Consider the following 57,671-nt stretch of genomic DNA (forward strand, 5'->3'; position numbering starts at 1 on the left):
TGCTCAACCGTCTACGGTGACCTGGTCTGTCGGGGCTGCAAGCGTTATCACCACGAAGTGATCCAGTGGAATGGCTATAACGCCGAGGAAAAACAGGCCGTGTGGCTGCGCCTGGAGCAGTTACTGGTACAGGTGATGACCAGCAAGCTGGAAGTGTTCGACCCGCAGCGCCTGCGTCAGCAATTGGAAGCGCGCAAGATTCGCTTTATGCCGCACCAGTCGCCGTATTGCTGGGCGTATCAGCTGATTGCCCGGGGTGCGCGGGTGATGTCCAGGCTGGATGCGTATGGGTTGGCATTGCTGCCGGAGTTTCGCGAGCGCCACCTGGCGGATTTGCGCGATGCGATAGATCGAGAGTTTTTTCTGCTTTCAGAGGCGCATTACGAGCGCTATATCGCCCCTGGATTCCTCAAAGATGCCTTCGGGCCAGCCCTGATCGCCACATTCTAAGCAACACCAGCAATCAACTGTGGGAGGGGGCTTGCTCCCTCCCACAGTTGGGTTTGCGCAGGTCAAGACACCCAGGAGGCTTCCCGCTCCACTTGCAAGCCATATTGCTCAATCGCTTGCTGACACACCGCCGGCGCCAAACGCCCCTGCTCCACCAACGCCGTCAACGCTGCCAGTACAATGTGGTGCCGATCCACCTCAAAAAAATCACGCAACGCCGCCCGTGTATCACTGCGCCCGAACCCATCGGTGCCAAGCACGGTGTAGCTCGAATTCAGGTACGAACCAATCATCTGCGGCACCGCCCGCACGTAGTCGGACACCGCGATAACCGGAGCGCCTTTGGGCAAGCAGTCACCCAGGTGACTGACGCGCTTAGCCTGCTGCGGATGCAGGCGATTCCAACGCTCCACCTCCCTCGCCTCCCGCGCCAGCTCACTGAAGCTGGTGACGCTGTAGACCTCGCTTGTCACCTGCCAATCGTCCATCAGCAACTGCGCTGCGGCCTGGGCCTCACGCACCAGCGTGCCGGAACCGAGCAGGCGCACCTGGGCGTGCGGCTTACCTTGCAAGCGATACATGCCCTTGATAATCGCCGCTTCCACACCTTCAGGCAGGCTGGGTTGCGGGTAGTTTTCGTTCATCAGGGTCACGTAGTAAAACTCGTCCACATCATGCTCGAGCATCTGGCGCATGCCGTGATCGAGGATCACTGCAAACTCACCGGCAAACGCCGGGTCGTAGGCGCGGCAATTGGGCACGGTGGCGGCGGTGAGGTGGCTGCTGCCGTCCTGGTGCTGCAAACCTTCGCCACCGAGGGTGGTGCGTCCAGCCGTGGCACCGAGCAGGAAGCCGCGGGCGCGCTGGTCGGCGGCAGCCCAGATCAGGTCGCCCACGCGCTGGAAACCGAACATCGAGTAATAGATATAGAACGGCAGCATACGCAAGCCATGCACCGAGTAACTGGTGGCGGCGGCCACCCAGGAGCTGATGGCGCTGGCTTCGCTGATGCCTTCCTCCAGGATCTGCCCGTCAGTGGCTTCGCGGTAACTGAGGATCGAGCCGATATCTTCCGGCTCATAGTGCTGACCGACGCTGGAGTAGATGCCGATCTGCTTGAACAAGTTGGCCATGCCGAAGGTGCGCGCCTCGTCGGCAACGATGGGCACGATGCGCGGCCCGAGCTGTTTGTCCTTGAGCAGGTTGGTGAGCATGCGCACGAAGGCCATGGTGGTGGACATTTCCTTGCCTTCGGCCGCCGTGGCGAAACCGGCGTAACCGCTCATGGGCGGCACGCTGACAGGCGCCGCGACCTGGCTGCGGCTGGGTACATAACCGCCCAGGGCGTTGCGGCGCTGGTGCAGGTAACGCAGCTCCAGGCTGTCGTGCGCTGGCTTGAAGAAACTCAAGGATTCAGTCTGCTCATCCGACAGCGGCAACTGGAAGCGATTGCGGAAGGCAATCAACGCCTCACGGTCGAGTTTCTTCTGTTGATGGGTGGTCATCTTGCCCTGCCCGGCTTCGCCCATGCCGAAGCCTTTTTTGGTCTGGGCCAGGATCACCGTGGGCTTGCCTTTGACCCGGCGCGCAGCGTGGTAGGCCGCGTGGATCTTGACCATGTCATGGCCGCCGCGCTTGAGGCGGTCGATCTGTTCATCGCTCATGCCCTCAACCAACTTGGCCAGAGACTCACTCTGGCCAAAGAAATGCTTGCGGTTATAGGCGCCGTCCTTGGCGGCGAAGGTCTGGAATTGCCCGTCCACGGTGCGCGACAGGGTCTCGACCAACGAGCCGTCGGTGTCCTTGGCGAGCAAGGCATCCCAGTCTGAGCCCCACACCAGCTTGATTACGTTCCAGCCGGCACCGCCGAACAGCGCCTCCAGTTCGTCGATGATGCGACCATTGCCGCGCACCGGGCCGTCGAGGCGCTGCAGGTTGCAGTTGACCACCCAGGTCAGGTTGTCCAGGCCCTCACGGGCGGCCAGGGTCAAGGCGGACATGCTTTCCGGTTCGTCCATCTCGCCGTCGCCGAACACGCCCCACACATGCCGCTCGGTGGTGTCCTGTAAGCCGCGGTGTTGCAAGTAGCGCATAAAGCGCGCCTGGAAAATCGAGCTGATGGGGCCGATGCCCATGGAACCGGTGGGGAACTGCCAGAAGTCCGGCATCAACCATGGGTGGGGATAGCTGGACAACCCGCGTGCGCCGTCTTCAGGCCCGCCAATCTCCTGGCGATAGTGCGCCAGGTCCTGTTCCGTCAAGCGCCCTTCAAGGTAGGCACGCGCATAAATACCGGGCGCGGAATGCGGTTGGTAGAACACCAGGTCGCCGCCAGACTGCGCGTTACGCGCGCGGAAAAAATGGTTGAAACCCACTTCGAACAAATCTGCGGCACTGGCGTAGCTGGCGATATGGCCGCCGAGCTCGCCATAGGCCTGGTTGGCACGCACCACCATGGCCAGGGCGTTCCAACGCACCAACGAGGCCAGGCGTTCTTCGGTCGCGAGGTCGCCGGGAAAGGCTGGCTGTTGCAGGGCGCTGATGCTGTTGATGTACGGCGTGTCATGGCGCGGTTTCCAGTCGATACCCGACGCGCTGCCTTCCTGGGCCAGCAGGTCGAGGATCTGGCGGGCCCGGGCGGGGCCCGCGTTGGCCACCAGTGAAGCCAGGGCGTCGCGCCACTCGTCCAGCTCTTGTTGATCCTGGGCCGTGTGATTCACTGCATGGGCGAAACCGTTCATGGACACCTCCGGGCTTTTTTTCCAGTTTATGTCGGTGCCAGAGGATTTTTTGCCTGTTATAAGGCGTAGCAAACAGTTTTTTGAGCATGAATCACTGCTGATTGTGTTTTTTCCAGCACGTTGTGCTCACGCACCCGCAAACCCCGCAAGTGTGTTTAAAATGCCGCCCGCCCGCTGACCGACGCTGAACGATGAACCCAGAAGCACTCGCTACCCTGCACGCCCACTTGCTCACCGCCCTGGCTGACCGGCCTGTGGAAACCCGGCGCCTGTTCCACGGCCGTGGCCGCAGCTGGCCGGGGTTGGAACAACTGACAGTGGACTGGCTGCAAGGCGTAGTGCTGGTGGCCTTGTTCAAGGAAACCGAACACCTGGAAGCCTTGAAGCAGACGTTGCAGCAGATCGACTGGCGCGGTTTCGGCGCACACACCGTGGCCTTGCAACACCGTTACCTGCCGCAAAGCACCACCGAATGGCTGGTGGGCGACGCTATCGACGAGCTGACCATCACCGAAGGCGGCCTGCAGTACTTGATCGATCTGGGTAAAAAACAGAACAGCGGGCTTTTCCTCGACATGCGTTACGGGCGCAACTGGGTGCGCGAACAGGCCAAGGGCCAGCGCGTGCTCAACTTGTTCGCCTATACCTGTGGCTTCTCGGTGGCCGCCATCGAGGGCGGCGCCGACCATGTGGTGAACCTGGACATGGCCCGTGGCGCCCTGAGTCGCGGCCGCGACAATCATCGCCTGAATGGGCATGACCTGGGCAAAGTCACGTTCCTTGGCCACGACCTGTTCAAGTCCTGGGCCAAGGTCACCCATAGCGGCCCCTACGACCTGGTGATCATCGACCCGCCGTCATTCCAGAAAGGCAGTTTCCTGCTGACCAAGGATTACCAGCGCGTGCTGCGCCGTCTGCCGGATTTGCTCACCACACAAGGCACGGTACTGGCGTGCATGAACGATCCGTCCTTCGGCGAAGACTTCCTGATCGACGGCGTAACCCGCGAAGCACCGGGCCTGCGCTTTGTGCAGCGCCTGGAAAACCCGCCGGAATTTCCCGACATCGATCCGCAGAGTGGGCTCAAGGCCCTGGTGTTCCGTCAGGGTTGATGCCGAAACCTCTTGCACTTGCTACGCTAACGGTTACACCGGGCGGTGAACCTTATTCCCCCGTCCCCGGTCGATACCTGCATCCCCTGGCCAGACTCGACGACGCCACGTTGTCGGCTGCCCCGTTTGACCTTTTGGAGAACCGCCCGTGATATCGACCCTGCATGTAGCCAGACTCAAAGCCTGGGGCGCCCACGGCTTTACCGCCACCGGTGTGGTATTGGCCTTCCTGGCCACCCTGGCGTTGCTGGAAAACTCACCCAAGGCGTGCCTGCTGTGGCTGGGCCTGGCGCTGGTGGTGGATGGCGTCGATGGTTCCCTGGCGCGCCGGGTGAATGTCAGCACGGTATTGCCCAGTTTTGACGGCTCGGTCCTGGACCTGGTGATCGATTACCTCACCTATGTGTTTATCCCCGCGCTGTTTATCTACCGCTATATCGACCTGCCGGAATTTACCCACCTGTTTGCGGTGTCGGTGATTCTGGTGTCGTCGCTGTTCTGCTTCTGCAATGTGAACATGAAAAGCAAGGACAACTACTTCGTCGGCTTCCCCGCTGCCTGGAACGTCGTCGCCCTGTGCGTGTATATCATCCAGCCCGATGCCTGGGTGACCTTGCTGACCGTGATCGGCCTGGCGCTGCTGACCGTGACGCCAATGAAGTTCCTGCACCCGTTCCGGGTCAAGCGCTTCATGCCAATCAATATCGCGGTCACCACGATCTGGTTGTTGTGCAGCTTCCTGATGGTGGTGGATTACCCCAACACCAATCCATGGACGTTTGGCTTGTGGTCGCTGATGTCAGCGTACTTCCTGGGTATTTGCATCTGGCGCACGGCGCTGGAGTGGATCGGCACCCACAAATAGCCAAGCAGACGGGATTGAAAATGTGGGAGGGGGCTTGCTCCCGATAGCAGTGTATCAGTGACAAATAAGCCGACTGACCCACCGCTATCGGGAGCAAGCCCCCTCCCACATTTGGTTCTGTGTGCATTCGGCAGGTAAGATGGCGGCCTCTCGCATAGCGCACCTCCAACAATAAGCCCTGCCCATGCCCTTCGAACTCAGTGTTGACCTCACCACCCTGGCCATCCTGGCCGTCGTTGCCTTTATCGCCGGTTTTATCGACGCCATCGCTGGCGGTGGCGGTTTGCTGACCACCCCCGCGCTGCTCACCGCCGGCATGCCGCCCCACTTGGTACTGGGCACCAACAAGCTCAGCTCCACCTTCGGCTCGGCCACCGCCAGCTTCACCTTTTACCGCCGCAAGTTGTTCCACCCGCGCCAATGGGTACACGCCATCGTCGGCACCCTGGTCGGTGCGCTGACTGGCGCCGTGGTCGCCCACTACCTGCCCGCCGAGGCATTGAACAAAATGCTACCGGTGATCGTCTTTGCCTGCGGGGTGTACTTGCTGTTCGGCGGCACGCCAAAGGTGCCGGTGGATGTCGATGCGCCGATCAAGAAGAAATGGCAGGCCACCCAGGGCTTTGGCCTGGGCTTCTACGACGGCGTGGCCGGCCCCGGCACCGGTGCGTTCTGGACCGTCAGCACCATGCTGCTGCACCCGATCGACCTGGTGAAGGCCAGCGGCGTAGCGCGCAGCATGAACTTCGTCAGCAACGCGGCGGCGCTGACGGTGTTTATCATCAATGGCTCGGTGGATTGGATCGTCGGGCTGGCGATGGGTGTGTCGGTCATGTGTGGCGCGTTCTTTGGCGCACGCAGCGCGATCAGCGGCGGCGCCAAATTCATTCGCCCGGTGTTCATCACCGTGGTCCTCGGCCTGACGGTGCGCCTAGCCTGGCAGCACTGGTTCAGCGTGGCCTAGGCGGCGGGCCACGTAGAGGTCGATCAGGTAACGCGCAATCGAACGTGAGGCCGGCAACGGCGGCAGCTCATGGATATTGAACCATTGCGCGTCTTCGATCTCATCGGCCTGGGGCACGATATCGCCACCGGCGTACTCGGCATGAAAACCCAGCATCATTGAATGGGGGAACGGCCAGCATTGGCTGCCCATGTACTGGATGTTCCTGACCTCCACCTGTACCTCTTCGCGCACTTCGCGGATCAGGCAGTCCTCGGCCGATTCACCGGGTTCGGCAAAACCGGCCAAGGTGCTATAGACCCCGGCCACGAAGCGTGGCGAGCGCGCCAGCAGGATCTCATCGCCACGGGTCACCAGCACGATCATGCTCGGCGAGATCCGTGGGTAGCTGCGCAGGTCACAGGCCTGGCAATACATCGCCCGTTCCCGCGGCACCTGGACCATGGCCTGGCCGCAACTGCCACAAAACCGATGCTCCCGCGCCCAGGTACCGATCTGCGCAGCATAGCCCAGCACCTTGTACAGGGTGTGATCACCTTGCAGCATAAAGCCGCGCAACCCCTGCCAACTGCAACCTTGCACTTGCGCTGCCGAGTCGAGTTCCAGCAGGTACACCGGCTCGCCGTCGAGGTGGCCGATGCCGTGCTCGGCAAATACCGACAGGTCTTGGCGCTTGAGCCATTCGCGCGGAAATAGCGGGCCGTTAGCGTCGTGTAAAAAGCCCTCGCGGCTGCGGGCGACGGCCCAGCCGCCGGGGGCGTCGTTGTCCAGCAGCGTTGTGGTAATCCAGCCTGGGGTCATGTCAGTCAATCCACGAATTCGGGTTTCTGCTTGCTCATATGGGCCGCGATGGCCACGCGCAGGTCGTTGGATTGCAACATAGCCGAGTTCCAGGTGGCAACGTATTCCAGGCCATCGTTGACGGTATGGTCACGCATGTAGCTGATCATGGCTTTGGTGCCGGTGACGGCAATCGGTGACTTGGCGGCGATTTCCTCGGCGATCTGCATGACCCCGGCCAACAGGCTTTCCTGATCGGCATACACACGGTTGACCAGGCCGATGCTGCGCGCTTCTTCGGCGCCGAACTGGCGACCGGTGTAGGCCAGTTCACGCAGCATGCCGTCGCCGATGATGCGTGGCAGGCGTTGCAGGGTACCGACGTCGGCGGCCATGCCGATGTCGATTTCCTTGATCGAGAATTGCGCGCCTTCGGCCGCGTAGCGCATGTCGCAGGCGCTGATCAGGTCTATCGCGCCGCCGATGCAGTAGCCCTGGATCGCCGCCAGCACCGGCTTGCGGCAGTTGTCCACGGCATTGAACGAGGCTTGCAGCTCAAGGATCTTGCGGCGCAGCAGGCGCGCGTTGCGCCCCACGTCCTTGCCCAATTCATTGGCCACCGAGGCCAGCAGCATCAGGTCGATGCCCGAAGAAAAGTGCTTGCCAGCACCGCTGAGCACCACAGCGCGCACGGCGTCGGTGTCTTCGATCCATTGGAAGATGTCGATGATTTCGGTCCAGAACGCCGCGTTCATGGCGTTGATCTTTTCCGGGCGATTGATCTGCACATGGGCAACGTTGCCGCTGAGTTCGACGACAAAGGCTTGGTATTCGGACATGGCAGTGATCCCTGACTGGCGATTGAGAAAGGCCAGACTATATCAAGGGTGCACGACGGCGCATCGGCCAAAAGCGGGACTGTCAACGGTGCTGGAAAAGAGGCTGGATAAAATACCTCACACACGCCATCCTTCGCGCTTTAAGCCGCCCCACCCGCGGCGCTCGACGTTTAAAGGATATGCCCATGCACGCCCACCCCCTCGCCCCCGCCGATTTCGAATTCATTGATGCCACCTTGTTGAAGTACGGCGATGACCATTCGGTGCTGAACATGGCAGAGCTCGACGGTTACTTCACCGCCCTGGTCTCCAGCCCGGCCCAGGTGGATGTGGCTGAGTGGTTCCCGGCCATCTGGGGTGGGCAGAACCCGGAATGGGACAGCATGGACGAGGCACAGGGCTTTCTCGAACTGTGCGTGCGCCATATGAATACCCTGGCTGCGCAGTTGGCTACCGACTCCCGGACGTTCAAGGCTCGCTTCGATGACACCGAGCATCAGGGCCAGGCGCTGACCCTTGCCGAGGAATGGTGCTTTGGTTACGTACGGGGTGTGGCGATCGGCAACTGGCCTGAGTTGCCCGCCGAACAAGCCGCGCAACTGGAGAAAATCACCTGGTGCGCCGAGCAGGACAACTTCGAGTTGCCGGCGGACCTGGATGTAAACGCCCATCAACAGCGGGTCAGCGAAATCGAACCGGCTGCGCGAGCGTTACATGATTACTGGCTGAGCCAGCGTTAAGGCGGGTTTATTGTCCAGCCGGGGAGCTTGTTTTTCTGGCGCAAGGGTTGGGTGCGTTCCCACATTTTGATCGCATCGCATCATTTAGATAGTCGCTGGCAGTCAGGCCACCACGGGAACAAGTTCCCTCGCCACAGGTCCTGCGCAATACCCCAAAAGTCATGCAGATCACCTGCTCACTCGACAAGCATGGCGTGTTTGCCTGATTATTCAGGTCCGCACGTCGGCCACTCCACACCACCTTGCCTTGACCAGGAGCCTTGTACCTTGAGTTCGCAGAAAACCGTGACCGTTACACCGCCCAACTTTCCCCTCAACGGCAAGGTCGCGCCCCCCGGCTCCAAATCCATTACCAACCGCGCCCTGTTGCTGGCCGCCCTGGCCAAGGGCACCAGCCGCTTGAGCGGCGCGCTGAAAAGCGATGACACCCGCCACATGTCGGTCGCCCTGCGCCAGATGGGCGTCAGCATCGATGAGCCGGACGACACCACCTTCGTCGTCACCAGCCAGGGTTCGCTGCAATTGCCGGCTCAGCCGCTGTTCCTCGGCAACGCTGGAACCGCCATGCGCTTTCTCACTGCGGCCGTGGCCACCGTGCAAGGCACCGTGGTACTGGACGGCGACGAGTACATGCAAAAACGCCCGATCGGCCCGCTACTGGCCACCCTCGGCCAGAACGGTATAAAAGTCGACAGCCCCACCGGTTGCCCACCGGTGACCGTGCACGGCGTGGGCAAGGTACAAGCCAAACGCTTTGAAATCGATGGCGGCTTGTCCAGCCAGTACGTATCGGCCTTGCTGATGCTCGCGGCCTGTGGCGAGGCACCGATTGAAGTGGCACTGACCGGCAAGGACATCGGCGCCCGTGGCTACGTGGACCTGACTCTGGACTGCATGCGTGCGTTCGGCGCCCAGGTTGAAGCTGTGGACGACACCACCTGGCGCGTGGCCCCGACCGGCTACACCGCCCATGATTACCTGATCGAACCCGACGCCTCCGCCGCCACCTACCTGTGGGCCGCCGAAGTGCTGACCGGTGGCCGTATCGACATCGGTGTCGCGGCACAGGACTTCACCCAGCCGGACGCCCAAGCCCAGGCGGTGATCGCCCAGTTCCCGCACATGCAGGCCACGGTGGTGGGCTCACAAATGCAGGACGCCATCCCGACCCTGGCGGTACTCGCAGCGTTCAACAACACCCCGGTGCGCTTCACTGAACTGGCGAACCTGCGCGTCAAGGAATGTGACCGCGTGCAGGCGCTGCACGACGGCCTCAATGAGATCCGCCCGGGCCTGGCGACCATCGAGGGCGATGACTTACTGGTAGCGAGCGACCCGGCCCTGGCCGGCACCTCGTGCACGGCGCTGATCGACACCCACGCCGACCACCGCATCGCCATGTGCTTTGCCCTGGCCGGGCTGAAAGTCTCGGGCATTCGCATTCAAGACCCGGACTGCGTGGCAAAGACTTACCCCGAGTACTGGAAAGCCTTGGGTAGCCTTGGGGTTCAGTTAAGTTACTGACCCTTTGCGACTCGCCGGGAGCGCTTATGACTATTCGCCAACCCTGCCCTCCCGGCGCCTGTGTCTGCGAACGTGAACAACTGCTGGAAGCTCCCGGCGCTGACCTGCGCATCCTCCAACTGACGCGACAGCAGGAGAAAATCCTGCTCGAGCGTCTTGAAAATCTCAAGAGCCTGCAAGACTTGGAGCACCTGCAACAGCGGATGTACGAGCAACTGGGCATTCGCGTGCATATTGCGCCGGGGCATACCGAGGTCAAGAGCATGCGCGGGATCCAGATCGTTATCGACGAGCTGCCGGGCATGTGCCGCAAAACCCGGCAAGCAATCCCGGCGTCTATTCGCCGCGGCCTGGAGAAAAGGCCGGAGATTGCCTACCGCTTGCTGGATGCCCACGACCTGTTTCGCGACGTTTGAATCATCCCGCTACCGGCTCACGCCGAAACATTCCCTGTCCCACGGCCCTGGCCCTGTGCAAATGCGCTTGGGCAGCACCGCTTTCCGAATCCAACAGCAGCTCGGACGTCAGCACTGGCGCTCCGCAGTAATCAAAGATGCCGTAGTCGATCTGGGTGTTCATGGCCTTGGCATAACCGTGTCGATCAAACGCGCTTTCATCCGCCCCACCGAGGGCCAGCAGGTGCACCTGTAAATGCTGCAATTTTTTCACCACGGGCGTCTCGGGGCCATAGTCGATCGCCCAGCCGTTGACGAACACCCGGTCGACCCAGCCCTTGAGCAAGGCCGGCATCGACCACCAGTAAATCGGGAACGCCAGGACCAGGGCGTCGGCGCGCTCAAGACGTGCCTGTTCAGCCAGCACGTCAGTCGGAGGCATTGCGCGAGTACGGTGCACCAGGTGGTCCGCGGCGGTGTAGCGTGGGTCGAACCCTTCGGCGGCGAGGTCGGCGAATTCGAAGGTGTGGCCGGTGGCGGCCAAACCGGCGCCGACCTCAAGGGCCACGCTATGGGTGAGGGATTGCGGGTCGTGATGGGCAACAACGATCAATGCGTGCATGACTTTGACTCCCTTTAGGCTTAATCTACTTTTAGTAAGTTACGTCGATTAAGTTACTTTTGGTATATAAGCATGTCAAGCACTGAATTCCCTGCCCCACGTCGCCGTTTATCCCGTGAAGGTCGCCTGCGTCAGTTACTTGATGTGGCCTGGCAATTGGTCCGAGCAGAAGGCACCGACGCCCTGACCCTGGGCCGTCTGGCGGAGCTGGCAGGTGTCACCAAACCGGTGGTTTACGATCACTTCACCACGCGCGCCGGGTTGCTGGCCGCGCTGTATGCCGATTTCGACGAGCGCCAGGACCAGGGGTTTGCCGATGCAATCAAAACCAGCAACGCGACGCTGGAGGACCGGGCCTGGGTGATCGCCTCGTCTTATGTCGACTGCGTGTTATTGCAAGGTCGGGAAATCCCGGGGGTGATTGCGGCGCTGAGCGGCTCACCTGAACTGGAGTCGATCAAGCGTGAATATGAGGCGATCTTCCTCGAGAAGTGCCGCGATGCGCTATCACCATTCGCCTGCGGTGGCAGCATTTCCCAGGCGGGCCTGCGGGCAATGCTTGGCGCGGCGGAAGCGCTGTCCCATGCGGCGGCCAATGGCGAGATCAGCCGCGAAGAGGCCCAACAGGAATTGCTGGCGACCATACTGGGAATGGTCAATCGCGTCAGGCAGTAGGAAAACGGCCCTGGACGAACAGCTGAACCTTGCGCGTCAACTGATCCAGATGCCGGTCACGCTGCTTCTCTGCGTCGACCATGGCGCGCTTGCCGTGCTTTTGCAGCAGGTAGGTATGGATCTGGCGCACTTCCAGCGAGCTATAGATCGCCGCCACATCCAACACCCCCATCAGCCCATCAGTGCCGTAGTCACGGGTGTTCATCAACACTTGCGTGCCACGCGCACCGCGCACTTGAAAACCCAAAGCCTCGAATACCGAGACCTTCTCCACCGAGCAGGCCAGTTCGGCATGGGGATAGCGCGCCAGCACCTCGCCCAGCATGCCCCGCGCCACACCCTGGCGACGAAAACCGGCCTGCACCGCCATGAAGGCAATGCCGCAGGCCTGTAGGTCGTCCTTTACCGGCAGGTACAGGCAAAAGCCGACAACCCGTTCTTCTTGCATGGCCACGACCAACTCGACGGCAATGCCCTTTTCGCCATTGAGCGCTTCGAGGTAGAGATGCACCTCAAACCCGATGGCGTACTGGTAGATGTTGTAGAGCAAGTTGCTCGGCGCCAGCGCCACACTGCTGATGTCGGTGAGGTTGTCCACCACCATCTGCAGGATCTGGCTGTTGACCGATTCAGGGCACGGCGTGGTGTAGCGGGTAAGGCTGAACATGCAAATTCCTGGGGCTGGGCGTCAAGGCGGCGGCGATTGTACCCGTTGACGGCCGCCCTCGGCACCCGCCTCGCCCACCGGCGCGCATGAGACACATATTGACAAGGTAAAATCGTAACGACTATTGTCTGACAACCTGATCACCAGGGTTTTCCCATGCTTGAGCTTCAGCGCCCCGATTCGCTTGTCGTACGGGTTGTCAACGCCATTCGCGCAGAAATCGAATCCGGCCAACTGGCCCCGGAGTCGCGCCTGCCGACCGAACAGCAACTGGCCGAACAACTCAACGTCAGCCGCTCCGTGGTGCGTGAAGCCATTGCCCAGCTCAAGGCCGACGGTGTCCTCACCGCCCGCCGCGGCCTAGGCTCATTCATTTCGCAGACCCCTGCCGGCACGGTATTCCGTTTCCCGCAGCAGAACGGACGGCGGCCTGACCTGGCGCAGATGTTCGAAGTGCGCCTGTGGATCGAAACACAGGCGGCCTCGATTGCTGCCCAGCGCCGTGACGCCGCCGATTTGCAACGTATGAAAAGCGCATTGCAGGCCATGCAGGACAACCGTAACGACTTTGAAGCCGCAGCCTTGGCCGATGTGGAATTCCACCGCGCCATTGCCGACGCCAGCAAGAATGACTACTTCGTGGCTTTCCATGACTTCCTCAGAAGCCAGTTGGCCAGTGCGCGCAAAACCGCTTGGGAGAACTCGGCCACGCGCTTCGCTACCGGTTCGGCTGACGCCACCCAGGAACACCAGCAGCTCTACCAGGCTATCGCCGACGGTGATGCCCAGCGCGCCGCCGCCAGTGCCGAGGCGCATTTGCGTGCGGCGGCACGACGTCTGCAACTGGAACTGCCGACAACCCACTGATCCGTTTTTATTGCGTGTCCCTGGACACGCCATTTTTTTAACAAAAACATTAGTCTGACAACCTGATAAGCAGACTGAAATGTAGAACCTTAGGGACTCCAGCAATGATTCACGACTTTTGCATCATCGGCGGCGGCATTGTCGGCCTCGCTACCGCCATGGAATTGCTCAAGCGCCAGCCCGGCGCTTCGCTGGTGATCCTGGAAAAAGAGTCGGTACTGGCCAAGCACCAGACCGGCCATAACAGCGGTGTGATCCATGCGGGCATCTACTACGCCCCTGGCAGCCTCAAGGCCGACCTTTGCAAGCGCGGCGCCGAAGCCACCAAGCAGTTCTGCCGCGAACACGGGATCAAATTCGAGGTGTGCGGCAAGCTGCTGGTGGCCTCCAATCCCCTGGAAATGCAACGGATGGAAGCCCTGCACGCCCGCGCCCAGATCAACGGCATGCAGGTCGAGCGCCTGGATGCCAAACAGTTGCGCCAGCGTGAACCGAACATCGTCGGCCTGGGCGGGTTGTTTCTCGACGCCACCGGGATCGTCGACTACCGCCAGGTGTGCGAGACCATGGCCCAGGTGATCCGTCGCAACGGTGGGCAGATCTGCCTGGAGCGCACGGTGACCGCCATCCACGAAGACACCGATAAAGTCACCGTCAATACCCATGGCGAAACCTGGCAGGCGCGCCACCTTGTGGTCTGCGCTGGCTTGCAGTCGGACCGGCTGGCACGCCTGGCCGGGATCAGCATCGACCATCAGATCATCCCGTTTCGTGGCGAGTACTTTCGCCTGCCGGCGGCGAAGAACAACATCGTCAATCACCTGATCTACCCGATTCCCGACCCGGAGCTGCCGTTCCTTGGCGTGCACCTGACACGCATGATCGACGGCAGCGTCACCGTCGGCCCGAATGCCGTGCTCGGCCTGGGCCGCGAGAACTACCGCAAGTTCTCGGTGAACTGGCGCGACGTGGCGCAGTACGCCAGCTTTCCGGGCTTCTGGAAAACCATTTGGCAGAACCTCGGCTCCGGCACCACCGAGATGAAGAATTCGTTGTTCAAGTCCGGCTACCTGGAGCAGTGCCGCAAGTATTGCCCGTCCCTGACCCTAGACGACCTGCTGCCCTACGAGGCAGGGATCCGCGCCCAAGCGGTCATGCGCGACGGCAGCCTGGTGCACGATTTCCTGTTCGCCCAGACCTCGCGAATGCTCCACGTGTGCAACGCGCCCTCACCGGCAGCCACGTCGGCCATGCCCATTGGCGCGATGATCGCCGACCGCCTGTTTCAGCCCCAGTAACACCACCCAGTAATACCCGCACTGCCCGTTCACCCAACAATAACTACAAAGACCCAGAAGGAAGTCCAGCATGACGGCATCCGCCTCCATCCCCGGTACCGAAACGCCCGAGCAAGCCCGCAAGCGCCTGCGCAAAGTCGCCGCCGCCACCATCTTTGGCTCAATGCTGGAGTGGTACGACTTTTACTTGTACGCGACCATGGCAGCTATTGTGTTCTCGAAGATCTTCTTCGATAACAGCGACCCGAAAACGGCCACGCTGATGGCTTTTTCCACCTTTGCCATTGGCTTTATCGCCCGCCCGTTCGGCGGCATCCTGTTTGGCTACCTGGGCGACAAGTTCGGGCGCAAGCAGGTGCTGGTGCTGACTTTCTGCCTGATGGGCGTGTGCACCACGCTGATCGGCCTGATCCCCAGCTACGCCTCCATCGGCATCTGGGCGCCGATCCTGCTGGTGTTCATCCGCATCATCCAGGGCCTGGGCGCCGGGGCCGAGTTGTCAGGCGCCGCGGTGACTTCCTACGAACACGCCGCCCAGGGCAAGCGCGGCAGCCAGGGCGCCTGGCCGGCGTTGGGCCTCAACCTGGGCCTGCTGTTGTCGTCGCTGACCATTTACCTGCTGACCATCAACGGCAACGAGTTCCTGCTGGCCGGCGGCTGGCGCATCCCGTTTATCTGCAGCATCGTGCTCGTGGGTGTGGGCCTGTGGGTGCGTAACAGCATTCCGGAAACCCCGCAGTTCCAGGAGCTGAGCAAGGAAGCCGCCAAGGCCAAGCCATCACCGCTCAAAGCGCTATTCAAAAACGACCTCAAGGGCCTGGCGGTGGTGTTCTTCGTCGCCATTGGCTACAACGCTTTGAGCTACATCTTCAAGACCTTCTCCCTGGCGTACCTGACCCAGTTCAAAGGCGTGGATGTGCACGTCACCTCCCTGTCGGTGACCATCGCCAGCCTGGTCGCCATCGTCGCCGTGCCCTGCTTCGGCTGGCTGTGCGACAAGTGGAGCAGCAAGGCCGTGCTGATGCTCGGCGGGCTGTGCTCATTGCTGTTCGCCTATCCGTTCCTGGCCCTGCTCAACAGTGGTGAAAGCCTGATGATCTACCTCGCCATCGGCGTGGGTACCGGCATCCTTGCACCGATGATGTTTGCGCCACAGGGCTCGTTCCTGAGCCGACAGTTTCCGACCCAGACACGCTCTTCGGGCTTCGGCACCGGGCGTGAAATCGGTACCGCCATTGCCGGTGGCCTGGCACCGTTGGGCGCGCTGTCGATGGTGGCGGCCTCGGCCACTCACTCCACCGATGGCGTGGTGATCATCCTCGCGGTTTCTGCATTGTTGGTGGTGGTATTTGCCCTGTGTGATCAGGGCGCTAAACACTCGACATTCAAGAACTGAGGAAAAAAGTTCGGATCAACGGGTGCATGGATGCACCTGGATCGCGCATCATGGGCACTTTCAAGCTCAAGGGTAACGTCCATGCGCGTTCTGTCATTGATGATAGGTCTTACGACGCTGGCCGCCAGTACGGTGTTCTGCGCCAGCGCGATGGCGAATGAAGAAAGTCAGTTGATACAACAGATCAACCAGTACCGCAGCCAGCTACAACGCTGCGGTGACCAGGGCTCCCAGGAGCTGCCGCCGCTGACCAGCGACACACGCCTGGTGCTGCCGGCCTCCAATGTCGGCGATTTGCAGCAGTCCCTGGCGCGGGCCGCCTACCCCATGGTTAACGTGCAGGCGATCAGCCTGTCCGGGCCCAAGGATGCCGACGCCGCCATGAAAGCGGTGCGCGAAAGCTTTTGCCGCGTAGTGCTGGACCCGCAATTTGTCGACATCGGCGTCAGCAACAGCGGCCAGGACTGGCGCATCGTGCTGGCGCGGCCGCTGCTGACCAGTGGCCTGGGCGACTGGCAGACCGAAGGCAAGCAATTGCTCAACCTGGTCAATGCCGCGCGCGCAGAACCGCGCACCTGCGGCACCCAGGCATTCACCGCGACCACCCCGCTATCGTGGAACGACACCCTGGCCAGCGCGGCCAATAGTCACACACGCAATATGGCCAACGGCAACTTCTTCGACCACCTCGACCACGACGGCCGTACACCTGGCGACCGCGCCGAGCTGGCCGGGTATATCGCGAAGAACATCGGCGAGAACATCGCTGCTGGCCTTGATACCCCGCGCAAGGTCGTCGACGGCTGGCTCGCCAGCCCCGGCCATTGCGCCAACCTGATGAACCCGCAATTTCGTGAATTGGGTGCCGCCTACGCGATGGACCCGAAAAGTGATGCGGGCATTTACTGGACAGGGGTATTCGCTGCCCAATAAACCCTGGGCAGCGGCCCCCAAAAAATCAATGTATTCATCTATTTCAACGGAGGTAGCATCAAAATGACATCGCCTGGATAATCGCGCGCTGAACTGGCGGCGATCGTACAGGTCTGTAGCCTGGCAACCTGACGTTTCAGGCAACAGTCAAACCGTTGTAAATTAAGGTGTTGACCCAATGATGAATTGGCTGCAAGGCAGCAGCGACATGGCCGAGCGGGTGCGCCAACATGATTGGGCCAGTACGCCCCTGGGGCCGCTAGAGCAGTGGCCCGATGTGTTGAAAACCACCGTCGCGCTGTGTTTCGCTTCTCGATTTCCCCAAGCCATCGTTTGGGGACCTGAGTTGATTACGCTCTATAACGATGCGTTCACGCCGATACTGGGTAACAAGCCCGAAGCGCTGGGCCGCCCGTTCAACGAGGTGTGGCATGAGGTGTGGAGCGACATCAGCCCTATCGCCAGCGCTGCGTTCGAGGGGCATGCCACCTACATCGAAAACTTCCCGCTGCTGATCGAACGCGATGGTGCACCGGAACAAGCGTACTTCACCTTCTGCTACAGCCCCATCCGGGATTCCCGAGGCAAGGTGGTCGGCATGCTCGATACGGTGACCGAGACCACCTCCACCGTATTCCTCGCCCGGCGCCTGGCGGTGCTCGATGCCATTGGCAGCACCGTGGCCAACGCCACGGACGCCGAAGCAATCCTGACCGCCACCACCCAACTGCTGGCGCAGCACCTGCAGGTTTCCATTTGTGCCTATGCCGACATGGATGCCGATGAAGACGGCTTCACCATCCGCGGCAACTGGGCGGCGCAGGGTTCGTCGAGCATCATTGGTCATTACAGCCTGGCGGCGTTCGGAGCGCGCGCCGTGACCTGCCTGCGCGCAGGCCAGCCTCTGGTGATCCGCAACAACCTGACCGAACTACCGGCCGATGAATCGGCAACCTTCCAGGCCCTGGGTGTAACAGCCACCATCTGCGTGCCGCTGATCAAGGATGGGCGGCTCACTGCGTTGATGGCCGTGCATGACAAATTGCCCCGCCACTGGTCGTCCTACGACCTTGCGTTATTGGGAGAAGTCACCGAACGCTCCTGGGCACACATCGAACGCGTGCGCGCCGACGCCGCCGTACGCGAAGGCCTGGCGGCATATACCGAACTCAACGCCACCCTGGAACAGCGGGTAGAAGAACGTACCCTGGCACTGGCCAAGGCCGAAGCCGCGCTGCGCCAGTCGCAAAAGCTCGAAGCCATCGGCCAGCTGACCGGCGGTGTCGCCCACGACTTCAACAACCTGCTGACCATCATTCGCTCCTCTGTAGACTTCCTGCGCCAGCCCGGCTTGTCGGAAGAACGCCGCCAACGCTACATGAGCGCCGTCTCCGACACCGTCGAGCGGCCCAGCAAGCTGACCAGCCAGTTGCTCGCCTTCGCCCGCCGCCAGCCGTTGAACCCGCAGGTGTTCGATGTCGGCCAACGGGTGCAGAACATCGGCGAGATGCTTGAGAGCGTTACCGGGGCGCGCATTCATGTGCAGGTGCAATTGCCCGAACTGCCTTGCCACGCTCGTATCGACCCCAGCCAATTTGAAACCGCACTGATCAACATCGCCCTCAACGCCCGCGATGCCATGGACGGGCAAGGCACGTTGACCCTGAAGGTCGCCGGGTACCAGGCTCTGCCGCGTATCCGTGGGGATGCCGCGTCGCGCCTGCCCTACGTCACGATTTCCCTGGCAGACACCGGCACGGGTATTGCCAGTGACACCTTCGAGCGCATTTTCGAACCGTTCTTTACCACCAAGCCTGTGGGCAAAGGCACTGGCCTGGGCTTGTCCCAAGTGTTTGGCTTTGCCAAGCAATCGGGCGGCAATATCGATGTGTGCAGTACGCTCGGCCAAGGCACCGTGTTTACCCTGTACCTGCCGCAAGTGGACAGCCAGGCCGAGCCACCACCGCCCACTCGCGACCCACTCGTGACGCTGCCGGACAATGTCCAGCGCCATGTGCTGATTGTGGAGGACAACCTGGAAGTGGGGCGTTTCGCCAGCCAGATCCTCCAGGACCTGGGCTATCAGACCACCTGGGCGACCGACGCCCGCCAGGCACTGACCCTCGCAGGCCCGGACGCCACAGCGTTCGATGCGGTTTTCTCGGATGTAGTGATGCCAGGGATGACCGGTGTCGCGATGGCCAAGCTCCTGCGCGAACGCCGCATGGACCTGCCGGTGGTGCTCACTTCGGGCTACAGCGAAGAACTGGCGGACAGTGGCTATGAAGGTTTCGAATTCCTTGCCAAGCCCTACTCTGCCGACCAAGTCGCCCGTGCCTTGGCCAAGGCCATGTTCAAAGACTGACGCTACTGCGCCACAACGACTTGATTGCGGCCCAGGAACTTGGCGCGGTACAGCGCTTTATCGGCATTGTTCATCAAGCCGTGCAGGTCGTGCTCGTGGCCCTGGGTCGAGGCCACCCCGAGGCTCGCGGTCAAACCCTGCACCGGCTCAGCGCTGAGACCGGCAATCGCCTCGATCAGTTGCTGAGCGATATCCCGAGCAGTTTCCAGGGACGTATTGGGCAGCAGCACGGCAAACTCTTCGCCGCCCAGGCGCCCGGATACATCGGCTTGGCGAAACGAAGCGCTGATCACCCCGCCGATCTGGCGCAACACCTGGTCGCCGGCCTGGTGGCCGTAGGTGTCGTTGATGCGTTTGAAATGGTCCATGTCCAGCATCAGCGCACACAGCGGCTGCTGGTTCTGCCGGCACTGTGCGTACAGTAACTGGGCATGTTCGAAGAAGGCACGACGGTTCATCAGACCTGTGAGTTCGTCGGTCTGGGCGGCATGGGTGGAAATCGTGTTGGCACGTTCCATTTGCCGAGTCAGGCGGAAGGCTTTTTCCAGGGCATCGGAGAGTTTGCGCGTGGCACTCACTACAAACGTGGAGAACACCAGCACCGCGATTGCCACGCCCACTTGCATCGATGACGGTTGGAACAGCAACCACAGCGTACACGGCAGCAGCACCATAGCCATGGAGCTAAGCGTCATGTAGCGGTACGCCGAGTAACAGGACACCGCGCTGACCGACATACCCACGGTAAACAGCATGACCAGCACCTGGGACACGCGGTCGTCGGTGGGCATGACCGCCAACGCACCCGCGCCCCAGACGCCAGCCGATAACATCAACGTGACCCAATAACGCCGCTCCCAGCGAGCGGGCGTGCGTTCACTATCAGGACAACGAAACCAGTCCGCGAACATCTTCAGTCGTAACAGCGACGTGCCCGCCAGCAGTACCAGCCATACCAGCATGACCCTGTGGTCGAAGCGGTTCCAACACAGCCAGCAGAGCATGGCGGCGCCCAGGTAACTGCCGAACACCGCAGAGAAGGATTGACGGAACAGCTGGTGCAAACGGTCCGTTCGCACTTGCTCCTCTATAACGCCATCCTGATCCTGCACACGACTGAAGCTGTTCATGCAATCCGCCTGTTTCGACTGCTATGACATAGGCGCCATTGTGGCACCCTGCCAGTAGCCCGGACAACTGCATCCAGCAAGGTAGAGCCCTTAAAGCACTTGCGGGCGCAGAATCAACACCCCCAACGGCGGCAGGTTCAACGACAGTGATGCCGGTTGCCCATGCCGCGGCTCGTCCTGGGCAAACACCTCTCCCCCATTGCCGTAATTGGAGCCGGCGTAGGTATCCGCATCACTGTTGATGACCTCGCTCCAACGCCCGCCGAACGGCACACCCACCGCATAACCTTCACGCGGTACCGGAGTGAAGTTCGCGACCACCAGCACCGGCTGGCCGTCTTTGCTCCAACGTAGCCAGGCGTAGACACTGTTGATCGCGTCGTCGCCAATCAGCCATTGGAAGCCCTGAGGCGCATCATCCTGTTCATGCAGCGCCGTCTCCTCGCGGTACAGGCGGTTCAAATCGCCCACCAGTTTCTGCACGCCACGGTGCTCGGGGTATTGCAGCAAGTACCAATCCAGTTGCTGGTCGTGGTTCCACTCGCGCCATTGCCCAAACTCGCACCCCATGAACAGCAGCTTCTTGCCCGGGTGCATCCACATGAAGCTCAGGTAGGCGCGCAGGTTGGCGAACTTCTGCCAGCGGTCGCCAGGCATCTTGTCGATCAACGAATGCTTGCCGTGCACCACTTCGTCATGGGAGATCGGCAGGATAAAGCGCTCGGACCAGGCGTATACCAGGCCAAAACTCAGCTCGTTGTGATGATGGGCGCGGTACACCGGATCTTGCTGGATGTAATGCAGGGAATCGTGCATCCAGCCCATGTTCCACTTGTAGTTGAAGCCCAGCCCCCCCTGTTGCGTCGGCTGGCTGACCCCGGGCCAGGCCGTGGATTCCTCGGCAATTACCAAGGCCCCCGGCGCTTCCAGAGCGACCACGTCGTTCAAGTGCCGCAGGAAGTCGATGGCCTCCAGGTTCTCTCGGCCGCCATGGCGGTTGGGCACCCACTCTCCGGCCTTGCGCGAGTAATCGCGGTACAGCATCGACGCCACCGCATCCACGCGCAGGCCATCGATATGGAAATGCTTGAGCCAGTGCAAGGCCGACGCCAGCATGAAGCCGTGGACTTCGGTGCGGCCCAGGTTGTAGATCAGCGTGTCCCAATCCTGGTGGAAGCCTTCCAGCGGGTTGGCGTATTCATACAGCGCCGTGCCGTCGAATTGCGCCAGGCCGTGAGTATCAGTGGGGAAATGCGCCGGCACCCAGTCGAGGATCACGCCGATATCGGCCTGATGGCAGGCATTGACGAACCAGGCGAAATCTTCCGGCGAACCAAAGCGCGCACTCGGGGCGAACTGTGACAAGGCTTGATAGCCCCAGGAGCCGCCAAAAGGGTGCTCCATGATCGGCATCAATTCGATATGGGTGAAGCCCAGTTCCTGTACGTAGGGAATCAAACGCTCGGCCAGTTCACGCCAGCCGTACTGGCGGGCGACTTCGCCGGCCTCATCCAGTTCGCACTGCCAGGAGCCCACATGCAGCTCATAGATCGACAGCGGCGCCGTGGATTTCTGTTTGTCACCACGAGCCTGCATCCATTCGTGGTCTTGCCAGTCCACCTGCAGCGGCGCGGCGACTTTCGAAGCGGTGTCGGGCGGCAATTGGGTAGCCAGGGCCATGGGGTCGGCCTTGAGCGGCAGGATCCCGTGGGCGCCGAGAATTTCGTATTTGTAGGCAGCACCGGGCTGCAGGCGTGGAATAAAGATCTCCCACACGCCGGACGGATGACGCAGGCGCATCGGATGGCGGCGGCCGTCCCAGATATTGAAGTCACCCACCACCGAGACCCGCCGCGCATTCGGCGCCCATACAGCAAAGCGCACCCCTTCTACACCGTCGATGCTGCTCACCTGGGCGCCGAGGCAACTGCCCAGGTCACGGTGATTGCCCTCGGCAAACAGGTACAGGTCCATTTCCCCGAGCAGCAATTGGCTGAAGCTGTAGGGATCTTCGGTAATCTGCTCGCCGCCGGCCCATTGGATTTTCAACAGGTACGGCTGGCGCGTGCTGAACTGCCCGACAAACAACCCTGGTACTTGAGTCGCTTCCAGGCTGCCAAGGGTCTCATTGCCATCGCGGCTCAGCACTTGGACGCTCAGCGCCTCCGGCACAAAGGCGCGGATAAACTGGCCGCCCTGTTCGTCGTCATGCGGGCCCAGGATCGAGAATGGATCAGGGTGCTCGGCGCGCACCAACGCTTCGACGTCCTTGGACGCCGGCAATGCAGTCAACTTGGGCTGCAGCGGTTCTTTATGTGTAAAACTCATGACGTCTCCCCACCGCGTACAGGTTTCGATTTAGGTGTTAGCCCGCTGAGCAAACCGTGCAACCCCTGCAGGGGCACCGGTAACCAGGTCGGGCGATTTTCCGCTTCGTAGGCCACTTCGTACGCAGCCTTCTCCAGGCTGAACAAGGTCAGCGCCGCGCCCTGGCCGTTGGCGTCCTGCCAGTCATGCGCCAGTGTAGACGTAGCGGCCTGATAAGCCTGGGTAAATGCCTGGCGGGCTTCATTCAGGTAGCGATCGGTCACGCGTTTACGCGCAATGTCCGCAGCTGGCGAGTGATCCACCCCTTGCACATTCAGGGCCATGGCCGCCGCGTAATCGAAGGAGCGCAACACGCCGCTCACATCTTTATACGGACTGTGCTTGCCGCGTCGTTCACGCAACGGCCGCGCCGGTTCGCCTTCAAAGTCGATCAGGTAGGCATCGCCCTTGACCACCAGCACCTGGCCCAGGTGCAAGTCCCCATGCACGCGGATACGCAACCCACCTGCCGTGGCCTTCGCCAACGCCTGGACATGCCCGGCGATGGCTTTTTTCTGCGCCAGTAACTCACTGACCAGTGCCTGATCAGCGGGGTTCAACTGGCTTTGATGAAGTTTGAGCAGTTGCAGCGCACGGTCGATCTGGGCGCCGACATCCTTGGCCCAGGCCTGGGTGTCCTTGGCCGTGGTGATCTCGGGCTTGAAGTCCTTGTCGGCCGTCGGCGCGCCCAGGACTCCATGCATTTCTCCCAGGCGCTGGCCGAGCAACCCGGCGAAATCTGCCAGTTCACCCAGGGCGTTGTAGTGCTGCTCCTGTTCCGAGATGGCTTCGGCCAGTTCGTCGCGGATCGCCCGCTCCAGATTATTCTGGGTCCAGCTCCAGGCGTCGCCCTGGTTGCTCAGGTAACCCTGGGCAATCATCAACAGGTTGTCCTGCCCTTGCCCGTCGCGACGGCTCATGGAGCCCAGCAATGGCGAGATATTCGGGTAGCCGGCGGCGGTCAGGTAAGCGCTCATTTCCAGCTCCGGGTGCACCCCGGCGCTGACTTTGCGAATCAGCTTGAGCACCAGGCTCTCGCCCACCACCACCGAACTGTTGGACTGCTCGGCGGACAGGTAACGCACCGCGGATTCGTCGCTCAGTTGCAGCCCGGCCAAGTGCGCAGTCGCCTCAAAACGCAGATCGCCCTCACTGCAGTTGAGCACGGTACCCACCTGCATGGCCTGGATCACCTCGCGTATAAAATGCTCAAGGCTGAAGGCATCGGTCACCAACCCCACCTGTCGGGTGCGCCGCACCCTGGCCAGGGCCAACTGCTGGGGCAAGGCGCTGGTGAACTGGTCTTCGCCAAGAAAGCCCAAGGGCAATTGATAACGGCTGACCTGGCCGCCACTGGTGACCTCGATTTCACTGAGCAGCACCGGATGCTGCGGGTCGCCAAAGCGTACGCCGTATGCGATATGCACACTGTCGATGGCCGTATCTTTGCCGGCAAACCAGCGACGCTTGGGTAGCCAGGCCGGCAGTGAAGTCTGCTCCAGGCTGGTGCGGCAAGGTTCTTCGAGCAACTCTTCCATGCGTTTTTTCAATACCAGTGTGGTGAAGTCCGGCATGCTTTGCGCCGGTTCCACATGCCAACTGGGCATCTGATTTTCCGCCGCCAGCACAAACCAATAGAAACCATAAGGTGCCAGGGTCAGCAGGAAATTCAGCTGGCCGATGGGCGGGAAGGCATTCCCGCCGAGCATCTCAACCGGCACCATGCCGGCAAAGGCCGACAGGTCCAGCTCTGCGGCCTGGGCGCTGCGTGAAACGTTGGCCACGCACAGGATGATCTCGCTGCGGCCGTCTTCGCCGGTGTACTCACGGGTATACGCGAGGATCCGACGATTGCTTGGCGAGAGCATTTTCAGGCTGCCACGGCCAAACGCCTTGGATTGCTTGCGCACCGCAAGCATGCGCCGGGTCCAGTTGAGCAGCGAATGCGGGTCCTGGGCCTGGGTTTCGACGTTGACCGACTGATAGCCGTATTGCGGGTCCATGATCGGCGGCAGCACCAGGCTGGCTGGGTTGGCGCGGGAGAAGCCGCCATTGCGATCGATGGACCATTGCATCGGCGTACGCACGCCGTCACGGTCGCCCAGGTAGATGTTGTCACCCATGCCGATTTCATCGCCGTAATACAGGGTCGGCGTGCCGGGCATCGACAGCAGCAGGCTGTTGAGCAACTCCACGCGGCGGCGATCGCGCTCCATCAACGGCGCCAGGCGTCGACGGATGCCGAGGTTGATACGGGCGCGGCGGTCGGCGGCGTAGTAGTTCCACAGGTAGTCGCGTTCCTTGTCGGTGACCATTTCCAGGGTCAGCTCATCGTGGTTGCGCAGGAAGATCGCCCACTGGCAGTTGGCGGGGATTTCCGGGGTCTGGCGCAAAATATCGGTGATGGGGAAGCGATCTTCCTGGGCCAACGCCATGTACATGCGTGGCATCAGCGGGAAGTGAAAGGCCATATGGCATTCATCGCCGTCATCGCCCTTCTTGTCGCCAAAGTACAGTTGGGTGTCTTCCGGCCACTGGTTGGCTTCGGCGAGCAGCATCCGGTCGGGGTAATGGGCGTCGATCTCGGCGCGGATCTGCTTGAGGACGTCGTGAGTTTCCGCGAGGTTTTCGTTGTTGGTACCGTCACGCTCGATCAGGTACGGGATGGCGTCCAGGCGCAGCCCGTCGATCCCGAGGTCGAGCCAATAGCGCATCACCGACAACACCGCCTTCATGACTTGCGGGTTATCAAAGTTGAGGTCGGGCTGGTGCGAATAGAAGCGGTGCCAGAAGTACTGGCCGGCCACCGGGTCCCAGGTCCAGTTGGACTTCTCGGTATCAAGGAAAATGATACGCGTGCCGTCGTACTTCTGGTCATCGTCCGACCACACGTAGAAGTCCCGCGCCGCCGAGCCCGGCTTGGCCTTGCGTGCACGCTGGAACCAGGGGTGCTGGTCGGAGGTGTGGTTGATCACCAACTCGGTGATCACCCGCAGCCCGCGTTTGTGGGCCTCGGCAATAAAGCGCTTGGCGTCGGCCATGGTCCCGTAGTCGCTGTGTACGCCACGGTATTCGGCAATATCGTAGCCGTCATCGCGGCGCGGCGAGGGGTAGAACGGCAGCAGCCAGATAGTATTCACGCCGAGGTCGGCAATGTAGTCGAGCTTGGCGATCAGCCCGGGAAAGTCACCGATCCCATCGTTATTGGAATCGAAATAGGATTTGACGTGAACCTGGTAGATCACCGCGTCCTTGTACCAGAGCGGGTCTTTGATAAAGGTGGCTGTCTTGGGTTTCTTCGCCATTGGAAACTCCTGAAAACACTAAAATTCGCACGGTGGACGGTCCCACATTTTGATCTCCACTTGTCTAGGAAACGGTAATGCGCCAGATCCCGAACGGCATCTGCGGCTCCAGCCGCGTCCACTGGTTTTTGCCATGCCAGGTCCAGCGGTGGCCGTTCATCAAGTCTTCGCCCTGGGTCTGGGCATCGTCCGGCAGGCCCATCTCCCACAATGGCAACTCGAAATGGGCTTCCTGGGCATTGAAGGGGTCGAGGTTGACCGCCACCAGGATGAAGTTGCTGCCATCTTCACTGCGCTTGCCGAAATACAGGATGTTGTCGTTCCAGGCGTTGTAGAGCTTCAGCCCCAGGTGCGTGTGCAGCGCCGGGTTCTGCCGCCGGATGCGGTTGAGCTGGGCTATCTCGGCAATGATGTTGCCGGGCGCAGTGAAGTCGCGTGGACGGATCTCATACTTCTCCGAATCCAGGTATTCCTCTTTGCCCGGTACCGGCGCCGCTTCGCACACTTCAAAGCCCGAATACATGCCCCACAGGCCCGAGCCCATGGTCGCCAGCGCCGCGCGAATCAGGAAGCCGGGGCGCCCGGACTGGTGCAGGAAGCCAGGGTTGATGTCCGGTGTATTGACGAAGAAGTTCGGTCGGTAGCATTCGCGCCACGGCGACTGGTTCAACTGCGTCAGGTATTCGCTCAACTCAGCCTTGGTGTTGCGCCAGGTAAAGTAGGTATAACTCTGGGAATACCCGACCTTGCCCAGGCGCGCCATCATGGCCGGGGTGGTGAAGGCTTCCGCGAGGAAGATCACCTCAGGATATCTGGCCCTGACATCGCTGATCAGCCATTGCCAGAACGGCAGCGGCTTGGTGTGGGGGTTGTCGACGCGAAAGGTCTTCACGCCCTCTTCCACCCAGCCCACCACAATGTCGCGCAGCTCGGTCCAAAGGCTTGGAATCGCATCCGCCGCGTAGAAATCGACGTTGACGATGTCCTGATACTTTTTCGGCGGGTTTTCCGCGTATTTGATCGTGCCGTCCGGGCGCCAGTTGAACCAGCCCGGGTGTTGCTTGAGCCATGGATGGTCCTGGGAACACTGGATGGCGAAGTCCAGGGCGATTTCCAGGCCATGGTCGGCGGCGGCCTGTACCAGGCGGCGGAAATCATCACGGCTGCCCAACTGCGGGTGGATTGCCTCGTGACCGCCCTCCTCGCTGCCGATGGCATAGGGGCTGCCCGGATCATCGGGGCCGGCAGTCAGTGAGTTGTTCTTGCCCTTGCGATGGCTGCGGCCGATGGGATGGATCGGCGGGAAGTACAGCACGTCAAAGCCCATGTCATGGATCATCGACAAACGCGAGTGCACATCGTTGAAGGTTCCGTGGCGCGCTGGATCATCGGTAATCGAGCGGGGAAACAGCTCATACCAACTGGCAAACTGCGCCGCTTCACGCTCCACATCAACCGGGTACACCGGGCTGACACTCAGGTAGGCGCGGTGATCGGCCTGGGTCATCAGGTGTGCACTGTCTTCGTGCAGGAACAACGCCACCTGCTCGGTTTCCAGCAGGCCCGAGAGCTCGTGGTGCAACAGCATCAAGCGGTCGCGCAGCTCGTTGTCGCTGCGTTCGGCGGCCTGCAATACCAGGCTGCGGCCTTCCTGCAGCTCAAGGCTGACCGGCACACCGGCCTCATGTTTCTTGCGCAGCTCGTAGCAGAAGCTGGCGAACGTATCGATCCAGGCTTCGATGCAGTATTCATGCGGGCCCTGCTGAGCGACAGTGAACGCACCCTCCCAGCCATTGTTGCCGACATCGGTCATGACCACGCTGTGCCAGCTTTCATCCTCCCGGGCGCGCCAGCGGATCAGTACTGCCAGTTTGTCGTGGCCGTCTGCGAACACCTTGCTGGTGACATTAACCCGCTGGCCAACCACGGCCTTGACGGCGAACTCGCCGTTGTCGATCACCGGCATGGTGCTTTCGATAGCGATCCTGGGTAACAACAATGCTTGGGACAGCGGCAATGTGGAGTCTTCTGGAACCAGTGTTTCAGCAGTCATCGAGCATCTTCCCCTTACGCCCTGTGGACGCTCTTGGCTTGATCCGAATTCAAAGACGGCGAGGCTCTCCCTGAGCAGGGCCGTATAAGGTCCGAGCCTGGGTGCCGTTCAAAAGTTCAGGTGGATATGCCGCCACTGGGCGGGGAATCAATTCCCCCAGGCAAGGGTCCACCGATAGAGCCAAGCACAAAGGAGGCCACACCGATGAATATCCCGATACCACCTGAACCCGAAGATCCGAATATCGACGACCCGGCACTGCCACCCACCGAACCGGAACCCATTCCCGAGCAGGAGCCGCCTGACAGCGAGCCGCCACCCGTGCAGGAGCCACCTACGACGATGCCACCCGTTATCGTCTGACTCCGCCACCCGCGTACGCTTGCCCGCGATCAACATCATCGCGGGCAAGCACCGTCGATATTTCCCACCCACTTCACAGACAGCGCCGAGATCGCCCGCTCGATGGTCAAGATAGATTCAGCTCACGCGAGCTGACCCGCCCTGCTGGCCGCACATTATCCAGTCCCTGAAGCGAGTAATTTCCATGACCATCTCAATGCTGCCCCAAACCTCGAATATTTCCGGCATACAACAACCATTGGCCATTGATCGACAGGCATTGAACGATTTATTGAGGGCCGGCCCCAGCGGAATCATGCGCAGGAAACAGCCCGACAGACATCCCTCTGACGCCCCCAAGGCACCGCAAACCTTAACGCCTCCCACCCCTGCACCTGCTACGAACGCACAACCGCAGGCTCCCGGTGCTGAAGCGCCCAAGGCACCGCAAACCCCAACTGTGCCCAACCCTGCCCCTAACACAAACGCACAAGCGCAGGCTCCCGGTGCTGAAGCTCCCAAAGCACCGCAAACCCAAACTACGCCCGGTGCTGCCCCCACATCGAACGCAGAGCCGCCAGCACCTGGTGCCGACACGCCCAAGCTCAATCGCATTCGTGAACTCACGAGCCGGGAGAACATCACGCAGATGCTGCGCGAGCCACACTCTCCGGAGACCGCCAGGCAGTTGGCCGAGATCCGTAGCCTGTTGAGCAAGGAGAATGTCAAGGCATTGCTGCAAGGCCCGAATGCAGATGAAGCGCGCAAACTGATTACCGAAGTGAAGGCACGTTTAGATCAGTCAAGCCTGCAGACAATTCATGACCGTTCCTCACATATCCCGAGCCCTGGCCTGAGCCCTCAAGAGATCCGCGATCGCACTTCCAGTTCTGATCCCGAGGAAAGTGCCAACCAGGTCAGGCAAATAGAGAGTGAGATGCGCATTGAGGAGTCATATGCCAAGCAGCGAGTACGCAAAAGTACACCTCTCGCCTCGGCCCTGTTCGATATAGGCAAGGGACTGGAAGTCAGCGAACCCACCCCTCAACCAGAGAGCCCACCACCCACTGCGGACAATCTCAAACCCAACAAGGACTACAGCAACAGCAATACAAGCAATACAAGCAATACAAGCAATACAAACAACAGTATTCCCAGGTATGACGAAGGCCAGACCTTCACCTTCCACAGTATCCGCGAGTCAAACTTCGACGCGCCCAAAGAGGTGATTGATTTTGACCACAACAAAGACAAACTGGTTGTATCCGCAATTCGAAACCAACTTGGCAACAAGCCATTGAAATTGGTAGAGAATTTTTCCGGAGCCAGTGGCGAGGTGCAGATTCACTACAGCCCGGCGAATAATACAAGCGTGGTGATGATTGCCGGCAACCCCGGAGAGCCGCCCTTCGTGGTGAAAGTCTTCGGTGAGGTGAGGTACAGCAACCTCACCACCTGAGCCTGTTCACTCGCCCTTCTCCAGCAGCTTGACCACCCGTGGCATCACGCTGAACACCGCGAGTGCCAGCAGCGTGCTGAGTACCGCCGTCGACTCACGGCCCATTCCCGCTGCCACGCCAATGGCAGCGGTCATCCACAACCCGGCCGCGGTGGTCAGGCCCTTGACATGGCCTTCTTCGTCCTCTTTGCCCTTGAGGATGGTGCCGGCACCGAGGAAGCCAATCCCTGCAATCACGCCCTGCACTACGCGGCTCATGGCGTCCGCCTGGTTGCCGGACATTTGCGGCACCAACACGAACAGCGCTGCGCCCAAGGCCACCAGCATATGGGTGCGCACCCCGGCCGCCTTGCCTTTGTGCTCACGCTCGAAACCCAGGATGCCGCCAAGGATCGCGGCGATCAGCAGGCGTACGGTTATTTGTGTGAGCTGCCGGGCGTCGCCGATATCGGCGAATTCGGCTTGCAGGGTTTGCCACACTTGCTGCCACCAAGCGTCCATGGACGCACTCCTTTTTATTATGGATAAAGCATGGACAGCTCAGACCGCCAGTCAGTTGCCTGGAACCCGCCCACATGGCAGTCGCCTAACGGTATATAGCCCATAGGAAGGAGATCGCCATGACCGTACGTATTGAAAATGGTTTGTGCTACTTCAAGCTCGACGAGAACGGCCAGGAACAAAGCCTGCCAGCCACCCGGGTAAAAATCCTCACTGACGATGGCAAGGCCATGTCTTATGTCGACTTGGCCGGCGAGCGCATCTACATCACCGAAGTCGAGGCGGACGCCCTGACGGTCGCGGGGGCCATTGATGGCCGTAACCATGTGAAGGCCGAAGAACCTGGTTCGCTGATTTAATTGATCTGTATCAGCACACATCGAAAGCCCCTGCACCCCAGCGGCCCCGGGGTGCAGCACATTGACGCAGATAGATGTTCGATACCCATCTGATCTGCTTTTTATCGTCACACCTGAGTCTGTTATGCAAACAGTCTGTCGCCCATAGTTCATCGGCCTGATGGAGGCTGATGAGCGAACGACCATGAGCGAACGAATCCCAACCGTGGAAACCTTTGAGCCCATACACCCAAAGAAGGTGAAGGCCAAATCCAGCGACAACCTGATCCATACCCGCAGTTTCACTGGCTTATTCCGCACCCTGCGCGTCGGCGGTGCCGGCCTGCTGTTCCTGGCGTTTTTCGGCACTGTGTGGCTGAACTGGGGTGGCCGCCAAGCCGTGCTGTGGGACCTGGCCGAAAGCAAGTTCCACATCTTCGGCGCCACCTTCTGGCCCCAGGACTTCATCCTGCTGTCGGCGCTGCTGATCATCTGCGCCTTTGGCCTGTTTGCGATCACGGTGTTTGCCGGCCGCGTATGGTGCGGCTACACCTGCCCGCAAAGCTCGTTCACCTGGCTGTTCATGTGGTGTGAAAAGGTCACCGAGGGCGAACGCAACCAACGCATCAAGCTGCAAGCCGCACCGTGGAGCTTGGGCAAACTGGCGCGGCGCTCGGCCAAACATACGTTGTGGCTGGGTATCAGCGTGTTGACGGGGCTGACATTTGTCGGCTACTTCACGCCTATCCGCCCGCTCGCCGCCGAATTGCTGACCTGGCAGATGGGCGGTGTGAGCCTGTTCTGGGTGCTGTTTTTCACGGCTGCCACTTACATCAATGCCGGCTGGCTGCGTGAAGCGGTGTGCATGCACATGTGCCCTTACGCACGGTTTCAGAGCGTGATGTTTGACAAGGACACCCTGACCATTTCCTACGACCCTGCCCGCGGCGAACGCCGTGGCCCGCGTAAACGCGACGTGCAGCCTGCAGATGTCGGCCTCGGCGACTGCATCGACTGCCAGCTGTGCGTGCAGGTATGCCCCACCGGCATCGATATCCGCGACGGCCTGCAAATGGAATGCATCGGGTGCGCGGCGTGCATCGACGCCTGCGATTCGATCATGGACAAAATGGGCTATGCCCGTGGTCTGGTGAGCTACACCAGTGAACACCAACTGCAAGGCGGCAAAACTCACCTGCTACGGCCACGCCTGATCGGCTACAGTGCCGTGCTGCTAGTGATGATCGCCGCGTTGGTGGTGGCCTTGATCGGACGGCCGATGGTGTCGCTGGACGTGACCAAGGACCGTGGTATGTTCCGCGAGAACAGTCAGGGCCTGATCGAAAACATCTACAGCCTCAAGGTCATCAACAAGACCCAACAGCGCCAGGACTATCGCCTGGAACTGGTGGATGCCGAAGGCTTCCAGTTGCAAGGCAAGACCCAGGTCAGCCTGGCGCCGGGGGAAATCGTCGATGTACCGGTGTCGGTGGCATTGCTGGCGGACAAACCGGTGAGCAGTTCGCAGACTATCCGCTTCAAAGTCACGGATGTGGATGAACCCTGGATCTACAGCGCTGCAGACAGTCGTTTTGTCGCGCCGTTGAATCGCTGAAATCTATCTGGATGGGTTGAGATCAAATGTGGGAGCGGGCTTGCTCGCGAAAGCGCCGCGTCAGGTTATATCTGCGTCACTGACACACCGCTTTCGCGAGCAAGCCCGCTCCCACATTTACCCAGCGTACACACAGAAAAACCTGTTTAAGGCCGCCATGAAACGCTACGAAAAATTCGCCGACGACATCGCAGAACTGATCCGCTCCGGCGTCCTCGGCCCTGGCGAACGCGTACCCTCAGTACGCTATGCCAGCCAGACCTACGGCGTCAGCCCTTCGACGGTGTTCCAGGCTTACTACTTGCTGGAGCGTCGTGGGTTGATTCGCGCACGACCGCGTTCCGGCTACTTCGTCAACACCCACGCACCGAGCCCGTTTTCCGAGCCGGTGGTGAGCGAGCAGGTACATGAGTCAACCGACGTGGACGTGAGTGAGCTGGTGTTCTCGGTATTGGATTCCATCAAGGACCCCAACACCGTGCCCTTCGGTTCGGCGTTCCCCAGCCCGATGTTGTTTCCACTGCCGCGCCTGGCTCGGTCCCTGGCCAGTGCCAGCCGCGAAATGGACCCACGCCTGGTCGTCACCGACATGTCACCGGGCAACCCGCAACTGCGCCGGCAGATTGCCCTGCGGTATATGGTTGGCGGTCTGATGCTGCCCATGGAAGAGTTGCTGATCACCAACGGCGCCCTCGAAGCCCTGAACCTGTGCCTGCAGGCCGTGACCGAACCGGGCGACCTGGTCGCCATCGAGGCACCGGCGTTTTACGCCTGCCTGCAAGTGCTGGAGCGCCTGAAGCTCAAGGCCGTGGAAATCCCCGTGCACCCGCGCGATGGCATCGACCTGAATGCCTTGGCACAAAGTCTGGAGCGCTACCCGATCAAGGCCTGCTGGACCATGACCAGCTTCCAGAACCCCATGGGCGCCACACTGCCGGAAGCAAAAAAACAGGCGCTGGTGGAACTGCTGCGTAGCCATCAGGTACCGCTGATCGAAGATGACGTCTATGCGGAGTTGTACTACGGGCAGCAAGCTCCCAAACCGGCCAAGGCTTTTGATACCGAGGGCCTGGTGATGCACTGCGGTTCCTTTGCCAAGAGCCTGGCACCGGGTTATCGCGTCGGTTGGGTGGCGGCCGGGCGCTTTGCGCAGAAGGTCGAGCGCCTGAAACTGATGACCTCATTGTGCCCGTCGATGCCGGCCCAGGCGGCAATTGCCGACTACCTGCAACACGGCGGCTATGACCGGCATCTGCGCAAACTGCGCTATGCCCTGGAAGAACAGCAAAGCGCCATGCTGGCGGCCATCGCCCGTTACTTCCCAGCCCAGACACGGGTCAGCCAGCCGGCAGGCGGGTACTTCCTTTGGCTGGAACTGCCGGAGCAGACCGACTCGCTGAAGTTGTTCCAGATGGCCTTGGCCCAGGGCATCAGCATCGCACCGGGGCCGATATTTTCCGCCACCCGGCGGTTCAGGAATTGCATTCGCTTGAACTATGGCAGCCCGTGGTCGGAGGCGTCGGAAAAGGCCATGGAGACGTTGGGGCGGATCGTGCGATCTTTTTGACGGCGCAATGCCTTCGGCGTTGCTATTCAGCGCCCTCCGCCCAGATCCACAAAGGTTCCGGTTGCGTACGATGCTTTGTCCGACAGCAACCAGATAATCGCCTCTGCCACCTCATCCGGGCGTCCGCCACGGGCCATGGGGATGCCGGACTCCAGCTTGCTGACCCGGTCAGGGTCACCGCTCAGGGCGTGGAAATCAGTAAAGATATAGCCGGGGCGTACCGCGTTGACACGAATGCCTTCACCCGCGACCTCTTTCGACAGGCCGATAGTGAAGGTATCCAGCGCACCCTTCGAGGCGGCATAGTCGACATACTCACCCGGCGATCCCAGGCGCGCCGCCACCGACGACACGTTGACGATACTGCCACCCTGCCCGCCATGCCGGGGCGACATGCGCAGCACCGCATGCTTGGCGCACAGGATCGGGCCCAGCACATTGGTCTTCAGGATTTTCAGGATACGGAACTCGGACATCTCGTCGACCCGCGACTTATGCCCAACGGTGCCAGCGTTATTGACCAGCGCCGTGACACGGCCCAGTTCGGCATCCACGCGATTGAACAAGGCGATCACTTCATCTTCGCTGCTCACATCAGCGCGGACGGCAATGGCCTGGGCGCCCAAGCCGCGCACTTGTTCAAGCACGCCATGGGCGGCGTGTTCGTCGGACTGGTAGTTAATGCAGATGCGATAACCCTCGCGAGCGGCCAGCAATGCCGTCTCGGCGCCAATCCCACGGCTGCCTCCGGTGATGACGACGACTTTGTCCATGGCTGCGGTCTCCTGATTCAACCTGTTGTTTAGGGTTGGATCCAAGAATACCTTCAATGGGAAGGTTTTACACCGACCCAGGTCAGCCGCGCTGGCAGTTGGCCTGCGCGAGCGTATAAATCTCTGTCGAGGAGACCGGAGCCGGGTGGGAAACCGGCCGTGCCCCGCCCGCCACCAACACCTCCCCTGTAGGCAGGCACGACGCACTATGCCCGAAACGCCCATACGGCATTTGCGCAGTCAGTGCCCACTGACCGGACAGAGGATCATACAACTCCGCGGTCCGGGCGTTTCCAGGGCTGGACATAGCACTGTCACCGACCACCAGCACCTGGCCTGTCGCCAACCGTGTCGCGCTGTGGCCCTTACGGGGAACGCACATTTCAGACAGCTCCCAGCTGTCTGACGTCGGATCATAAATGCAGGCGCGACTTTGCGCCGGACCGAAAGGCTCGCTCGCACCACCGGCCACCAACACCCGACCATCGAGCAGCAAGGTAGCGGTATGCTGCATCAGTGACCAGGGCATTGGCCGAACTGCAGCCCACTGCCCGGTCGCAGCGTCATAAATGAAGGCATTGGCCAACGCCGCGTTTTGCCTGCCGGAGAAGCCGCCGACCACCAAAACGTTCGTGTCCGGCAATAGCGTGGCCGTGTGGTTCATGGCGTCAACGGGAAGCCAGCCCTGACGGTGCCAGAGGTCGCCAATCGGGTCATATAGCTCAACGCTGTCCTGTACCTGCCCACCTGCAGGCCCCAGGTTATTTCCGCCGACGACTAACACCCTTCCTGATTCAAGCAAGGTTGTGGTGTGGCTGAAACGGGGCGTATGCAACGGGGCCGCCGCTCTCCAGCAGTCCGCTACAACGTCGTACAACTGAGTATCTCTGAGCGCGTTGACGGCATCATTGCCGCCAGCAACCAAGACCACACCGGACGGCAGAAGCACCGCACCACACGTATTGCGAGCCACCGGCATCAGGGCTCGCGCAGACCACTCTCCCGACAGAGGATTGTAAAGTTCACTACCACTGGCCCCCGCAATCACTAAAACACCCAGCTCTGTAGTCACCGCACAATGAAAGTATCGAGACTCAAGCATTGACCCAGTGTCTTTAAACTCACCAGCAAGATTCGCGTTCATCACTTAGGCGCTCGCGCTGTTAGCGTAGAGGCCTAATCTAGGCCCCGGAACACGCGGTGGCTACTGTCGGAGTTAACAGGTACTGGCAAGACAGATGGCGCGCAGAACACCGCTCAATCCGTCGCCTTTCGAATATCGGCGATGAATTGATCAGCAGGAAGTGGGTGGCCGAGCAGGTAACCCTGAAGGGAGTCGCACCCCAGGCGGGTGAGGAAATTCTGCTGCGCATCGGTTTCCACACCTTCGGCCACAATCCGCAAACCCAAGGCCTGACCGAGGGCCACAATGGCTGAAACGATGGCGGCGTCGTCGCTGTCGTGCTCCAGATCGCGGACAAAACCGCGGTCGATCTTCAGCTCGTTGGCCGGCAGGCGCTTGAGGTACATCAGGCTGGAGTAGCCGGTGCCAAAGTCATCGATGGACAGGTCCACGCCCATGTCCGAGAGCTGCTGCAATACCGTCATGCTCGCGTCGGCATCGCTCATGGCGGTGGTTTCGGTGATTTCCAGGGTCAGGCTGTTGGCCGGTAATTGGTGACGCTCCAAGGCGGCCGCTACGCTGTTGACCAACCCTGCATGGCAAAACTGCAACGCCGACAGGTTTACGGCAATGCGCCAGTTTTCATAGCCCTGGGCGTACCACAGGCTCATCTGGCGGCAGGCTTCATTGAGTACCCATTCGCCGATGGGAATGATCAGCCCGGTTTTCTCCGCCAGTGCAATAAACGTGGCCGGCAGCAGCAAGCCCTGCTGCGGATGCTCCCAGCGCAGCAACGCCTCGGCGCCCACCGCAATACCGCTGACGGCATCGAACTTGGGTTGGTAATACAAGCGAAACTGCCCGTACTCAAGGGCATTGCGCAGGTCCTGCAACAGCTGCAATTGTTTGCGTGCGTTGGTGTTCATCGACACATCGAAGAAACCGTAGCCGTTCTTGCCCATGCCTTTGGCGTGGTACATCGCCGCGTCGGCGTTCATCAACAGGTCCTGGGGGGTGCTGCCATTGCCCGGGAACATGGCGATACCAATGCTGGCGGAGATTTTCAGCTCATGCTCAGCCACCTGGAAGGTGCGGTTGATCAGGCCGACCTGACGCTCGGCCAAGCCCATGGCATCGTCCGGCTGAGTCAGCTGCACCAGCAACACAAACTCGTCGCCGCCGATACGGGCCAGGGTGTCCTGGCTGCGCAAGTCTTCGCGCAGACGCAGACCGACCTCGCGCAGCAACTGGTCGCCCATGTGATGACCAAAGGCATCGTTGACCGGTTTGAAGCCATCCAGGTCGATAAACATCAGGGCAAAGCATCCGCCCCGCTCGTTCACCGCCTGGATGGCTTGCTGAATGCGATCAGCCAGCAACGTGCGGTTGGGCAGGCCGGTGAGCATGTCATGCAGGGCCAGGTGGGTCAGCTCCTGGTTGGCCAGGGTCAAGGAATCAGCAAGCACAGCGGTGCGCGCGTCCAGGCGAGCGTCGAGCAAGGAGGTCAACAGTGCGATGACCAGTACCGCCATCGAGGTCACCAAAACCAGATTATCCAGGCCCTTGCCACTCAGGCCTGTCAGTGCAGCACCGCAAAAGCTGTCATCGGCAAAGCGCGCCGCGGCCATCCCGGTGTAGTGCATGCCGACGATGGCCACGCCCATCACCACTGCCGCCCCGCCCCGCGCCAGACGCACGTAAGGCGTGTTGCGGCGCAGGTTGAAGGCGATCCACAGCGCCGCGCCGCAAGCCACTACCGCAATCAATAACGAGGCGCCGAACAAGGCAGGGTCGTAGTCTATGCCCGGGGTCATGCGCATGGCGGCCATGCCGGTGTAATGCATGCTGGCAATGCCCGCGCCCATCACCAGCGCACCGAATGCCAGTTGCCAGGCCGGCAGGCGTGGCTGACTGACCAGCCATAAGGCGAAGCCACTGGATAACACCGCGATCAACAGCGACAGCGCAGTGATGCCCAGGTCAAACCCAAGTGCGAACGGCAGGCGCAGGGCCAACATGCCGATAAAGTGCATGGACCAGACGCCCACGCCCATCGCCAATGCGCCGCCGCTGATCCATAGATAAACCGCACGCCCCTTGGCCGTAGCAATGCGCCCGGCCAAGTCCAACGCGGTATAGGACGCGAGGATGGCGACGCACAGGGAAATCACGACAAGGGAGGTGGAGTAACTACCGATCAGCATGGGACTTCTCGCAGGCTACCAGGCGTAAAAGCCCGTGCCAGGGTGGCAAAGCGGGCGATTGTAGCGAGAAAAAATCAGGGGCAGTTGATTAATTATCAGAAGGCCATCAGTGGGTTTTTGGCGTCAATCGGATGGCTTCATGAGCTGTTTTTTAACCGCCATGGAGATCAACATGTGGGAGGGGCAAACCCTGATGCCAGTCAGTTAAAAAGGACACTGTAACTGTGGCGAGGGAGCATGCTCTTAACTGACTGTCAGGGCTTGCTCCTGCCACAGGATGTGCATGTCACTCCTTCTCAGCCAGAGAAGTCTGACCGTCCCAGCCTCCCCCCAGCGCCGCAATCAGCTGCACACTCGCCACCAACCGCGACTGCAACAAGGTCAACACCGTGCGTTCGTTACTCAAGGCCGTTGCCTGCACAGTGACCACGTCCAGGTAGGCAATCAACCCCGCCTTGTACTGGTTCTCGGTCAGGCGCAACGACTCCCGCGCTGACTCCAGTGCTTCATTGCTCACCACCGCTTCGTCCGCCAATACCTTGAGCTGGACCATGTAGTTTTCCACTTCGCGGAACCCATCCAGCACCGTCTGGCGGTACTTGGCCACGGTCTCGTCATAGCTGGCCACGGTGCGATCAACTTCCGCCGAGCGCTGGCCGCCATCAAACAGGGTCATCGCCAGTTTCGGCCCTACCGACCAAAAGCGGTTAGGCAGGCTGATCCAATCCTCATAGGTGCTACTGGAATAGCCGCCCTGCATGCTCAGGCTGAGGTCCGGGTAGTAGGCCGCCTTGGCGACGCCGATATTGGCGTTGGCGGCGATCACCGAACGTTCGGCCGAGGCGATATCGGGGCGACGCTCGAGCAATTGCGACGGCAGGCTCACCGGAATCTGCGGCAGCGCCGGGATCTCTTTGCTGACGGCCAGATTGAAGTTGGCCGGGGCTTCACCGATCAATACCGCGATGGCGTTTTCCAGCTGGGCACGCTGCCAGATCAGATCGATCAGGCTGGCCTGGGTGGTCTTGAGCTGGGTTTGCGCCTGAGCGATGGCGTCCTTACCGGCCACACCGGCGCGGTATTGGTTTTCGGTCATTTTCAACGAGCGCTGGTAGGTGTCCAGCGTGGCCTGCAACAGGCGCGTCTGCTCATCCATGACCCGCAGTTGCAGGTAGCTTTGCACCAGTTCCGACTGCTGGCTCAGGCGCATTGCGGCCAGGTCGGCCGAACTGGCTTCGGCACTGGCTTCGTTCGCCTCCAGGCCACGGCGTAACTTGCCCCAGATATCGGCTTCCCAGCTCACACCCAACTGCGCATTGAGGGTGTCGCGAATACCGCTGCTGGAGCTGCTGAGGCTGGCACTGCTGCTGCCGGTGCCCTGGCTGGCGCGGGTTTTGCCGACGCTCAGGTCGACGCTGGGGTAAAACGCCCCGCGTGAACTACGCACCAGGGCCTGGGCCTGGCGAAAACGCGCTTCGGCCTGGGCGACGGTCTGGTTGGACGTGTTGAGGCGCACCACCAGGTCATTCAATTGGCGGTCGCCATACAGCTCCCACCAGGCGCCACGGGCCAAAGAGTCACTGGGATTGGCCTGACGCCAGCCCTGGGCTTCCTTGAACTGCACCGGCTCGATGACCTCCGGGCGCTGGTAGTCAGGGCCGATGGCGCAAGCGCTGAGCAACATGGCCAGGCCCACTGTAGGAGCGAGCTTGCTCGCGAAGGCCGTCAACGATAACGCGTTCCTTCTGGATGAATGCGGCGTATGGGCGTTCTTCGCAAGCAAGCTCGCTCCTACAGGGGTCGCAGCGACGTTAGTTGCATCGGTCATAGCGCAGTGTCCAGGGCAGCATCGGTACGCACGCCGCGCCAGGCATTGAAGCGATGGCGTGCGCGGTCGAGATAAAGGTAAACCACCGGGGTGGTGTAAAGGGTCAGGACCTGGCTGAAAATCAGGCCGCCGATGATGGTCAGGCCCAGGGGATGACGCATTTCCGCGCCATCGCCAGTGCCGAGCAGCAAGGGCAAGGCGCCGAGGATCGCGGCCAGGGTGGTCATCAAAATCGGCCGCAGACGCAACAGGCAGGCACTGCGGATCGATTCCAGAGGCCCCATGCCATCGTTACGCTCCAGCTGCAAGGCCAGGTCGATCATCAGGATCGCGTTCTTCTTCACCACCCCGATCAGCAGGAACAGGCCCAGCAGAGAGATCAGGCTGAACTCGCCCCCCGTCAGGTAGATCGCAAGCATGGCGCCAACCCCGGCCGAGGGCAGCGTGGAAAGGATCGTCAGCGGATGGATATAGCTTTCATACAAGATGCCAAGCACCAGGTACACCGCGACCAATGCGCCAAGGATCATGAACGGCTGGCCCTTCTGCGTGGCCGCAAAGGCATCGGCGGTGCCGGCCATCTTGGCGATCACATCTTCGGGCAAGCCCACCTTGGCGATCGCTCGCTCGATGGCTGCGGTGCCCTGCTCCACCGTGACGCCAGGTGCCATGTCGAAGGCGATGTCTTCTGAGGCGAACTGGCCTTCATGGCTGACGCGGTCGTCTGCCAGGCTGTTTTCATAATGGGCAATGGTCGACAACGGCACCCGCGCGCCATCGGCGGTGATCACCTGCATCTGGTTGAGGGTGATCGGGTCCTGGGCATATTTGGGGTTGACCTCCATCACCACCTGGTACTGATTGAGGCTGTCGTAAATGGTGGAAATCTGCCGCTGGCTGTAGGCGTTGTTGAGCACCGAAGTGACCATGTCCATATCGATACCCAGGCGCTTGGCCTGATCACGGTCGACGATCAGCGTGACCTGGGCTGCACCGCGGCCTTCGCGGGCGTCGATGGCGGTCAGTTCCGGCAACTCACGCAAGGCCGCGACGACTTTCGGGTACCACAGGCGCAACGCGGCCAAATCACCGCTTTGCAGGATGTAGGAGTACTGCGCGCTGGTTGCGTCGCGGCTGCCACCAAACTGCAGGTCCTGGTCGGCCATCAGAAACAGCCGACCGCCCGGTACCAGCGGCACGTCCTTGCGCAGCCGTTCGATCACCGCCTGGGCAGAGATCTTGCGTTCGCTGATCGGCTTGAGGCGCACCAGCATCACCGCGTTGTTAGTGCCTTGGTTGCCGCCGATAAAGCCGGCCACACTGAGCACCGCCGGGTCCTTGAGCACCGCCTGGCGGAAGATTTCCATCTTCGGCTGCATCACGCTGAACGACAGGCCATCGTCGCCGCGCACAAAACCGATCAACTGGCCGGTGTCCTGCTGCGGCATGAAGGTTTTTGGCACCACCACGTACAACGCCACGTTCAAGCCGATGGTCAGCAACAGGCTGAGCAAGGTCAGGCGCCGATGGCGCAACACCCAGTCCAGGCTGGTGGCGTAGCCGGCGACCATACGGTCGTTGATCTTCTGGCTCCAGCGTTGCAAGCCGGTCTGCCTGTTTTTGTCATGGGGCTTGAGCCAGCGGGCGCAGAGCATCGGCGTCAGGGTCAGCGAGACGATCAGCGAGACGATGATCGCCGCTGACAAGGTGATGGAAAACTCACGGAACAGGTTGGTGACAATCCCGCCCATAAACAGGATGGACAGAAACACTGCCACCAGCGAAACGTTCATCGACAGCAAGGTGAAGCCGACTTCCTGGGCGCCCAGGTACGCGGCCTTCATCGGCGGCACGCCGTCGTCGATGTGCCGGGAAATGTTCTCCAGCACCACGATGGCATCGTCCACCACCAGCCCGGTGGCCAGGATCAGAGCCATCAACGAAAAGTTGTTCAGCGAAAAACCGTACAGGTACATCACCGCGAAGGTGCCCACCAGCGACACCGGCACCGCCAGGGTCGGGATCAGCGACGCGCGGAAGTTGCCCAGGAACAGGTACACCACCAGGATTACCAGGCCCACGGCAATCAGCAAGGTCATTTCCGCTTCATGCAGGGTCGCGGTGATCACCGGTGAACGGTCCATCGCCAGGCTGAGCTTGACGCTGGACGGCAGCACCGCCTGCAACGCCGGCAACTGGGCCTTGATCTGCCTGACCGTCTCGATGATGTTGGCGCCGGACTGGCGGTTGATCACCAGCAGCACCGCCGATTCATTGTTGAAGAAACCGCTGTTGTAGCGGTCTTCCACGCCATCCGTGATCTTCGCCACATCCCCCAGGCGCAGGGCCGCGCCGTCCTGGTAGCGGATCAACAACGGCTCATAGTCCTTGGCTTTTTCCAGTTGGTCGTTGGCCTGGATCTGCCAGTTGCGCTCGCCGTCTTCCAGCGAACCCTTGGGCCGACGCTGGTTGGCGTTGGCGATAGTGTTGCGCACATCGTCCAGGGCTACGCCGTACTGGTCGAGAGCCTTGGGCTCCAGCTCGATGCGCACCGCCGGCAAGGAGCTGCCGCCGATCTGCACTTCGCCCACACCCGGCACCTGGGATAGGCTCTGGGACAGAATGGTCGAGGCCAGGTCGTACAGCTGGCCTTTCTGCAGCACGTCGGAGGTCAGCGCCAGCACCATGATCGGTGCCTGGGACGGGTTGATCTTCTTGTAGGTGGGCATGCTGCGCATGCCGCTGGGCAGCAGGTTGCGCGAAGCATTGATGGCTGCCTGCACTTCCCGCGCCGCGCCGTTGATATCGCGGTCGGAATCAAACGCGAGGATCACCCGCGTGGAGCCCTGGCTCGACGAACTGCTCATGGTGGTGATGCCGGCAATCGCGCCGAACGAGCGCTCCAGCGGCGTGGCGACGGTAGACGCCATCACCTCGGGGCTGGCGCCGGGCAAGCTGGCCGACACGACGATCACCGGAAAGTCGATCTGCGGCAGCGGTGACACCGGCAACAGGTTGAAGCTGACGCCACCGAGCAACATGATCGCCAGGCTCAGCAGCATGGTGGCTACCGGCCGGCGAATGAAAGGTCCGGACAGGTTCATGGCTCAACCGGCTCCAGGCGTTGCGGCTCTTTGCGCCAGCGCCGGCCAAGACGGTCGAAATACAGGTAGATCACCGGCGTGGTGAACAGCGTCAACACCTGGCTCACCAGCAAACCGCCCACCATCACCAAACCCAGCGGCTGGCGCAGCTCCGCACCGGAGCCGGTGGCGAGCATCAGCGGCACCGCGCCGAACAACGCGGCCAGGGTGGTCATCAGGATCGGTCGGAAGCGCAACAGCGCCGCCTGGTAGATCGCCGTTTGCGGGTCCAGGCCCTGGTTGCGCTCAGCGTCGAGGGCGAAGTCGATCATCATGATCGCGTTCTTTTTCACGATACCGATCAGCAGGATGATGCCGATGATCGCGATCATGCCCAGGTCATTGCCGCTGAGCAGCAACGCGAGCAAGGCCCCCACCGCCGCCGACGGCAAGGTCGAGAGGATGGTGATCGGGTGGATATAGCTCTCGTAGAGCACGCCAAGCACGATGTACATGGTGACCACCGCCGCCAGGATCAGCAGCAAGGTGCTCGACAGCGAAGCCTCGAACGCCTGGGCCGCGCCCTGGAACTGGGTTTGCACGCCCACCGGCATGCCGATGTCCTTCTGGGTCTGGTTGATCAGCTCCACGCCTTTGCCCAGGGCAACGCCGGGGGCCAGGTTGAACGACATCATCACCGCCGGGAACTGGCCGATATGGGCAATCGCCAATTGCGCCTGGCGCTGCTCCACATGCGCCAGGCTCGACAGCCGTACCTGGCCGCCGTCGGTGGTCTTCACATGGATCTGGTTGAGGGCGGCCGGGCCGAGGGTTTCGCCGGACTGGGCCTGCAATACCACGCGGTATTGGCTGGCCTGGGTGTAGATGGTGGAAATCTGCCGCTGGCCGAAAGCGTCATACAGCGCGTCGGTGATGGTCGAGACACTCACGCCCAGGCGCGAGGCCGCGTCGCGGTCGATTACCAGGTACACCTGCAGGCCCTTGTCCTGCAGGTCGCTGGCGACGTCGGTGAGTTCCGGCAATTGGCTGAGGGCGTGCACCAGCTTGCCGCTCCACAGCGCCAGTAATTCGGCGTCCGGGGACGACATGCTGAACTGGTACTGGGTACGGCTGACACGGTCTTCGATGGTGAGGTCCTGCACCGGCTGCATGAACAGGCGGATGCCCACCAACTTGTCGATTTCAGGTTGCAGGCGCGTAATCACCTGAGCTGCGCTCAGATCGCGCTGGCCATGGGGCTTGAGGTTGATCAGCAAGCGGCCGCTGTTGAGCGTGGCATTATCGCCATCCACGCCAATATAGGACGACAGGCTTTGCACCGCTGGATCAGCCAGGATGATCTTCGCCAGCTCTTGCTGGCGCTGGCTCATGGCCGCAAAGGAAATCGACTGCGGCGCCTCGGAAATCCCCTGGATCACCCCAGTGTCCTGCACCGGGAAAAAGCCCTTGGGCACCACCAGGTACAACACCACCGTGAGGCCCAGGGTGGCGATGGCCACCAGCAGGGTCAGCGGCTGGTGCCTGAGAACCCACTGCAACTTGCGCCCGTAGGCTTCGATCAGCCAATCGATCCAGGCACCGCTGGCCTTGTAGAAACGCCCCTGTTCTTCTTCCTTGGGTTCACGCTTGAGCAGGCGCGCGCACATCATCGGCGTCAGGGTCAGGGACACCACCAGGGAAATCAGGATCGCCACCGCCAGGGTAATGGCAAACTCGCGGAACAGCCGCCCGACCACATCGGCCATGAACAGCAGCGGGATCAACACCGCGATCAGCGACAGGGTCAGGGACACCAGGGTAAAGCCAATCTGCCTGGCGCCCTTGAGCGCGGCCGCCATCGGCGTCTCGCCCTCTTCGATATAACGGGAGATGTTCTCCAGCATGACAATGGCGTCATCCACCACGAACCCGGTGGCGATGGTCAGGGCCATCAGCGTCAGGTTATTGATGGAGAACCCCGCCAGGTACATCACGCCAAAGGTGCCCACCAGGGACAGCGGCACGGCGATGGACGGAATGATCGTGGCGCTGACCCGGCGCAGGAACAGGAACGTCACCATCACCACCAGGGCAATAGCGATCAGCAGTTCGTGCTGCACGTCCTTCACCGAGGCGCGGATGGTCTGGGTGCGGTCGGTGAGCACGGTCACGTCGAGGCCGGCCGGCAGGTTGTCGGTGATACTCGGCAGCAGCGCCTTGATGCGGTCAACCACCTCGATCACGTTGGCGCCCGGCTGGCGCTGGATATTGAGCAGCACGGCCTGGTTTTCATTGGCCCAGGCGGCGAGGCGTTCGTTTTCGGCGCCGTCGACGATCTGCGCCACATCCTTGAGGCGCAGCGGTGCGCCATTGTTGTAGGCGAGGATCAGTTCGGCATATTGCTCGGGCGAGACCAACTGGTCGTTGGCATCGAGCATCGACACGCGGGTGGGGCCGTCGAAGTTGCCCTTGGGCTGGTTGACGTTGGAGGCGGCGATCAGGGTGCGCACGTCCGACAGGTTCAAGCCATTGGCCGCCAGGGCCTCGGGGTTGACCTTGATGCGCACGGCCTGGCGCTGGCCACCGGCGATGCTGACCATGCCGACGCCGCTGATCTGCGCGATTTTCTGCGCCATGCGCGTGTCGACCAGGTCATTGAGCTTGGGCAACAGCATGGTCTTGGAGGTAATCGCCAGGGTCAGCACCGGGGTATCCGCCGGGTTGACCTTGTTGTACACCGGCGGCGCCGGCAAATCCTTGGGCAACAGGTTGGTGGCGGCGTTGATCGCGGCCTGCACCTGTTGTTCGGCGACATCCATATTGATGTCGAGGTTGAAACGCAGGGTCAGCACCGACGCGCCGCCGGAACTGGTGGACGCCATCTGGGTCAGCCCGGGCATTTGCCCGAACTGGCGCTCAAGGGGTGCGGTGACCGCGCTAGTCATCACATCGGGGCTGGCGCCGGGGTACAGGGTCATCACCCGGATGGTCGGGTAATCTACCTGGGGCAAGGCCGACACCGGTAACAAGCGATACGAGATGATCCCGGCCAGGACAATGGCCAGCATGCTCAGCGTGGTGGCGACCGGGCGAAGGATAAACAGGCGTGACAGGTTCATGAACCGACCTTTTGCGCCTTGCCGGCGTCAGCGCCGGTCTCCCCTTTTGCCGCAGGCTTGCCTTGCAGGTGTTCGGTTGGCGTGGTCGGCACTTCGCTGCTGGCGTTGACCACTTCGATTTCGCTGCCGTCCTTGAGGCGGTCAGTGCCTTCCAGCACCACACGGTCGCCTGCGACCAGGCCCTCCTTGATCACGGTGTTGTCGCCATCGGTGTCACCGACCACCAAAGGCTGGACCTTGACCTTGTTGTCACCCTCGAGCTTGTAGACAAAGGTGCCGTTATTGCCGAACTGGATCGCTGCGGACGGTGCCAGCACCACGTTATGCAGCGTGTCGGCGAGCAAGTGCACATTGACAAACTGGTTGGGGAACAGCGCCTGGTCTTTGTTATCGAAGCGCGCCTTGAATTTCAGGGTGCCGGTAGTGACGTCGATCTGGTTGTCCAGGCTCTGCAGCACGCCGACGGCCTGCTTTTTCGCGTCGCCGCGGTCCCAGGCTTCTACGGGCAGCTTGTTGCCTGCGTGGTAACGGGCCAGCACGGTTTCCAGGGTATTTTCCGGCAGGGTGAAAGCCACGCTGATCGGCTGGGTCTGGGTGATCACCGCCAGGGCGGTGGTGTCGTTGGCGGCGACCAGGTTGCCGACGTCGAGCTGGCGCAAGCCGACGCGGCCGCTGATCGGCGCGCGGATCTTGGTGAATTCGAGGTTGAGCTTGGCGTCGTCCACCGCGCCCTGGTTGGTCTTGACCGTGCCCTGATACTGCAAGACCAGCGCTTCGGCGGTGTCCAGGGTTTGTTTGGCGATACTGTCCTGGGCGTACAGGCCGCGATAACGCTCGACGTCGACCTGGGCGTTTTTCAGTTGGGCCTGGTTCTGTAGCAACGTGCCCTGGGCCTGGAGCAAGGCGTTCTGGTAGCTGCGCGGGTCGATTTCCGCCAGCAGGTCGCCGGCCTTGACCATCTGCCCTTCTTCGAAGGCGATCTTCATCAGCTCACCGCCCACCCGGCTGCGCACATTAATAGTGTTGAGCGCGGTAACCGTGCCCAGAGCCTTGTAGTACACCGGGAACTCACCCGACACCGCTGGCGCCACACGCACCGGTACCGGGCCGGTGGAACCGCCGAAGCCCGGGCGCGCCATGCCGGTTTTACCGGTGTGCCCGGCCGGGGCATCTTTATGGGCCGCGCCGCTGGGCCAGAATTTCCAGCACAGGCCGGCGATAACCAACAGCACAAGCAGGCCAAACAGCCAGCGGCGAGAGTTGCGGGGGGAGGATTGCATGGAGTGATCAACCATTGGGCGCGAGAGCTTCTACTTTGGGAGGCTGAAAGATAAGCACTGGGGGGCGTTAAGAAAAGCACCTTTACCGGCTATTTACCTTGGACTTACAACTTTTAACTTCTGACCTTAGGGGCTGCGCTATCTGCCTAAGCCGCTGACGCTCAAATAAAAACGGCCTGGACTAGGCCAGGCCGCAAGCATGCATCACGCGTGTTACTGCCACACGACAGTCATGCGCAGAAAAAGTTACTTCAGAACAGCCAGGGCTGCTTCGTAGTTGGGTTCTTCGGCGATTTCCTTGACCAGTTCGCTATGCAGCACGTTGTCGTTTTCGTCCAGCACCACGACAGCGCGAGCGGTCAGGCCTTTGAGCGGGCCGTCGGCAATCGCCACACCGTAGTCAACGGCGAAATCCGAATCACGGAAATCCGACAGGTTCTTCACGTTTTCCAGGCCTTCGGAGCCGCAGAAACGCGCCTGAGCGAATGGCAGGTCGGTGGAGATGCACAGCACCACGGTGTTGGCTACATCGTTGGCCTGGGCGTTGAACTTGCGCACCGAAGTCGCGCAGGTTGGGGTATCAACGCTTGGGAAGATGTTCAGCACTTTGCGCTTGCCGGCAAACGTGGCCAGGGTGGCGTTGGACAGGTCGCCGGCGGTCAGGGTGAAGTCTGCGGCTTTGGCGCCGACTTTCGGCAATTCGCCTTCAACCTGGACTGGGTTGCCTTTAAGGGTGACTTGAGCCATGAACAGAATCCTTATGCTGGGTTTTGGTTAAACGAATTCGAGAGGCCGAAGTTAACCACAAAGTACGGTGGCTACCTACCGCCAGACACAAATTGTCACGCCACTTGGTTGTGGTTTAATTGCGCGTTTTTCGCCTGCCCTTCAAGGAAACCGTTGTCGATGAATCAGCCCGCCACCAAAGTCTTGGTCATTGGTTACGTCTGGCCGGAACCCCGCTCCTCAGCCGCAGGCGGGCACATGATGCAAATTCTCGAGAGTTTTCTTACGCAAGGTTGGGACATTACGTTCAGCAGCCCTGCCACCATCGGCGAGCACAAGGCTGACTTGCCCGCGCTCGGGATCGCGGAATGCGCCATTGAACTGAATAACAGCAGCTTCGACGACTTTATCCGCGAACTGGCCCCGGATATCGTGCTGTTCGACCGTTTCATGATGGAAGAGCAATTCGGCTGGCGCGTCGAGAAATGCTGCCCCGACGCCCTGCGCGTGTTGGAGACCTCCGACCTGCAAAGCCTGCGAGACGCACGCCATCAGCGTTTCAAGGAGCATCTGAAAGCCCGGCCTGACAGCGACGACTTCAGCGCGCTATTCGCGCCGTCGCTGGAGGAAGAATTCCAACGCATGGCCGACACCGACCTGGCCAAGCGCGAAATCGCCGCGATTTACCGCTGTGACATCAGCCTGATGATCTCCGACGTGGAAATCCGCCTGCTCACCGAACAATTCAAGGTGCCCGCCGCCCTGCTGCATGGGTGCCCGCTGATGTTGCAGCCGCCCACCAGCGCTTTTGCGCCCTTTGAAGACCGTGCGCACTTCCTCAGCATCGGCAACTTCCGCCACGCACCCAACTGGGATGCGGTGCTATGGATGAAAAACAGCCTGTGGCCGCTGATCCGCCAGCAACTGCCGGGCGCCCAGTTGCATATCTACGGGGCCTACACCCCGCCCAAGGCCACCGCCCTGCACAACCCGGCCCAGGGTTTTCATGTGATGAACTGGGCCGAAGATGCGCTGCAAGTGATGACGGCGGCGCGCATCTGCCTGGCGCCGCTGCGCTTTGGCGCGGGGATCAAGGGCAAGTTGGTCGATGCAATGCTGTGCGGCACGCCCAGTGTCACCACGCCCATCGGTGCCGAGGCCATGGGTGATGACCAGCCCTGGCCCGGTGTGATCGAACACAATGCCCCGGCCCTGGCCGCCGCTGCCGTCGCCCTCTACCAGGACCGCGAGCGCTGGACCCAGGCCCAGGAACACGGGCGCCAGCTCCTGGCCCGGCGCTATGACCAGAACCTTCACGGGCCAGCACTGGTGGAATGCCTGGAGCAGTGCCGCCGCAACCTCGCCGCCCATCGCCGGGATAACTTCACCGGCAGCATGCTGCGCCATCACGCGCATAAAAGTACGCAATACATGTCCCAGTGGATCGAGGCAAAAAACCGCAACGTATAAACCCCGGTGCTGGCGAGGTCGTGCGCGAGGGGGCATTATCCTACGCAGCAATCACAATAAAGCGACGGCAGCATGACCCGAGCAACGCGCATAACCGACCCTTCCTACGAGCTGATGGATGATCACAACGGTCTGTCCATCATCTATCGCCAGCATGGCTTCCCCTGCCCGCTGGTCCGCTGGCATTTCCACAAGGAATACGAGCTGCACCTGATCGTCGCCAGCTCGGGCAAGGTGTTTATCGGCGATTACATCGGCAACTTCTACCCCGAAAGCCTGTTCCTCACCGGCCCCAACCTGCCCCACAACTGGATCAGCCAGGTGGAGGAAGACGAAGTGGTGCCCAAGCGCGACATGCTGGTGAACTTTACCGATGAGTTGTTCGAGCAAGGCAGCCACACGTTTGCCGAACTCAAGAGCCTGGCACCGTTGCTGGAGCGCGCGCAGTACGGCATCGAATTCCGCTGCAAAAAGACCATCGCCCAGGCCATGACCCTGATGCAACGCATCGAAGACGCCCGAGGCATGGCACGCCTGGGGCACTTCTTTATCCTGCTGGAGGTGTTGAGCGCCTGCGAGGACTACCAACTGCTGTCCGGCGTGACCACGCCACAACTCGCCGACGAACACAGCATCGACCGCACCAACCGCGCAGTGGACTACATCTTTGCCCACTACGCCCGGGAGTTGCCGCTGGAGGAAGTCGCGCAATACCTGGGCATGAAGCCGACATACTTTTCCCGGGTATTCAAGCAGGCCACCGGGCGCACCTTTATTGAATTCGTCAATCGCCTGCGCATCAGCAAGTCCTGCGAGTTGCTGGCCGATGGCGATAAGGCCGTGACGGATGTGTGTTTTGAATCGGGCTTCAACAACATTTCCAACTTCAACCGGCGTTTTCAGCAGCTTAAAGGCATGACCCCTTCCCACTACCGGCGCTTGGCCGTGCAGCGGCTTACTGAGCAGAACCTCGCTTGAAATCGTTTCAGCCACTTTCAAGAAGAGTGCAAAAAAGTATCAGTGCAAGTGCGCCCAAGGATTTGTCACAACCCCCGATTCAAGGCTGTAATCAACGCACACTCTTCCTGGCTACCTGTAGGAAGACACAACAACAATAACTGTCATTCCGTAGCCCCCTGGGCGCGGAAATGGAGTGCGCGATGAAGTTCACAGCAAAAGCTCTGCTTGCCTCTACGTGTATGACCCTCAGCGCCTTCAGCCTTGGCGCGCAAACCCTGACCATTGCCACCGTCAACAACAGCGACATGATCCGCATGCAGAAGCTCTCGAAAACCTTCGAGGCCGAGCACCCGGACATCAAGCTCAATTGGGTGGTGCTTGAAGAAAACGTACTGCGCCAACGCCTGACTACCGACATCGCCACCCAGGGCGGGCAGTTCGATGTGTTGACCATCGGCATGTACGAAGCCGCACTCTGGGGCGCCAAGGGGTGGCTGGAGCCGATGAAAGATTTGCCGGCGTCCTACGACCTCGACGATGTGTTCCCTTCGGTGCGTGACGGTTTGTCGGTCAAGGGCTCGCTGTACGCCCTGCCGTTCTATGCCGAAAGCTCCATCACCTATTACCGCACCGACCTGTTCAAGGACGCCGGGCTGAGCATGCCCGAGCACCCGACCTGGACCCAGATCGGCGAATACGCGGCCAAGCTCACCGACAAATCCAAAGAGCAATACGGCCTGTGCCTGCGCGGCAAAGCCGGTTGGGGTGAGAACATGGCGCTGATCACCACCCTGGCCAACGGCTACGGTGCGCGCTGGTTCGATGAGAAGTGGCAGCCGCAATTCAACGGTCCCGAGTGGAAGGAGGCGCTGAACTTCTACGTCGACAACATGAAGAAATCCGGCCCGCCGGGTGCTTCCAGTAACGGTTTCAACGAAAACCTCGCGCTGTTCAACAGCGGCAAGTGCGCGATCTGGGTGGATGCCAGCGTGGCCGGTTCGTTTGTTACCGACAAGAGCCAGAGCAAGGTGTCCGAGCATGTCGGCTTCACCTTCGCGCCGCACGAGAAGACCGACAAGGGCACTTCGTGGTTGTATTCCTGGTCCCTGGCGATCCCGACCAGTTCCAAGGCCAAGGACGCCGCCAAGGTGTTCACCAGTTGGGCGACTTCCAAGGAATACGGCCAGCTTGTGGCCAAAACCGATGGCATCGCCAATGTGCCGCCCGGTACGCGTAAATCCACCTACAGCGACGAGTACATAAAGGCCGCACCGTTCGCCAAGGTGACCCTGGAATCGCTGAAAGTGGCGGACCCGACCAAGCCCACCGAGAAACCGGTGCCGTATATCGGTATCCAGTTGGTGACCATTCCTGAGTTCCAGGCGATTGGTACCCAGGTCGGCAAGTTCTTCTCCGGCGCTTTGACCGGCCAGCAGACGGTCGATGCCGCATTGACCGCCGCGCAGACCACCACCGAGCGTGAAATGAAGCGGGCCGGTTACCCCAAATAACCCCTGCCTCACCACCGTCAAAGGTGGGAGGGGGCTTGCTCCCGATAGCTATCTACCAGTTGATGACTGTGTGGCTGATACACCGCTATCGGGAGCAAGCCCTCCCTACATTGACCGCGCTCCGATTCGTATCCGACTGGTCTTGATCCTAATGAATACACCCGCCAAAAACCGCCTGGCCAACCCTGGCTGGTTCCTCGTCAGCCCCTCGGTGGCTTTGTTGCTGCTGTGGATGATCGTGCCGCTGGGCATGACCCTGTACTTTTCGCTGATCCGCTACAACCTGCTCTACCCCGGCGAAAACCAATTCGTGGGGCTGGAGAACTTCACTTACTTCATCACCGATTCAGGCTTCCTGCCCGGCGCCGCCAATACCCTGTTGCTGGTGGGCAGCGTATTGCTGATCAGCGTGGTATTCGGCGTGTTGATCAGTGCCCTGCTGGAGGCCAGTGAATTCCTGGGGCGCGGCATCGTACGGGTGATGCTGATTTCGCCATTTTTCATCATGCCCACCGTCGGCGCACTGATCTGGAAGAACCTGATTTTCCACCCGGTGTCGGGGATTCTCGCCGCCGTGTGGAAGTTCTTCGGTGCCGAGCCGGTGGACTGGCTGGCGCATTACCCGCTGCTGTCGATCATCATCATTGTCTCGTGGCAATGGCTGCCCTTCGCGATCCTGCTGCTGATGACTGCCATGCAGTCCCTGGACCAGGAACAAAAAGAAGCCGCACGCCTGGACGGTGCCGGTGCCATTGCGATCTTCTGGCACCTGACCCTGCCCCACCTGGCCCGCCCGATTGCCGTGGTGGTGATGATCGAAACCATCTTCCTGCTCTCGGTGTTCGCGGAGATCTTCACCACCACCAACGGTGGCCCGGGCTACGCCTCGACCAACCTCGCCTACCTGATCTACAACCAGGCGTTGGTGCAGTTCGACGTGGGCATGGCCTCGGCCGGCGGCTTGATTGCCGTGGTCATCGCCAATATCGCGGCGATCATCCTGGTGCGGATGATCGGCAAAAACCTGACTGACAAGCCTTGAGGGCCGCGCCATGACGCTTCAACAATCCCGCCGCCTGCAAAGCCTGTTGCTCGGCACGTTGGCCTGGGCCATCGCAATCCTGATTTTCTTCCCGATTTTCTGGATGGTGCTGACCAGCTTCAAGACTGAAATCGACGCGTTCGCCACCCCGCCGCAGTTCATCTTCACGCCGACGCTGGAGAACTACCTGCACATCAACGAACGCAGCAACTACTTCGCCTACGCCTGGAACTCGGTGGTGATTTCGTTCAGCGCCACCGCCCTGTGCCTGCTGATCTCGGTGCCGGCCGCCTACTCAATGGCGTTCTACGAAACCAAGCGCACCAAGGGCACGCTGCTGTGGATGCTGTCCACCAAGATGCTGCCGCCGGTGGGCGTGCTGATGCCGATCTACCTGCTGGCCAAGAGCTTTGGCCTGTTGGATACACGCATAGCGCTGATCATCATCTACACCCTGATCAACCTGCCGATTGTGGTGTGGATGGTTTACACCTACTTCAAGGACATCCCCAAGGACATCCTCGAAGCCGCGCGCCTGGACGGTGCCACCCTGTGGCAGGAAATGGTCCGCGTACTGCTGCCGATTGCCAAGGGTGGCCTGGCCTCCACGGTGCTGCTGTCGTTGATCCTGTGCTGGAACGAGGCGTTCTGGTCGCTGAACCTGACCTCGTCGAGCGCCGCACCGCTGACCGCACTGATCGCCTCCTACTCAAGCCCCGAAGGCTTGTTCTGGGCCAAGTTGTCTGCCGTGTCGACCCTGGCCTGCGCGCCGATCCTGATCTTTGGCTGGATCAGCCAGAAACAGCTGGTGCGCGGTTTGTCCTTCGGCGCCGTCAAGTAACGGTCTCTTATAAAAATTGCACAACGGAGGCCCATCATGGCCAACCTGAAAATCAAGAATCTGCAAAAAGGCTTCGAAGGTTTCTCCATCATCAAGGGCATTGACCTGGAAGTGAACGACAAGGAATTCGTGGTGTTTGTCGGCCCGTCGGGCTGCGGTAAATCCACCCTGCTGCGCCTGATCGCCGGCCTGGAAGAAGTCAGCGAAGGCACCATTGAGCTGGATGGCCGCGACATCACCGAAGTGACCCCGGCCAAGCGTGACCTGGCCATGGTGTTCCAGACCTACGCCCTGTACCCACATATGAGCGTGCGCAAGAACATGTCGTTTGCCCTGGACCTGGCCGGTGTCGACAAGAAGCTGGTGGAGAGCAAGGTCAGCGAAGCGGCGCGCATCCTCGAGCTCGGCCCGTTGCTGGAACGCAAGCCCAAGCAACTGTCCGGCGGCCAGCGCCAGCGCGTGGCCATTGGCCGGGCAATTGTGCGCAACCCGAAGATCTTCCTGTTCGACGAACCGCTGTCCAACCTCGACGCCGCCCTGCGCGTGCAGATGCGCCTGGAACTGGCGCGCCTGCATAAAGAACTGCAAGCGACCATGATCTACGTGACCCACGACCAGGTCGAAGCCATGACCCTGGCCGACAAGGTGGTAGTGCTCAACAGTGGCCGTATCGAACAGGTCGGCTCGCCGCTGGAGTTGTACCACCAGCCGGCCAACCTGTTTGTCGCGGGCTTTCTTGGCACGCCGAAGATGGGTTTCCTCAAGGGCAAGGTTACCCGCGTCGAAGGCCAAGGCTGCGACGTGCAACTGGATGCCGGCACCCTGATCAGCCTGCCCTTGAGCGGTGCCACCTTGAGCGTGGGCAGCGCGGTGACCCTGGGCATTCGCCCGGAACACCTGGAAATCGCTTCGCCTGGGCAAACCACCTTGACCGTCACCGCCGACGTTGGCGAGCGCCTGGGCAGCGACACCTTCTGCCATGTTGTCACCAGCAATGGCGAGCCGCTGACCATGCGGATTCGCGGCGACATGGCCAGCCAGTACGGCGAGACGCTGCACCTGCACCTGGACCCGGCGCACTGCCATCTGTTCGACACCGACGGCGTAGCAGTGGCCCGCCCACTGCGCGCAGCCGCCTGATCCCGCGAGTATTGCCAGATGAAACTGAATAAACACAACCTCACGCAACTGGCGCCGGAGGTGAAAATCCCGGCCTACGCGATTGCCGACACACGCCAGGGCATCGCCCACATTGGCGTCGGCGGTTTTCACCGCGCCCACCAGGCGTATTACACCGATGCCTTGATGAACACCGGCGAGGGCCTGGACTGGAGCATCTGCGGCGTCGGCCTGCGTGCCGAGGACCGCAAGGCTCGCGACGACCTCGCCGGCCAGGACTACCTGTTCACCCTGTATGAACTGGGCGACACCGACGACACCGAAGTGCGTGTCATCGGCGCCATCAGCGATATGCTACTGGCCGAAGATGGTGCCCAGGCACTGATCGACAAACTCGCCAGCCCACAGATTCGCATTGTCTCGCTGACCATCACTGAAGGCGGCTACTGCATCGACGACAGCAACGGCGAGTTCATGGCCCACCTGCCGCAGATCCAGCATGACCTGGCGCACCCGACGGCACCGAAAACCGTGTTCGGCTTTATCTGCGCTGCGCTGACCCAGCGCCGCGCTGCCGGTACTCCGGCCTTCACGGTGATGTCCTGCGATAACCTGCCGCACAACGGCGCCGTCACCCGCAAGGCACTGCTGGCCTTCGCCGCCCTGCACAACGCCGAGCTGCATGACTGGATCAAGGCCAACGTGAGCTTCCCGAACGCTATGGTCGACCGCATCACACCGATGACCAGCACCGCACATCGCCTGCAACTGCATGACGAGCACGGTATCGACGATGCCTGGCCGGTGGTGTGCGAGCCGTTTGTGCAGTGGGTGCTGGAAGACAAGTTCGTCAACGGCCGCCCGGCCTGGGAAAAGGTCGGCGTGCAGTTCACCGCTGACGTCACGCCTTACGAAGAGATGAAAATCGGCCTGCTCAATGGCAGCCACCTGGCCCTCACTTACCTGGGGTTTCTCAAGGGTTATCGGTTTGTGCACGAGACCATGAATGACCCGCTGTTCGTGGCCTACATGCGTGCCTATATGGACCTGGACGTCACCCCGAACCTGGCACCGGTGCCGGGCATCGACCTGACGGCATACAAACAGACCCTGGTGGAGCGCTTTTCCAACCAGGCGATTGCCGACCAATTGGAGCGCGTATGTTCCGATGGCTCGTCGAAGTTTCCCAAGTTCACCGTGCCGACCCTCAATCGCCTGATTGCCGATGGGCGCGAGACCGAGCGTGCCGCGTTGGTTGTTGCCGCCTGGGCCTTGTATTTGAAGGGTGTGGATGAGAATGGGGTGAGCTACCAGATCCCGGATCCGCGTGCCGAGTTTTGCCGGGAGCTGGTGACGGATGACGCGCTGATCAGCCAGCGCTTGCTCGGGGTGGAGGAGATTTTTGGTACGGCCATTCCCAAATCCGCGGCGTTCGTGGCAGCGTTCGAGCGGTGCTATGCAAGCCTGCGCGACAAAGGCGTCACCGAAACCCTTAAGCACCTCCTGAAGAAACCGGATTAACAATGTGGGAGGGGGCTTGCTCCCGATGGCGGTGTATCAGTCAAATATCCTTCACTGACCCACTGCTATCGGGGGCAAGCCCCCTCCCACATTTTGACTGCATTACCAATCCAGAAAAATAACACTGCTGAGCACTCCACCATGACCCAGCAAAACCTCTACCTCGGCATCGACTGCGGCACCCAGGGCACCAAGGCCATCGTCCTCGACGCGTCCAGCGGCAAGGTGCTGGGCCTGGGCGCCGCCGCGCACACGCTGATCAGCGGCGCCAATGGCCGCCGCGAGCAACACCCCCATGAATGGCTGGACGCCTTCACTGAAGCCACCCACCGCGCCCTGCAACAGGCCGGCGTGGATGGCCAGGACATCCTCGGTATCGGCGTGTCCGGCCAGCAACACGGCCTGGTGTTACTGGACGAGCAAGGTCAAGTGTTGCGCCCGGCCAAGTTGTGGTGCGACACCGAAACCACCCCCGAGAATGACCGCCTGCTGCACCACCTGGGCGGCGAGAGCGGGTCGCTGGAGCGCCTGGGCGTGGTGATCGCGCCGGGCTACACCGTGTCCAAGTTGCTCTGGACCCGCGAACAGCACCCGGACGTATTTGCGCGCATTGCCCATATCCTGCTGCCCCACGATTACCTCAACCACTGGCTCACCGGCCGCGCCTGCGCCGAGTACGGCGACGCCTCGGGCACCGGTTATTTCAACGTGCGCAGCCGCACATGGGATGTGGCGCTGCTTAAGCACATCGACCCCAGCGGCCGCCTGGAAGCCGCGCTGCCGCTGTTGATCGAAGCCGACCAAGCCGTGGGCATCATCCTCCCGGCCATCGCCGAACGCCTGGGCATCAACCCCAACGCCGTGGTGTCCAGCGGTGGTGGCGACAATATGATGGGCGCCATCGGCACCGGCAATATTGCCCCTGGCGTGATCACCATGAGCCTGGGCTCATCGGGCACCGTCTATGCATTTGCTGACCAGCCCAACGTCAGTCCGCAGCCGTCGGTGGCAACCTTTTGCTCATCGACTGGCGGTTGGCTGCCGCTGATCTGCACCATGAACCTGACCAACGCCACCGGGGTGATGCGCGAACTATTCGAGCTGGACCTGGAGGCGTTCAACGCCCTGGTCGAGCAGGCGCCGATAGGTGCCGATGGGGTG

General features: G+C 61.1%; 44 protein-coding genes (2 of these 44 cut by a window edge). 26 read left to right on the forward strand and 18 right to left on the reverse strand.

The annotated features are described in order from the left end of the window. On the forward strand, nucleotides 1–450 hold the 3' portion of the coding sequence (locus JFT66_RS05385) for a DUF1289 domain-containing protein (RefSeq protein WP_034119466.1). It extends 36 nt beyond the left edge of the window; the window shows 450 of its 486 coding nt (coding positions 37–486); the start codon falls outside the window, past its left edge; the stop codon is at nucleotides 448–450. Nucleotides 451–512: 62 nt separating this feature from the next. Here JFT66_RS05385 and mdeB read toward each other — a convergent pair whose 3' ends face one another. Then, entirely contained in the window at nucleotides 513–3,191 is a 2,679-nt protein-coding gene (mdeB, locus tag JFT66_RS05390) for an alpha-ketoglutarate dehydrogenase (RefSeq protein WP_198858920.1), read from the reverse strand. A gap of 191 nt (nucleotides 3,192–3,382) precedes the next feature. Here mdeB and JFT66_RS05395 point away from each other — a divergent pair, with 191 nt between their 5' ends. From JFT66_RS05395 to JFT66_RS05405, 3 genes are all read left to right on the forward strand, one after another. Further along, nucleotides 3,383–4,303 (forward strand): class I SAM-dependent methyltransferase, encoded by a 921-nt coding sequence (locus JFT66_RS05395; protein WP_198858921.1) that lies wholly within the window; start codon nucleotides 3,383–3,385, stop codon nucleotides 4,301–4,303. 148 nt (nucleotides 4,304–4,451) lie between these two features. Further along, complete coding sequence (gene pcsA, locus JFT66_RS05400) at nucleotides 4,452–5,168, forward strand: phosphatidylcholine synthase (protein WP_034119433.1); 717 nt, start codon at nucleotides 4,452–4,454, stop codon at nucleotides 5,166–5,168. 184 nt (nucleotides 5,169–5,352) lie between these two features. Beyond that, nucleotides 5,353–6,132 (forward strand): TSUP family transporter, encoded by a 780-nt coding sequence (locus JFT66_RS05405; RefSeq protein WP_198858922.1) that lies wholly within the window; start codon nucleotides 5,353–5,355, stop codon nucleotides 6,130–6,132. On the opposite strand, the gene nudC is transcribed toward JFT66_RS05405, so the two are convergent. Beyond that, nucleotides 6,100–6,933 (reverse strand): NAD(+) diphosphatase, encoded by an 834-nt coding sequence (gene nudC / locus JFT66_RS05410; RefSeq protein WP_198858923.1) that lies wholly within the window; start codon nucleotides 6,931–6,933, stop codon nucleotides 6,100–6,102. The genes JFT66_RS05405 and nudC overlap by 33 nt on opposite strands. Nucleotides 6,934–6,938: 5 nt before the next feature. Next, nucleotides 6,939–7,751, reverse strand: coding sequence for a crotonase/enoyl-CoA hydratase family protein (locus JFT66_RS05415; RefSeq protein WP_034119430.1), 813 nt, complete (start codon nucleotides 7,749–7,751; stop codon nucleotides 6,939–6,941). Nucleotides 7,752–7,936: 185 nt separating this feature from the next. On the opposite strand from JFT66_RS05415, the gene JFT66_RS05420 reads away from it, so the two are divergent. The 3 genes from JFT66_RS05420 (at nucleotide 7,937) to JFT66_RS05430 (ending at nucleotide 10,431) form a co-directional block, all read left to right on the forward strand. Beyond that, nucleotides 7,937–8,491, forward strand: coding sequence for a UPF0149 family protein (locus tag JFT66_RS05420; RefSeq protein WP_198858924.1), 555 nt, complete (start codon nucleotides 7,937–7,939; stop codon nucleotides 8,489–8,491). Nucleotides 8,492–8,758: 267 nt separating this feature from the next. Beyond that, the gene (locus tag JFT66_RS05425; protein ID WP_198858925.1) at nucleotides 8,759–10,015 is read left to right on the forward strand and encodes a 3-phosphoshikimate 1-carboxyvinyltransferase; all 1,257 of its coding nucleotides are present in this window, start codon (nucleotides 8,759–8,761) and stop codon (nucleotides 10,013–10,015) included. A gap of 26 nt (nucleotides 10,016–10,041) precedes the next feature. Continuing rightward, entirely contained in the window at nucleotides 10,042–10,431 is a 390-nt protein-coding gene (locus JFT66_RS05430; RefSeq protein WP_034119427.1) for a hypothetical protein, read from the forward strand. Nucleotide 10,432: 1 nt separating this feature from the next. On the opposite strand, the gene JFT66_RS05435 is transcribed toward JFT66_RS05430, so the two are convergent. Beyond that, on the reverse strand, nucleotides 10,433–11,032 hold the full coding sequence (locus JFT66_RS05435) for an NAD(P)H-dependent oxidoreductase (protein WP_153839915.1): 600 nt from the start codon (nucleotides 11,030–11,032) through the stop codon (nucleotides 10,433–10,435). Between the two features lie 72 nt (nucleotides 11,033–11,104). On the opposite strand from JFT66_RS05435, the gene JFT66_RS05440 reads away from it, so the two are divergent. Next, nucleotides 11,105–11,707 carry a TetR/AcrR family transcriptional regulator gene (locus JFT66_RS05440; protein ID WP_153839916.1) on the forward strand — a complete coding sequence of 201 codons (603 nt, stop codon included), beginning with the start codon at nucleotides 11,105–11,107 and terminating at the stop codon, nucleotides 11,705–11,707. Here the strand turns inward: JFT66_RS05440 and JFT66_RS05445 are convergent. Next, entirely contained in the window at nucleotides 11,697–12,374 is a 678-nt protein-coding gene (locus JFT66_RS05445) for a GNAT family N-acetyltransferase (protein ID WP_153839917.1), read from the reverse strand. The genes JFT66_RS05440 and JFT66_RS05445 overlap by 11 nt on opposite strands. A 156-nt stretch (nucleotides 12,375–12,530) precedes the next feature. Here JFT66_RS05445 and JFT66_RS05450 point away from each other — a divergent pair, with 156 nt between their 5' ends. The 5 genes from JFT66_RS05450 to JFT66_RS05470 all read left to right on the forward strand — a co-directional run bounded on the left by JFT66_RS05450 (nucleotide 12,531) and on the right by JFT66_RS05470 (nucleotide 19,233). Then, on the forward strand, nucleotides 12,531–13,241 hold the full coding sequence (locus JFT66_RS05450; RefSeq protein WP_034119423.1) for a FadR/GntR family transcriptional regulator: 711 nt from the start codon (nucleotides 12,531–12,533) through the stop codon (nucleotides 13,239–13,241). A gap of 104 nt (nucleotides 13,242–13,345) precedes the next feature. Continuing rightward, on the forward strand, nucleotides 13,346–14,539 hold the full coding sequence (gene lhgO, locus JFT66_RS05455; RefSeq protein WP_153872084.1) for an L-2-hydroxyglutarate oxidase: 1,194 nt from the start codon (nucleotides 13,346–13,348) through the stop codon (nucleotides 14,537–14,539). Nucleotides 14,540–14,609: 70 nt separating this feature from the next. Then, complete coding sequence (locus tag JFT66_RS05460) at nucleotides 14,610–15,935, forward strand: MFS transporter (protein ID WP_198858926.1); 1,326 nt, start codon at nucleotides 14,610–14,612, stop codon at nucleotides 15,933–15,935. Between the two features lie 81 nt (nucleotides 15,936–16,016). Beyond that, the gene (locus tag JFT66_RS05465) at nucleotides 16,017–16,868 is read left to right on the forward strand and encodes a CAP domain-containing protein (protein ID WP_198858927.1); all 852 of its coding nucleotides are present in this window, start codon (nucleotides 16,017–16,019) and stop codon (nucleotides 16,866–16,868) included. 178 nt (nucleotides 16,869–17,046) lie between these two features. Further along, nucleotides 17,047–19,233: a GAF domain-containing protein gene (locus tag JFT66_RS05470; RefSeq protein WP_198858928.1), complete on the forward strand. Its 2,187-nt coding sequence runs from the start codon at nucleotides 17,047–17,049 to the stop codon at nucleotides 19,231–19,233. A 2-nt stretch (nucleotides 19,234–19,235) separates the two neighbouring features. On the opposite strand, the gene JFT66_RS05475 is transcribed toward JFT66_RS05470, so the two are convergent. The 4 genes from JFT66_RS05475 to JFT66_RS05490 all read right to left on the reverse strand — a co-directional run bounded on the left by JFT66_RS05475 (nucleotide 19,236) and on the right by JFT66_RS05490 (nucleotide 28,088). After that, complete coding sequence (locus JFT66_RS05475) at nucleotides 19,236–20,363, reverse strand: GGDEF domain-containing protein (protein WP_198858929.1); 1,128 nt, start codon at nucleotides 20,361–20,363, stop codon at nucleotides 19,236–19,238. A 90-nt stretch (nucleotides 20,364–20,453) separates the two neighbouring features. Further along, nucleotides 20,454–22,691 (reverse strand): 1,4-alpha-glucan branching protein GlgB, encoded by a 2,238-nt coding sequence (gene glgB, locus JFT66_RS05480; protein ID WP_198858930.1) that lies wholly within the window; start codon nucleotides 22,689–22,691, stop codon nucleotides 20,454–20,456. Beyond that, complete coding sequence (treS, locus tag JFT66_RS05485) at nucleotides 22,688–26,035, reverse strand: maltose alpha-D-glucosyltransferase (protein WP_198858931.1); 3,348 nt, start codon at nucleotides 26,033–26,035, stop codon at nucleotides 22,688–22,690. Before treS ends, glgB begins: the two co-directional genes overlap by 4 nt. Nucleotides 26,036–26,099: 64 nt before the next feature. Then, nucleotides 26,100–28,088 carry an alpha-1,4-glucan--maltose-1-phosphate maltosyltransferase gene (locus JFT66_RS05490; protein WP_034119415.1) on the reverse strand — a complete coding sequence of 663 codons (1,989 nt, stop codon included), beginning with the start codon at nucleotides 28,086–28,088 and terminating at the stop codon, nucleotides 26,100–26,102. 204 nt (nucleotides 28,089–28,292) lie between these two features. On the opposite strand from JFT66_RS05490, the gene JFT66_RS05495 reads away from it, so the two are divergent. Next, entirely contained in the window at nucleotides 28,293–28,451 is a 159-nt protein-coding gene (locus JFT66_RS05495) for a hypothetical protein (protein WP_198858932.1), read from the forward strand. A 184-nt stretch (nucleotides 28,452–28,635) separates the two neighbouring features. After that, nucleotides 28,636–29,889: a M10 family metallopeptidase C-terminal domain-containing protein gene (locus tag JFT66_RS05500; RefSeq protein WP_152612348.1), complete on the forward strand. Its 1,254-nt coding sequence runs from the start codon at nucleotides 28,636–28,638 to the stop codon at nucleotides 29,887–29,889. Between the two features lie 6 nt (nucleotides 29,890–29,895). On the opposite strand, the gene JFT66_RS05505 is transcribed toward JFT66_RS05500, so the two are convergent. Then, nucleotides 29,896–30,390, reverse strand: coding sequence for an MgtC/SapB family protein (locus JFT66_RS05505; protein WP_034119414.1), 495 nt, complete (start codon nucleotides 30,388–30,390; stop codon nucleotides 29,896–29,898). Nucleotides 30,391–30,509: 119 nt separating this feature from the next. On the opposite strand from JFT66_RS05505, the gene JFT66_RS05510 reads away from it, so the two are divergent. The 3 genes from JFT66_RS05510 to mapR all read left to right on the forward strand — a co-directional run bounded on the left by JFT66_RS05510 (nucleotide 30,510) and on the right by mapR (nucleotide 33,910). Beyond that, complete coding sequence (locus JFT66_RS05510) at nucleotides 30,510–30,749, forward strand: DUF3203 family protein (protein WP_034119413.1); 240 nt, start codon at nucleotides 30,510–30,512, stop codon at nucleotides 30,747–30,749. Between the two features lie 184 nt (nucleotides 30,750–30,933). Then, complete coding sequence (gene ccoG, locus JFT66_RS05515) at nucleotides 30,934–32,343, forward strand: cytochrome c oxidase accessory protein CcoG (RefSeq protein ID WP_153839923.1); 1,410 nt, start codon at nucleotides 30,934–30,936, stop codon at nucleotides 32,341–32,343. 157 nt (nucleotides 32,344–32,500) lie between these two features. Continuing rightward, nucleotides 32,501–33,910: a GntR family transcriptional regulator MpaR gene (mapR, locus tag JFT66_RS05520; protein WP_153839924.1), complete on the forward strand. Its 1,410-nt coding sequence runs from the start codon at nucleotides 32,501–32,503 to the stop codon at nucleotides 33,908–33,910. A gap of 26 nt (nucleotides 33,911–33,936) precedes the next feature. Here mapR and JFT66_RS05525 read toward each other — a convergent pair whose 3' ends face one another. The 8 genes from JFT66_RS05525 to tpx all read right to left on the reverse strand — a co-directional run bounded on the left by JFT66_RS05525 (nucleotide 33,937) and on the right by tpx (nucleotide 48,067). Next, the gene (locus JFT66_RS05525; protein WP_034119410.1) at nucleotides 33,937–34,683 is read right to left on the reverse strand and encodes an SDR family oxidoreductase; all 747 of its coding nucleotides are present in this window, start codon (nucleotides 34,681–34,683) and stop codon (nucleotides 33,937–33,939) included. An 82-nt stretch (nucleotides 34,684–34,765) separates the two neighbouring features. Then, on the reverse strand, nucleotides 34,766–35,827 hold the full coding sequence (locus JFT66_RS05530) for a Kelch repeat-containing protein (RefSeq protein WP_198858933.1): 1,062 nt from the start codon (nucleotides 35,825–35,827) through the stop codon (nucleotides 34,766–34,768). Between the two features lie 113 nt (nucleotides 35,828–35,940). Further along, nucleotides 35,941–38,010 carry a putative bifunctional diguanylate cyclase/phosphodiesterase gene (locus tag JFT66_RS05535; protein ID WP_153872094.1) on the reverse strand — a complete coding sequence of 690 codons (2,070 nt, stop codon included), beginning with the start codon at nucleotides 38,008–38,010 and terminating at the stop codon, nucleotides 35,941–35,943. A 286-nt stretch (nucleotides 38,011–38,296) separates the two neighbouring features. Beyond that, nucleotides 38,297–39,694, reverse strand: coding sequence for an efflux transporter outer membrane subunit (locus JFT66_RS05540; protein ID WP_034119463.1), 1,398 nt, complete (start codon nucleotides 39,692–39,694; stop codon nucleotides 38,297–38,299). 140 nt (nucleotides 39,695–39,834) lie between these two features. Further along, nucleotides 39,835–42,942: an efflux RND transporter permease subunit gene (locus tag JFT66_RS05545; RefSeq protein WP_034119408.1), complete on the reverse strand. Its 3,108-nt coding sequence runs from the start codon at nucleotides 42,940–42,942 to the stop codon at nucleotides 39,835–39,837. Continuing rightward, the gene (locus JFT66_RS05550; protein ID WP_198858934.1) at nucleotides 42,939–46,040 is read right to left on the reverse strand and encodes an MdtB/MuxB family multidrug efflux RND transporter permease subunit; all 3,102 of its coding nucleotides are present in this window, start codon (nucleotides 46,038–46,040) and stop codon (nucleotides 42,939–42,941) included. The genes JFT66_RS05545 and JFT66_RS05550 overlap by 4 nt, the downstream gene beginning before the upstream one ends. Next, nucleotides 46,037–47,335, reverse strand: a complete 1,299-nt coding sequence (locus tag JFT66_RS05555; RefSeq protein WP_034119406.1) for an MdtA/MuxA family multidrug efflux RND transporter periplasmic adaptor subunit — start codon at nucleotides 47,333–47,335, stop codon at nucleotides 46,037–46,039. Before JFT66_RS05555 ends, JFT66_RS05550 begins: the two co-directional genes overlap by 4 nt. 231 nt (nucleotides 47,336–47,566) lie before the next feature. After that, nucleotides 47,567–48,067 (reverse strand): thiol peroxidase, encoded by a 501-nt coding sequence (gene tpx, locus JFT66_RS05560; RefSeq protein WP_034119405.1) that lies wholly within the window; start codon nucleotides 48,065–48,067, stop codon nucleotides 47,567–47,569. Between the two features lie 159 nt (nucleotides 48,068–48,226). Between tpx and JFT66_RS05565 the strand changes: the two genes are divergently transcribed. The 8 genes from JFT66_RS05565 to xylB form a co-directional block, all read left to right on the forward strand. Then, entirely contained in the window at nucleotides 48,227–49,516 is a 1,290-nt protein-coding gene (locus JFT66_RS05565; RefSeq protein ID WP_198858935.1) for a glycosyltransferase, read from the forward strand. A 72-nt stretch (nucleotides 49,517–49,588) separates the two neighbouring features. Further along, a complete protein-coding gene (locus JFT66_RS05570; RefSeq protein WP_034119403.1) occupies nucleotides 49,589–50,494 on the forward strand; it encodes an AraC family transcriptional regulator in 906 nt (301 codons plus the stop codon). A 182-nt stretch (nucleotides 50,495–50,676) separates the two neighbouring features. Beyond that, nucleotides 50,677–51,987 carry an ABC transporter substrate-binding protein gene (locus tag JFT66_RS05575; protein ID WP_034119402.1) on the forward strand — a complete coding sequence of 437 codons (1,311 nt, stop codon included), beginning with the start codon at nucleotides 50,677–50,679 and terminating at the stop codon, nucleotides 51,985–51,987. Between the two features lie 151 nt (nucleotides 51,988–52,138). Then, on the forward strand, nucleotides 52,139–53,029 hold the full coding sequence (locus JFT66_RS05580) for a carbohydrate ABC transporter permease (RefSeq protein WP_198858936.1): 891 nt from the start codon (nucleotides 52,139–52,141) through the stop codon (nucleotides 53,027–53,029). A 10-nt stretch (nucleotides 53,030–53,039) separates the two neighbouring features. Further along, the gene (locus JFT66_RS05585; protein WP_153839931.1) at nucleotides 53,040–53,870 is read left to right on the forward strand and encodes a carbohydrate ABC transporter permease; all 831 of its coding nucleotides are present in this window, start codon (nucleotides 53,040–53,042) and stop codon (nucleotides 53,868–53,870) included. Nucleotides 53,871–53,906: 36 nt separating this feature from the next. After that, nucleotides 53,907–55,010 carry an ABC transporter ATP-binding protein gene (locus JFT66_RS05590; protein WP_034119399.1) on the forward strand — a complete coding sequence of 368 codons (1,104 nt, stop codon included), beginning with the start codon at nucleotides 53,907–53,909 and terminating at the stop codon, nucleotides 55,008–55,010. Nucleotides 55,011–55,028: 18 nt separating this feature from the next. Then, nucleotides 55,029–56,510, forward strand: coding sequence for a mannitol dehydrogenase family protein (locus JFT66_RS05595; RefSeq protein ID WP_198858937.1), 1,482 nt, complete (start codon nucleotides 55,029–55,031; stop codon nucleotides 56,508–56,510). Nucleotides 56,511–56,651: 141 nt separating this feature from the next. Next, a protein-coding gene (gene xylB / locus JFT66_RS05600; RefSeq protein ID WP_034119397.1) for a xylulokinase crosses the window boundary here: on the forward strand, nucleotides 56,652–57,671 show its 5' portion. The gene runs 462 nt beyond the window's last position; 1,020 of the gene's 1,482 nt are visible here — the first part of the coding sequence; the start codon lies at nucleotides 56,652–56,654; its stop codon lies off the right edge, out of view.

The organism is Pseudomonas sp. MF6755 (assembly GCF_016405635.1).
GTDB lineage: Bacteria > Pseudomonadota > Gammaproteobacteria > Pseudomonadales > Pseudomonadaceae > Aquipseudomonas > Aquipseudomonas haemolytica.

Excerpts from the sequence above, each read along its gene's own strand:
- mdeB (WP_198858920.1), bottom strand. The coding sequence starts at position 3,191 with ATGAACGGTTTCGCCCATGCAGTGAATCACACGGCCCAGGATCAACAA.
- JFT66_RS05395 (WP_198858921.1), top strand. The coding sequence starts at position 3,383 with ATGAACCCAGAAGCACTCGCTACCCTGCACGCCCACTTGCTCACCGCC.
- JFT66_RS05405 (WP_198858922.1), top strand. The coding sequence starts at position 5,353 with ATGCCCTTCGAACTCAGTGTTGACCTCACCACCCTGGCCATCCTGGCC.
- nudC (WP_198858923.1), bottom strand. The coding sequence starts at position 6,933 with ATGACCCCAGGCTGGATTACCACAACGCTGCTGGACAACGACGCCCCC.
- JFT66_RS05415 (WP_034119430.1), bottom strand. The coding sequence starts at position 7,751 with ATGTCCGAATACCAAGCCTTTGTCGTCGAACTCAGCGGCAACGTTGCC.
- JFT66_RS05420 (WP_198858924.1), top strand. The coding sequence starts at position 7,937 with ATGCACGCCCACCCCCTCGCCCCCGCCGATTTCGAATTCATTGATGCC.
- JFT66_RS05430 (WP_034119427.1), top strand. The coding sequence starts at position 10,042 with ATGACTATTCGCCAACCCTGCCCTCCCGGCGCCTGTGTCTGCGAACGT.
- JFT66_RS05435 (WP_153839915.1), bottom strand. The coding sequence starts at position 11,032 with ATGCACGCATTGATCGTTGTTGCCCATCACGACCCGCAATCCCTCACC.
- JFT66_RS05440 (WP_153839916.1), top strand. The coding sequence starts at position 11,105 with ATGTCAAGCACTGAATTCCCTGCCCCACGTCGCCGTTTATCCCGTGAA.
- JFT66_RS05445 (WP_153839917.1), bottom strand. The coding sequence starts at position 12,374 with ATGTTCAGCCTTACCCGCTACACCACGCCGTGCCCTGAATCGGTCAAC.
- JFT66_RS05450 (WP_034119423.1), top strand. The coding sequence starts at position 12,531 with ATGCTTGAGCTTCAGCGCCCCGATTCGCTTGTCGTACGGGTTGTCAAC.
- lhgO (WP_153872084.1), top strand. The coding sequence starts at position 13,346 with ATGATTCACGACTTTTGCATCATCGGCGGCGGCATTGTCGGCCTCGCT.
- JFT66_RS05460 (WP_198858926.1), top strand. The coding sequence starts at position 14,610 with ATGACGGCATCCGCCTCCATCCCCGGTACCGAAACGCCCGAGCAAGCC.
- JFT66_RS05465 (WP_198858927.1), top strand. The coding sequence starts at position 16,017 with ATGCGCGTTCTGTCATTGATGATAGGTCTTACGACGCTGGCCGCCAGT.
- JFT66_RS05470 (WP_198858928.1), top strand. The coding sequence starts at position 17,047 with ATGATGAATTGGCTGCAAGGCAGCAGCGACATGGCCGAGCGGGTGCGC.
- JFT66_RS05475 (WP_198858929.1), bottom strand. The coding sequence starts at position 20,363 with ATGAACAGCTTCAGTCGTGTGCAGGATCAGGATGGCGTTATAGAGGAG.
- glgB (WP_198858930.1), bottom strand. The coding sequence starts at position 22,691 with ATGAGTTTTACACATAAAGAACCGCTGCAGCCCAAGTTGACTGCATTG.
- treS (WP_198858931.1), bottom strand. The coding sequence starts at position 26,035 with ATGGCGAAGAAACCCAAGACAGCCACCTTTATCAAAGACCCGCTCTGG.
- JFT66_RS05490 (WP_034119415.1), bottom strand. The coding sequence starts at position 28,088 with ATGACTGCTGAAACACTGGTTCCAGAAGACTCCACATTGCCGCTGTCC.
- JFT66_RS05495 (WP_198858932.1), top strand. The coding sequence starts at position 28,293 with ATGAATATCCCGATACCACCTGAACCCGAAGATCCGAATATCGACGAC.
- JFT66_RS05500 (WP_152612348.1), top strand. The coding sequence starts at position 28,636 with ATGACCATCTCAATGCTGCCCCAAACCTCGAATATTTCCGGCATACAA.
- JFT66_RS05505 (WP_034119414.1), bottom strand. The coding sequence starts at position 30,390 with ATGGACGCTTGGTGGCAGCAAGTGTGGCAAACCCTGCAAGCCGAATTC.
- JFT66_RS05510 (WP_034119413.1), top strand. The coding sequence starts at position 30,510 with ATGACCGTACGTATTGAAAATGGTTTGTGCTACTTCAAGCTCGACGAG.
- ccoG (WP_153839923.1), top strand. The coding sequence starts at position 30,934 with ATGAGCGAACGAATCCCAACCGTGGAAACCTTTGAGCCCATACACCCA.
- mapR (WP_153839924.1), top strand. The coding sequence starts at position 32,501 with ATGAAACGCTACGAAAAATTCGCCGACGACATCGCAGAACTGATCCGC.
- JFT66_RS05525 (WP_034119410.1), bottom strand. The coding sequence starts at position 34,683 with ATGGACAAAGTCGTCGTCATCACCGGAGGCAGCCGTGGGATTGGCGCC.
- JFT66_RS05530 (WP_198858933.1), bottom strand. The coding sequence starts at position 35,827 with ATGAACGCGAATCTTGCTGGTGAGTTTAAAGACACTGGGTCAATGCTT.
- JFT66_RS05535 (WP_153872094.1), bottom strand. The coding sequence starts at position 38,010 with ATGCTGATCGGTAGTTACTCCACCTCCCTTGTCGTGATTTCCCTGTGC.
- JFT66_RS05540 (WP_034119463.1), bottom strand. The coding sequence starts at position 39,694 with ATGTTGCTCAGCGCTTGCGCCATCGGCCCTGACTACCAGCGCCCGGAG.
- JFT66_RS05545 (WP_034119408.1), bottom strand. The coding sequence starts at position 42,942 with ATGAACCTGTCCGGACCTTTCATTCGCCGGCCGGTAGCCACCATGCTG.
- JFT66_RS05550 (WP_198858934.1), bottom strand. The coding sequence starts at position 46,040 with ATGAACCTGTCACGCCTGTTTATCCTTCGCCCGGTCGCCACCACGCTG.
- JFT66_RS05555 (WP_034119406.1), bottom strand. The coding sequence starts at position 47,335 with ATGGTTGATCACTCCATGCAATCCTCCCCCCGCAACTCTCGCCGCTGG.
- tpx (WP_034119405.1), bottom strand. The coding sequence starts at position 48,067 with ATGGCTCAAGTCACCCTTAAAGGCAACCCAGTCCAGGTTGAAGGCGAA.
- JFT66_RS05565 (WP_198858935.1), top strand. The coding sequence starts at position 48,227 with ATGAATCAGCCCGCCACCAAAGTCTTGGTCATTGGTTACGTCTGGCCG.
- JFT66_RS05570 (WP_034119403.1), top strand. The coding sequence starts at position 49,589 with ATGACCCGAGCAACGCGCATAACCGACCCTTCCTACGAGCTGATGGAT.
- JFT66_RS05575 (WP_034119402.1), top strand. The coding sequence starts at position 50,677 with ATGAAGTTCACAGCAAAAGCTCTGCTTGCCTCTACGTGTATGACCCTC.
- JFT66_RS05580 (WP_198858936.1), top strand. The coding sequence starts at position 52,139 with ATGAATACACCCGCCAAAAACCGCCTGGCCAACCCTGGCTGGTTCCTC.
- JFT66_RS05585 (WP_153839931.1), top strand. The coding sequence starts at position 53,040 with ATGACGCTTCAACAATCCCGCCGCCTGCAAAGCCTGTTGCTCGGCACG.
- JFT66_RS05590 (WP_034119399.1), top strand. The coding sequence starts at position 53,907 with ATGGCCAACCTGAAAATCAAGAATCTGCAAAAAGGCTTCGAAGGTTTC.
- JFT66_RS05595 (WP_198858937.1), top strand. The coding sequence starts at position 55,029 with ATGAAACTGAATAAACACAACCTCACGCAACTGGCGCCGGAGGTGAAA.